General features: G+C 43.0%; 44 protein-coding genes (2 of these 44 cut by a window edge). 38 read left to right on the forward strand and 6 right to left on the reverse strand.

The features are described from left to right. Window positions 1-513: the 3' end of a rhodanese-like domain-containing protein gene (locus BUC01_RS14955; RefSeq protein WP_243462412.1), read on the forward strand. Its footprint begins 882 nt before the window's first position; only the last 513 of its 1395 coding nucleotides appear in the window; the start codon falls outside the window, past its left edge; its stop codon occupies window positions 511-513. Between the two features lie 92 nt (window positions 514-605). On the opposite strand, the gene BUC01_RS14960 is transcribed toward BUC01_RS14955, so the two are convergent. Then, complete coding sequence (locus tag BUC01_RS14960; protein WP_073314107.1) at window positions 606-2594, reverse strand: LruC domain-containing protein; 1989 nt, start codon at window positions 2592-2594, stop codon at window positions 606-608. Window positions 2595-2773: 179 nt separating this feature from the next. Between BUC01_RS14960 and BUC01_RS14965 the strand changes: the two genes are divergently transcribed. The 8 genes from BUC01_RS14965 to BUC01_RS15000 all read left to right on the forward strand — a co-directional run bounded on the left by BUC01_RS14965 (window position 2774) and on the right by BUC01_RS15000 (window position 14326). Next, a complete protein-coding gene (locus tag BUC01_RS14965) occupies window positions 2774-3454 on the forward strand; it encodes a DUF2490 domain-containing protein (RefSeq protein WP_139261872.1) in 681 nt (226 codons plus the stop codon). 278 nt (window positions 3455-3732) lie between these two features. Continuing rightward, window positions 3733-4350, forward strand: coding sequence for an RNA polymerase sigma-70 factor (locus BUC01_RS14970; RefSeq protein ID WP_025831276.1), 618 nt, complete (start codon window positions 3733-3735; stop codon window positions 4348-4350). Window positions 4351-4461: 111 nt separating this feature from the next. Then, window positions 4462-5451, forward strand: a complete 990-nt coding sequence (locus BUC01_RS14975; RefSeq protein ID WP_073314109.1) for a FecR family protein — start codon at window positions 4462-4464, stop codon at window positions 5449-5451. 92 nt (window positions 5452-5543) lie between these two features. Then, window positions 5544-8861 carry a TonB-dependent receptor gene (locus BUC01_RS14980; RefSeq protein ID WP_394363911.1) on the forward strand — a complete coding sequence of 1106 codons (3318 nt, stop codon included), beginning with the start codon at window positions 5544-5546 and terminating at the stop codon, window positions 8859-8861. A 19-nt stretch (window positions 8862-8880) separates the two neighbouring features. Further along, on the forward strand, window positions 8881-10692 hold the full coding sequence (locus BUC01_RS14985; protein ID WP_025831278.1) for a RagB/SusD family nutrient uptake outer membrane protein: 1812 nt from the start codon (window positions 8881-8883) through the stop codon (window positions 10690-10692). Between the two features lie 43 nt (window positions 10693-10735). Further along, a complete protein-coding gene (locus tag BUC01_RS14990) occupies window positions 10736-12505 on the forward strand; it encodes a glycerophosphodiester phosphodiesterase family protein (protein ID WP_394363914.1) in 1770 nt (589 codons plus the stop codon). Window positions 12506-12701: 196 nt separating this feature from the next. Then, window positions 12702-13337, forward strand: a complete 636-nt coding sequence (locus BUC01_RS14995; protein ID WP_025831279.1) for an RNA polymerase sigma factor — start codon at window positions 12702-12704, stop codon at window positions 13335-13337. Further along, window positions 13334-14326, forward strand: coding sequence for a FecR family protein (locus BUC01_RS15000; RefSeq protein WP_025831280.1), 993 nt, complete (start codon window positions 13334-13336; stop codon window positions 14324-14326). The genes BUC01_RS14995 and BUC01_RS15000 overlap by 4 nt, the downstream gene beginning before the upstream one ends. A 62-nt stretch (window positions 14327-14388) precedes the next feature. On the opposite strand, the gene BUC01_RS15005 is transcribed toward BUC01_RS15000, so the two are convergent. Continuing rightward, window positions 14389-14691: a helix-turn-helix domain-containing protein gene (locus tag BUC01_RS15005; RefSeq protein ID WP_025831281.1), complete on the reverse strand. Its 303-nt coding sequence runs from the start codon at window positions 14689-14691 to the stop codon at window positions 14389-14391. Beyond that, on the reverse strand, window positions 14663-15004 hold the full coding sequence (locus BUC01_RS15010) for a type II toxin-antitoxin system RelE/ParE family toxin (RefSeq protein ID WP_025831282.1): 342 nt from the start codon (window positions 15002-15004) through the stop codon (window positions 14663-14665). The genes BUC01_RS15005 and BUC01_RS15010 overlap by 29 nt, the downstream gene beginning before the upstream one ends. Window positions 15005-15558: 554 nt before the next feature. Here BUC01_RS15010 and BUC01_RS15015 point away from each other — a divergent pair. The 22 genes from BUC01_RS15015 (at window position 15559) to BUC01_RS15125 (ending at window position 44962) form a co-directional block, all read left to right on the forward strand. Next, entirely contained in the window at window positions 15559-19062 is a 3504-nt protein-coding gene (locus BUC01_RS15015) for a TonB-dependent receptor (protein ID WP_073314111.1), read from the forward strand. An 11-nt stretch (window positions 19063-19073) separates the two neighbouring features. Beyond that, window positions 19074-20846 carry a RagB/SusD family nutrient uptake outer membrane protein gene (locus BUC01_RS15020; protein ID WP_034524190.1) on the forward strand — a complete coding sequence of 591 codons (1773 nt, stop codon included), beginning with the start codon at window positions 19074-19076 and terminating at the stop codon, window positions 20844-20846. Between the two features lie 20 nt (window positions 20847-20866). Continuing rightward, the gene (locus BUC01_RS15025; RefSeq protein WP_081795766.1) at window positions 20867-21985 is read left to right on the forward strand and encodes a glycerophosphodiester phosphodiesterase family protein; all 1119 of its coding nucleotides are present in this window, start codon (window positions 20867-20869) and stop codon (window positions 21983-21985) included. Window positions 21986-21989: 4 nt separating this feature from the next. Further along, entirely contained in the window at window positions 21990-23450 is a 1461-nt protein-coding gene (locus tag BUC01_RS15030) for an outer membrane protein assembly factor BamB family protein (protein ID WP_025831289.1), read from the forward strand. A gap of 256 nt (window positions 23451-23706) precedes the next feature. Then, entirely contained in the window at window positions 23707-25293 is a 1587-nt protein-coding gene (locus tag BUC01_RS15035; RefSeq protein ID WP_073314113.1) for a glycerophosphodiester phosphodiesterase family protein, read from the forward strand. Between the two features lie 11 nt (window positions 25294-25304). Next, entirely contained in the window at window positions 25305-26903 is a 1599-nt protein-coding gene (locus tag BUC01_RS15040) for a glycerophosphodiester phosphodiesterase family protein (protein ID WP_073314115.1), read from the forward strand. After that, window positions 26900-27607: a hypothetical protein gene (locus BUC01_RS15045; RefSeq protein ID WP_025831290.1), complete on the forward strand. Its 708-nt coding sequence runs from the start codon at window positions 26900-26902 to the stop codon at window positions 27605-27607. The genes BUC01_RS15040 and BUC01_RS15045 overlap by 4 nt, the downstream gene beginning before the upstream one ends. Before the next feature lie 12 nt (window positions 27608-27619). After that, complete coding sequence (locus tag BUC01_RS15050; protein ID WP_025831291.1) at window positions 27620-28969, forward strand: LamG-like jellyroll fold domain-containing protein; 1350 nt, start codon at window positions 27620-27622, stop codon at window positions 28967-28969. Window positions 28970-28980: 11 nt separating this feature from the next. Continuing rightward, window positions 28981-30372 carry a hypothetical protein gene (locus tag BUC01_RS15055; RefSeq protein ID WP_073314117.1) on the forward strand — a complete coding sequence of 464 codons (1392 nt, stop codon included), beginning with the start codon at window positions 28981-28983 and terminating at the stop codon, window positions 30370-30372. Between the two features lie 5 nt (window positions 30373-30377). Then, window positions 30378-31277 carry a glycerophosphodiester phosphodiesterase family protein gene (locus tag BUC01_RS15060; RefSeq protein WP_025831293.1) on the forward strand — a complete coding sequence of 300 codons (900 nt, stop codon included), beginning with the start codon at window positions 30378-30380 and terminating at the stop codon, window positions 31275-31277. A gap of 14 nt (window positions 31278-31291) precedes the next feature. After that, window positions 31292-32644, forward strand: a complete 1353-nt coding sequence (locus BUC01_RS15065) for an MFS transporter (RefSeq protein ID WP_025831294.1) — start codon at window positions 31292-31294, stop codon at window positions 32642-32644. 34 nt (window positions 32645-32678) lie between these two features. Continuing rightward, window positions 32679-32810, forward strand: a complete 132-nt coding sequence (locus tag BUC01_RS26105; protein ID WP_262484424.1) for a hypothetical protein — start codon at window positions 32679-32681, stop codon at window positions 32808-32810. A gap of 230 nt (window positions 32811-33040) precedes the next feature. Next, window positions 33041-33244, forward strand: coding sequence for a DUF5053 domain-containing protein (locus BUC01_RS15080; protein ID WP_243462417.1), 204 nt, complete (start codon window positions 33041-33043; stop codon window positions 33242-33244). 141 nt (window positions 33245-33385) lie between these two features. Further along, complete coding sequence (locus BUC01_RS15085; protein WP_025831295.1) at window positions 33386-34954, forward strand: hypothetical protein; 1569 nt, start codon at window positions 33386-33388, stop codon at window positions 34952-34954. A 25-nt stretch (window positions 34955-34979) separates the two neighbouring features. Beyond that, window positions 34980-35471 (forward strand): PaaI family thioesterase, encoded by a 492-nt coding sequence (locus BUC01_RS15090; protein WP_025831296.1) that lies wholly within the window; start codon window positions 34980-34982, stop codon window positions 35469-35471. A gap of 391 nt (window positions 35472-35862) precedes the next feature. Then, window positions 35863-36717, forward strand: coding sequence for an ATP phosphoribosyltransferase (gene hisG, locus BUC01_RS15095; RefSeq protein ID WP_025831297.1), 855 nt, complete (start codon window positions 35863-35865; stop codon window positions 36715-36717). 179 nt (window positions 36718-36896) lie between these two features. Further along, window positions 36897-38189, forward strand: coding sequence for a histidinol dehydrogenase (gene hisD, locus BUC01_RS15100; RefSeq protein ID WP_073314120.1), 1293 nt, complete (start codon window positions 36897-36899; stop codon window positions 38187-38189). A 40-nt stretch (window positions 38190-38229) separates the two neighbouring features. After that, window positions 38230-39267, forward strand: coding sequence for a histidinol-phosphate transaminase (gene hisC, locus BUC01_RS15105; protein WP_025835988.1), 1038 nt, complete (start codon window positions 38230-38232; stop codon window positions 39265-39267). 2 nt (window positions 39268-39269) lie between these two features. Beyond that, entirely contained in the window at window positions 39270-40418 is a 1149-nt protein-coding gene (gene hisB / locus BUC01_RS15110; RefSeq protein ID WP_073314146.1) for a bifunctional histidinol-phosphatase/imidazoleglycerol-phosphate dehydratase HisB, read from the forward strand. A 125-nt stretch (window positions 40419-40543) separates the two neighbouring features. Next, window positions 40544-42037 carry a TolC family protein gene (locus BUC01_RS15115; RefSeq protein ID WP_025835985.1) on the forward strand — a complete coding sequence of 498 codons (1494 nt, stop codon included), beginning with the start codon at window positions 40544-40546 and terminating at the stop codon, window positions 42035-42037. A 253-nt stretch (window positions 42038-42290) separates the two neighbouring features. Beyond that, the gene (locus tag BUC01_RS15120) at window positions 42291-43652 is read left to right on the forward strand and encodes a sigma-54-dependent transcriptional regulator (protein ID WP_073314122.1); all 1362 of its coding nucleotides are present in this window, start codon (window positions 42291-42293) and stop codon (window positions 43650-43652) included. Beyond that, window positions 43649-44962, forward strand: coding sequence for a sensor histidine kinase (locus BUC01_RS15125; RefSeq protein WP_073314124.1), 1314 nt, complete (start codon window positions 43649-43651; stop codon window positions 44960-44962). The genes BUC01_RS15120 and BUC01_RS15125 overlap by 4 nt, the downstream gene beginning before the upstream one ends. On the opposite strand, the gene aspD is transcribed toward BUC01_RS15125, so the two are convergent. Together aspD and aspT are read right to left on the reverse strand one after the other, a co-directional pair. After that, complete coding sequence (gene aspD, locus BUC01_RS15130; protein WP_073314126.1) at window positions 44949-46571, reverse strand: aspartate 4-decarboxylase; 1623 nt, start codon at window positions 46569-46571, stop codon at window positions 44949-44951. The genes BUC01_RS15125 and aspD overlap by 14 nt on opposite strands. 319 nt (window positions 46572-46890) lie before the next feature. After that, window positions 46891-48585, reverse strand: a complete 1695-nt coding sequence (gene aspT, locus BUC01_RS15135; protein WP_073314128.1) for an aspartate-alanine antiporter — start codon at window positions 48583-48585, stop codon at window positions 46891-46893. A gap of 324 nt (window positions 48586-48909) precedes the next feature. On the opposite strand from aspT, the gene BUC01_RS15140 reads away from it, so the two are divergent. The 7 genes from BUC01_RS15140 (at window position 48910) to BUC01_RS15170 (ending at window position 56881) form a co-directional block, all read left to right on the forward strand. After that, window positions 48910-51456 (forward strand): DUF5686 and carboxypeptidase-like regulatory domain-containing protein, encoded by a 2547-nt coding sequence (locus tag BUC01_RS15140; protein WP_025835031.1) that lies wholly within the window; start codon window positions 48910-48912, stop codon window positions 51454-51456. A gap of 107 nt (window positions 51457-51563) precedes the next feature. Next, window positions 51564-52853, forward strand: a complete 1290-nt coding sequence (locus tag BUC01_RS15145; RefSeq protein ID WP_025835033.1) for an inositol-3-phosphate synthase — start codon at window positions 51564-51566, stop codon at window positions 52851-52853. 108 nt (window positions 52854-52961) lie between these two features. Then, entirely contained in the window at window positions 52962-53435 is a 474-nt protein-coding gene (locus BUC01_RS15150; RefSeq protein ID WP_025835034.1) for a phosphatidylglycerophosphatase A family protein, read from the forward strand. Further along, window positions 53420-53929 carry a GtrA family protein gene (locus BUC01_RS15155; RefSeq protein ID WP_025835036.1) on the forward strand — a complete coding sequence of 170 codons (510 nt, stop codon included), beginning with the start codon at window positions 53420-53422 and terminating at the stop codon, window positions 53927-53929. Before BUC01_RS15150 ends, BUC01_RS15155 begins: the two co-directional genes overlap by 16 nt. Window positions 53930-53936: 7 nt before the next feature. Further along, entirely contained in the window at window positions 53937-54590 is a 654-nt protein-coding gene (locus tag BUC01_RS15160) for a CDP-alcohol phosphatidyltransferase family protein (protein WP_025835037.1), read from the forward strand. Then, entirely contained in the window at window positions 54587-55519 is a 933-nt protein-coding gene (locus tag BUC01_RS15165; RefSeq protein WP_025835038.1) for a phosphoinositol dihydroceramide synthase, read from the forward strand. Before BUC01_RS15160 ends, BUC01_RS15165 begins: the two co-directional genes overlap by 4 nt. A 180-nt stretch (window positions 55520-55699) precedes the next feature. Then, window positions 55700-56881: an iron-containing alcohol dehydrogenase gene (locus BUC01_RS15170; protein ID WP_025835039.1), complete on the forward strand. Its 1182-nt coding sequence runs from the start codon at window positions 55700-55702 to the stop codon at window positions 56879-56881. A gap of 94 nt (window positions 56882-56975) precedes the next feature. On the opposite strand, the gene BUC01_RS15175 is transcribed toward BUC01_RS15170, so the two are convergent. Further along, on the reverse strand, window positions 56976-57671 hold the end of the coding sequence (locus BUC01_RS15175) for an Rne/Rng family ribonuclease (RefSeq protein WP_073314130.1). It continues 879 nt past the right edge of the window; the window shows 696 of its 1575 coding nt (coding positions 880-1575); the start codon falls outside the window, past its right edge; the stop codon is at window positions 56976-56978.

Consider the following 57671-nt stretch of genomic DNA (forward strand, 5'->3'; position numbering starts at 1 on the left):
CGTGCTTATTTATCCGGCAACTTTTATGATGCCGATAAAGACGGTGTACTGAATGGCCGCGAACTGACACGTGACGATTGCACCAAACGGAAGCAGGAGAATGGAACAGAGATAGTCGTAACCCCTACATTTCTTGATAATCCTTCCGACAAACATCCCGGCATAACCGGATTAATGACTGCCCGCGAAGCTTATGAATGGATTGTTGCCAATGGTGGGGCTTCTCTTCCCGCCCGCGACCAGGTGGATGCTTATCTTGTAGAGGAACTCACTTCGTTGGGACTGAAAGGTGAAATCATCTGTTCTGAGCTGGAGCTTCCGACAAAAGGCCCCGGTGAGCTAAAAGCAGGTACAAAGCTTCCGGATTCGGATAACGACGGGATGCCGGATGAATTTGAAGACAAATACGGACTTGATAAAAACGACCCGTCGGATGCAATGAAGATAGCTTCCAACGGATATACTAATATTGAAAACTATATTTTTTCTATAAGCAGACTTTTAACTCCGTGAAAGGGGAGGCTAAGTCTTCGATAAATAAGTCTTCAGTAAAATGAAAAAGAGGATGCGTTCACATCCTCTTTTCTTTTTAAGTTCAAAGTTTCTTATTTCTTATACCAATCCTTATTTTCGGTACCATTGCTTTCAACCCATTTGGAATATCCACTGTAAAGCTGGTCAATAGCGACGCTTTCGTTTGTTCTATCCAGAAGTTTGCTCAAATCTTCTTCATTGGCTCCACTGAGGAAGATAGCGAACGGATAGGCACCGTTACGTACATAGTAGATACCTTGGCTGGGTTTTGAAGCATCATCTCCTTTGCCAAAATACGATGGTTCCACTTTAGATGTCGGCTTATGTTTGGGGAGGTGTACTTCCCAACGTTTACCACTCTCTTCATTCTTGAAGATGAAAGCTTCGGCATCAGACTGGCGGGTGGCAGGTGATTTCTCTTCGTAGTTGACAGTCACCCTATACTCTTCTCCCACATTGTCCTTTACATTGTCAGTCAGGATATATACGTTATCTGTAGCCTCATATTGTAAGTCCTTCTCTGTGAACTCAGTTTCTCCGGCTTTGCGTACAGCAAAAGTTGCAGAAGAAACGGTGCCGTCGGTTGTCAGTCTGAATGCCAGTCCGTTGGTATTGGCTGCTACGTTTGCAAAGGTTTTGAAGACGAAAGTTTCACTATAAATATTATTTATATCAAAAGTCTTTCCATAAGAATAGCGTACCATTACGTCATTCATATCATAATCTCCCTTGCTGGGCCACAAATCTTCAAAAACGAAAGTTCCTTTCAATGCTGGCTTTATGGTAGTCTTGTCATCGTCGGGATCTACAGTTGGTATGTCTGTAATAGCATCTACCGGATTTGATTTCAGCGTCATCACAACGTCACTGAAGTTTTCATCCGTAGTGAAGTCTTCGAACGAAATCATTACCCAATCACCATATTTATATACTGCGGTGCGAGGAGATTTGAAAGCTGTTCCCTTATTGTTTACGCTGAGTCCTTCCGATGTGGCTGCACGATATTTGTTGTTACCGGTGAATCCTGACACACGATTACTCCATGCATTATTGGCAAGAACAAAACCGATTCTGTATTTCTCAGGAAATACATTAGTCCCGTCTTCCATACTTCCGTTAGCGATATGCGGGTAATATTTCAATTGAACGGATGTCAGTCTGTCTATACCGGCAGTGGGCTTTGCCTTCTCAGGGCCATTTCCCCACTTTCCATCTTGCGTATTGGGGAATAGCATAATGATATGAGCATCTTTCAGACTTGTCGGTTTTTCTCCTTCTTTATAGTAATAATACCCCATAGAGCAATTCCAACAAGTATTCTGTCCGAGGAAAGTTACTACCACTTCGGCGTTCTCATTGATGTACATATCCGAATAGCTACGATATTCTTCCGGGCAAGACTTCTTGGTGTTGATAACCCGTGTATGTGCAGTGTAGAGTCCATCTTTCTCTTTAGCGGCAAAATCTCCGTTATATTTATAGCCGATTTCTCCGTTACGTTTTTTATTGTAGCTACCCAACCAGTCCTTCCAGCGTGTATCTTGATATGCGGGAGGAGTATTCCGCTGAGTTAACATATAGCTATCGTATTCTTTATCTGTAGGGCGTACCGCACGGGTATTTGCATCTGCCGCCCCATCTGTGGCCTTGATAACTCCGTTGACTATCTCTGCTTCTATCAAAGTCTGTGCAAAGAATGCCGGGGTATAGACATATACTTTCTTTACGTACGCGGGCAGTTCCACTTTTCCATTGAAAACGCTGTTGTCGGTAGTGTAGGATACGAAGAGGGGGGACACATCATCTCGCTTAATACAGTTGTACTCACCAGGAGTAACGGGCATTTCATCATACAATTCAAAGTAAACATTAGCTTGCACTTCGCTATTTAGATAGCTAACTTCCAAGCTGACTTCGTTCTGAACTGTTGCATAGTCGAATTCATTGAATTCTTTGTCGTCTTCTTTGGGACCCTGATAAACATCCTTATCAGTGCAGCTACTTAGGGCAAGAGTAAAAGTTGTAGTAAGTAGCATCATCCCTAATAGTCTTTTTCTCATAAAATGTAGTATTGGCATGAATCTTCTGCAAATGTACAATAAATGAATGAATTTTACAACAAAATATGCGACTTTTTGTTGTTTATTATAGTCTAATTAACTTTGCTGCGGAAATGACATCCGTATTACAGATTTATTACAGAATTTATCTTTAGCTTTGTGAGCTCAAAAGAATATGAATGAAAACAGTAAAAAACGATATCTTGAAAGGACGCGCTTTGTCGCTGAGAGTAGCCTCTTTGTCTGCTGTCTTATTCGTCATTTGCCTGTTTCCTTTGCAGGCGCAGGATAGTGATTTTGTGACCTGGAATAAGATGAAAGCCAGATATGATGTATCACCTAAGGTTGAGCTTTACGGAGATGTGGAGATGCGTACCCGTGATGCATTGGAAGAAATAGACCGTTGGGGATTTGGCGTAGGCGCTTCAGTTCGTCTTCTTTCATTTCTGAAAGCTGAAGGCGGTTACGAATTTCACTATCGCAATCGTGGTGAAAACGGCTGGAAATCCCGGCACCGTTATCATGCAGGGGCTTCTGCCACTTTCAAAAAAAGACAATGGACGTTCACCCTGCGCGAACGTTTCCAGCATACTTTTGACGGACGCGGAGCAGATGAATTTCGCCTCCGCACCCGCTTGAAAGCGGCCTATAAGGTAACTACATGGTCGCCGTATGTCTCTTTGGAGCAATATCACGGTCTGGGCAAAGATGAATGGTTCCATGCCTCCCGTTTCCGTGCTCGGGGTGGGGTAGAAGCTAAATTGTCATCCTCCTGGTCGGCAGATGTTTTCTATTGCTACCAGCACGAGAGTGATCTGGACAGGCACGTACTGGGCTGGGAGTTGATTTACAGATTTTAAATACCTTAACTTCCGAAAAACGGCGAAAATGCCCAAAACATGTTCCTGTCTTGGGTAAAAGTTGCAAATAAAGGCTTTTAAGAAAAGAAATGAGTTTAAAAATCAAGAAATAAATCAGGCAATACTGCTTGGGTCTGATAATATTTCCGGTACAATTTGCATATCTTATAAAAAATGACGAACATTGTATTTCGTTAACCGACTTCGGATATTCCTGTGTTTGTAATATCCCTGTAAGAAGCCTACTGTATTTTTATGCTCTAAATGATGAAAATGTTATGACAGAATACATGGATGAGAAAGTATTATTATCAGAGATTAAGCAGAATAACAAGGAAGCTTTCGAATTTCTTTTCAAGAGATATTACCCCAGATTGCAAGGGTATGCCATTCGTTTTGTGGAAGATGAAGAAGTGGCCCGGGACATTATCCAGGAGTGCTTCCTGAAGTTTTGGGAGAAGCGGGAACTGCTTTCTGCGGTATCTGTCACTTCGTTGTTGTTTGCTATGGTACGCAACAGTTGTCTTAATTATCTCAAACACCTTTCAGTTATTGAGAAACATCAGATAGAATATCTGGCAAATCAGGAAGGAGAAGAGAGGCTGTATTATGCCGACTTTGCGCTGGATGCTGAATACGGGCTTCTATATGATGAGTTGCAGGAACAAATCAAGATTGTGATAAACGATCTCCCCGAACGTTGCCGTGAAGTCTTTATCATGAGCCGTTTTAAGAATCTGAAAAACCGGGAGATAGCGGATAAACTCAAAATCTCCACTACTGCGGTAGAAAAGCAAATAGCTAAGGCACTGAACAGTTTCTCCAAACACTTTAAAGATAAGTATCCGCTGGATATTTATATAATGGTGTTGGCATGGGTGATTTTTAATGAATGAGAATATACATGATCGGTTAAAAAGCGGAAAATGGAAGTTTTCTGCTTTTTTTCTTTATATGAGGGTTAGGTAAGATAAATTATAGTTGTTATATCTTTAGAGAGCGAAATTATGAAAGCAGAAAAACAAATTCAGATATTGGCTATCCGTTACTTCGAAGGACAGATTTCGAGGGCGGACGAAGAACGTTTATTCAAGTTCATTCAGGAGAGTGAGGAGAATTATTCGCAGTTCAAGGCGTGGGAACATGAATGGCTGCTTTCTTCGGAAACCGACGACAGGACAGAACATGAATGGGAAAGATTGCAAGTTAAGATGCGTACCCGCGAAACGATTGTCCCGATGTTGCCGTCTTCTAAATTCACTTTCTGGAGAAAGACAGCTGCTGTTGCCGCTATTGTGGTTCTGACAGCCGGGACTACCTTAGGCATTTGGAATACAATTTCCTATTTACAGCCCGAAACTTACCTGACACTTGAAGCACCTTATGGTGAAAAGAGTAAGATGACTTTGCCGGATGGTACGGTAATTTGGCTGAATGCAGGCTCTAAGCTTCAATATTCCAATAAATTCAATACCGGTGACCGCCGGGTGAAGTTGGATGGAGAGGGCTATTTTGAAGTCACCAAGCACAATGGCAAACAGTTTACTGTAGAAACAATGGCCTATGATGTGGTAGTGAAAGGTACGAAATTCGATGTTTCTGCTTATTCGGATGATGAGTTTGTCACTACTACTTTGCTTGAAGGAAGTGTGGAACTTCTGCGTGGCGAACAAACCGTGAAGATGAGGCCCGGAGAGTCTGTACGCTTGGATCTGCTTTCCGGGAGATTTATCCGTAACAGGGTGAATGCTTCGCAATCAAAAGCCTGGTCAGAGAATAAGTTAGAGTTCGACCATATCACATTGAAAGAATTGGTCGTGAAATTATCCCGGCAATATGATGTGAAAATCCGGCTTGAATCAGAACAATTGGGAAATAAAACTTTCCATTTCTCACTTCGGAATCAAGAGACGATAAGTGAGGTTATGGAAGCTTTGCAAAAGATTATTCCAATCACTGTGGAACGTAAAAAAGAATATATATATATACGAGAATAAAGCATGTTTTAGTTTCAACCTTTTAGAATTCAGTATTATGTCTAACAAATTAAAGAACAGTTTTTATTAACAACGATTCTAATTTTTACACTATGGACAACATGAAGAAACATTTGTGTCGGTTGCTTTTATTAGTAGCCTTATGCATAAGTTGTGGTATGGCAAATGCCCAAACAGTGAGCAAAGATTTCAAGGCTCAACCTTTGAAATCAGTCTTAAAGGATATAGAACAGCAAACAGGATTGTCTATTATCTATGAAGTTAATGAAGTGAATGGGGAAAAGAAAATCACCCAATCTTTCAAAAATACCTCTGTTGAGAAAGTGTTATCTGAAATTCTGGGTGAAGACTTAGAGTTCAATATACAGAATAAAATGATTATCATATCTAAAAAAGATGTGACAGGAACTTCTAAAAAAAATCTGAAGAAGATCACTGGTAAAATTATTGATGAGAAGGGAGAACCTGTAATTGGTGCTACAGTCTTGGAAGAAGGGACGTCGAATGGTGCAATTACTGATGTGGACGGTGAATTTTCTTTGAATGATGTTATTGAGAATTCTACTTTGACTATTTCATATGTTGGTTATAAAACTATCCAACTGAAAGCATCCGATAAAAAACTTTCTACTATAGTACTTCAAGAAGATAGCGAGTTGATAGATGAAGTTGTGGTTGTCGGCTATGGCACGGTAAAGAAACGTGATTTGACGGGATCTGTCGCCTCTTTAAACTCTGATGTTATTTCTTCTGTTCCGGCTACGTCGGCTGTAGAGGCTTTACAGGGGCGTGCATCCGGTGTTGTTGTGTCCACTTCTAATTGGGCACCGGGAGAAACTCCTTCTATTTTGATCAGAGGAAAGCGGTCTATTAATGCCAGCAATGATCCCTTGTTTGTAGTAGATGGAATTCCTGTCACTGGCGGTATGGGAGAGATCAGTCCTTCGGATATTGAATCTATGGAAGTTTTAAAAGATGCCTCAGCGACAGCTATTTATGGTTCAAGAGGAGCAAATGGTGTGATCATTATTACCACTAAGCAGGGTAAGGAGGGAAAAACGCAGATAGATTACAATGGTTATGTAGGTGTTCAGACTATACAAAATAAGCTGGATTTGATGAATGGAGCAGAATATGCTGAATATACGCGTGAAGCATATCGCAACAGTAGTGGTTCCAACAAATATCTTTCAGATACTCCTGATAAAGAGCAAGATATGCTGCTTCCTATGTTCAAGCAAGATCCTTATGTATTGGAGTCTGTAATGATGGCTTATGATGAAAAAGGCAATTATGATCCTTCAAAAATACGTTCATACAATTGGTTTGATGACGTGACACGTAATGGACTCATCACAGACCATCAACTGAACATTCGCGGTGGTGGAGCAAAAACTAATTTTATGGCTTCTGTCACTTATAATAAAACAGAAGGTATAATGAAGGATAAAGACTATGAACGCTATTTCATCCGTTTCAATATCAGTCATAGTATAAATAAGTATATTAAATTTGGCGGACAAACTCAGTATTCCCATTCTGTACAGAATCGGGGAAGTGGGATGGAAACCGATATGTATTTATATCGTATAACTCCGTTGGGGCGTTTTATTAATGAAGATGGTACTTATCCCGGTTTGGTTGGCGGTGACTCTCAAATGTATAACCCTTTGATGAATACAGTAGAAGGTGCGGTAGACCGCCCTTTGAAGACCAGCCGCTATTTAGGTAGTTATTTTGTGGACATCAAATTCCCTGTAAAAGGATTGAGTTTCCGTTCCAATTTGGGTATTGATTCACGTACTGTGCAAGACTATGAATACTTTGCTTCTGCCACAACAGAGCGACAGTTGGGAAATTCTGCTGCCAGTAATTCTGTGGAAAAGTATTCGATGATTACTTGGGAGAATTACTTCACCTACAATCGCGATTTCAATGAGAAACATTCTTTAGGTGTAACTCTTTTGCAGTCTATCCAGCAAGATTTAAAGGAAACTTTAGGGGCTTCTGTACAAAACACTCCGTCTGATATCTTAAAGTACTATGATTTGGCCTCCGGTTTATTGATCGATGGCGTAGACAGTGATTATGTAAAGTGGAATATGGCATCTTTTATGGGACGTATCAACTATAATTATCTGGGGCGTTATTTATTGACAGTTTCTGCACGTTATGATGGATCTTCACGATTGGCTGACGGTCACAAATGGGTGTTGTTTCCATCAGCGGCTTTGGCGTGGCGAATTAGTGATGAATCTTTCATGAAGTCACTTTCTTGGTTGGATAATCTGAAATTTCGTTTAGGATATGGTAAGACAGGTAATTCTTCAGTAGATCCCTATCAGACGAGAGGAAAGCTTGGCAAGAAACGCTATGTTTATAACAATGGTGCTACGGAAATAATGGGTTATGCTCCTTCTCTTATGGCTAATAGCTCTTTGACGTGGGAAACTACTGATCAGTGGAACATCGGACTCGATTTTGGTTTTCTGAAGAATCGTATCAATGGTTCTGTTGAGTTATATTTACAGAACACGCATGATTTGTTGCTTGAGCGCCAGTTACCGGTGGTATCCGGTTTCTCCAGTGTGATGTCTAATGTAGGGTCTACACGTAACAAGGGTATTGAAATAACATTGAATACACGTAATATCCAGACCAAAAACTTCACTTGGAGTACCGATTGGATGTTCTCTGCCAATAAAGAAGAAATTGTGGAATTATATAACGGAAAGTCAGATGACATTGGTAACCGTTGGTTTATCGGTAATCCGATTGACGTATATTATAATTATGAAAAGATCGGTATCTGGCAAAATACGCCGGAAGATTTGGCAGAGATGGCTAAGTTTAATGAAGAAGGAGGTAATTTTATAGTGGGTAGCATCAAACTCAGAGATGTGGATGGAGACTATAAAATAACCGATAAGGATAAGATCATTTTGGGTAATGAGCGCCCGAAGTTTGTGGCAAGTTTAGTGAATAATATTGAGTATAAAGGATTTGATTTCTCTATATTCTTGTATGCCAGTGTCGGACGTATGCTGAAGAATGATATCGAATTTATGGAGAAGCCCGGACGCGCCAATTCTGTCAGGGTGAACTATTGGACTCCCAATAATCCTACCAATGATTTTCCTCGCCCGAGTGCAGATACGGAGAAGTTAGATTATATCTCTACTATCGGATATGATAAAGCGGATTTCCTGAGAATTAGAAATATTACTTTGGGGTATACTTTGCCGAAAGACCTGACACAGAAAGTTATGTTGAATAAAGTCAGGTTTTATTTGAGTGCTAATAATCCTTTTATCTTCACTAATTTTACCGGTGTTGATCCGGAGGGGGCTAATGGACGTACTTCACCAAGTTATAGTACTTGGATGTTTGGTGTAAATCTTTCTATGTAATCTTTAAATGTAACTGAATATGAAAAAGATAAATATATTTTTGTTGATGGTTGGCTTGTTGCTTGGAACCGCTGGTTGTGCCGATTGGTTGAGTGAGGATGAGGCTCCTAAAATGACTTATGATTATTATGGAACCGAGCAGGGAGTGGATGCAGCAGTAGCTGCTGCATATAGTTTTTTACGTTGGGGATGTGGTGGTGAACGATATGATGTACTAACAGAATTAGGAACTGATTTATTTACTGCCGGAAGCGATGGAAACAACAAAACATCGTTCAATGGCTATGGCACACAATTGAATCCGGAAAATAGTATCTTGTCAGAATTGTGGGAGAATCATTATAAAGGTATCAGTGATGCCAATATTGCTATGGATCAGATACGGCAATCTGATATGAGTGAATCAAAAAAGATGACCTCGCTGGGCGAGATGCTTTTTATCCGTTCTTTCTTATACTTTGAATTAGTACAGCAATTTGGAAAAGTGCCTTTGGTAACTGAAGGCAGCTTCGAGATTCGTACCGACTTTAAACGGGCTGCAATAGCAGATATATACAAACAGATCATTACCGACCTGCGTACGGCTGTTGAATATTTGCCGGAAAAAGTGGATGAGTCACAGAAAGGGAAAGCGACCTCCTATGCAGCTTCACATTTACTGGCTAAAGTCTATTTGACGAGGGGCAGTGCTGTGACGGATGTTCGCGGACAACAGACAACAGATATGGATAGTGTTCTCTATTTTGCAGAGAACGTGATAAAGAATAGTCCTTATCGCTTACAAAAGAACTTTGCAGATTTGTGGGATATAAATAATATGGGAAATTCTGAAGTGATTTTTGCCGTGCAGTTTACTTCCAATCCTATTTTCAATGAAGATGGAAATACCTTCCATCTGTATTGGCTGCCAGTTTATGATGATGAAGCAGGTATGGAACGTGATATATTCTATGGACGTCCATATAAACGTTATTGTCCGACAGATAAGGTCTTATTCAATCTTTATGACCGTAAAAACGACTCTCGTTTTTATAAGAGTTTCCGTTGGGCATATATGTCAAACTATGCAAAAACAATTCCTATATGGGAACAACTTGAAGATAAAGGTGAGATCTATTTCACTCCTGATCCGTCGAAAGGGCAGATAGCAGGTAAAAAGAAATTTGAGGTAGGTGATACGGCTATATATTACACCATCGAGAAAACCGGATTCAAAAAGAACAGTATAGAAATGAAGAAACTGCGTGCCAATAAATCTTATACTTACTATCCGTATGAGGTGCATGATTCCAAGCATTATCCTACTCTTATCAAGCACATGGCTCCCAATCGCTCTTCTGTCGCAGAAAAAGCATCATCACGTGAATGGGTACGTATGCGTTTAGGTGAAACCTATTTGATAGCTGCTGAGGCGGCTGGCAGGAAAGGTGATTTTGATTTGGCTGCCCAATATATCAATGTCATTCGCGAACGTGCCGCGTGGGCAGATGGAGAAACTAAAACTGCGCAATACTGGGAAGTTGAAGGTGGAGATATTAATGACATGAACAGTACTTATGATGATATAAAAGTAACTGCTGCTGAGCTTTCAACCGGCGATTTTGTATCATTTATGTTAGATGAACGTGGTCGTGAGCTGTTGGGTGAGATCTGTCGCTGGGAAGACTTAGTGCGTACGGAGAAATTTTATGAATGGGTGAAGAAATATAATTCTGAAGCGGAAGCTGCTATAAAGCCTTATCATAAACTGCGTCCCATTCCTCAAACTCATATTGATCGTTTGGATCCTGTAGGGCCGATTGAAGAAGAACAAAATGAAGGATATTATTAATCTAATTGGAGTTATTATGACAAAAAGAATATGTGTATCATTCATGTTTTGTCTTTTATCAACCTGTTTCGCCCTTTGGGCGAACAGGCTTGATGATATAAGGACAAAGCTTTTTAATCCTCAGTCTACAGATGTGCTGGTGGCTGCCCATCGTGGCGATTGGCGGAATGCTTGCGAAAATTCATTGGAAGCCATAGAAAATGCCATTCAAATGGGGGTAGATATTGTGGAGATAGATCTTGAGAGAACCAAAGACGGACATCTAATTTTGTTGCATGATAAAACCCTCGACCGTACTACTACCGGAAAAGGAAAGCCAGAAGATTATACTTTGGCTGAAATTAAAGCACTGCGTTTGCGGAACGGGTGTCATATTAAGACCATTTACAAGGTTCCTACTCTTGAAGAGGCATTACTTGCAGCAAAAGGACGTGTAATGCTTAATTTGGATAAAGCTTTTGATTATTTCGACCAAGTGTATGAACTGTTAGAGAAGACGGGAACCACCAATCTGGTGATCATGAAAAGCAATGCTCCGGCAGAAGAAGTGAAACGTGATTATGGAAAATATCTGGATAAGGTGATTTTCATGCCGAAAGTTAATTTGGATGAAGAAGATGCCATTCAGAAGTTAAATGATTATCTTCGGGTATTGAAACCGGTGGCTATTGAATTTAAGTTTGCCTATGATACCAATCCATTGCCTTACGAAGTGAAGAGGATAATGGCCGGGAAGTCCCATATCTGGTATAACACCTTGTGGGATACACATGCGGGCGGACATGATGACGATTGTTCACTGGTAAACCGGGATAAAGGTTACGGTTATTTAATAGATAACTTGGGTGCAACGATATTGCAAACAGATCGCCCGGCATATCTGATTGATTATTTGAAACATAAATTGAAAGTAATGGATTGCGAACGCGATTGGACATATCTACAGTCAGAAAATGAATTTCAGGCTCCTTCCGTTCCTCACTTTATGGTTGAGGAATGTTTCTTGAAAGGCAAGCAAAGTCCGCAGACTAATGAGGATGGTATAATTGTTACCCCTTATTTTGCGGCGGTGATTGACGGGGCTACGGCTAAATCTACCTTCACTTACGAGGGTAAGAAAACCGGTCGGCTGGCTATGGAGCTTGCATTGGAGGCTATACGTGATTTTCCTAAAGATATTGATGCTGCCGAAGCTATTCGTCTGATAACAGAAAAAATACATGATTTCTATGTAGAGCATAATTTGCTTGATGAACTAAAGTCGGAGCCGGGTAAACGTTTCACGGCCAATGGCGTGATTTATAGCTATGCCCGGAATGAAGTATGGCAGGTAGGCGATTGCCAGTGTATCATTGGTAATCTGTACTCCTCAAATGAGAAAGAGATTGATGCTATTATGGCGAATGCCCGTGCGGTGGTCAATGAAGTAGCTTTGCTGGACGGGGCTGCGATGAAAGATTTTGAATCTCACGATCCGGGACGGGAATTTATCTATCCTTTTCTGCAGAAACAGGCTGTTTTGCAGAATTGTCCGATAGAAGGCCAGCGGTATGCCTTTCCTGTGTTTGACGGCTTTCCCGTGCAGATGAAACAGGTGAATATTTTCCCTGTAGGTGATGCGGAAGAGGTGGTATTGTCTTCTGACGGCTATCCTCATCTATATTCCACCTTGCATGAATCGGAATGTTATCTTGCAGATATTCTGGAGAAAGATCCTATGTGTATGCGGTTGTACAAGAGTACGAAAGGAGTACAAAAAGGTAATTGTTCTTTTGATGACCGTGCTTATTTGAGAATCAGATTGAAGAAATAAGAGCCTGTTGGCTATCTCTACGATGAATACCCTGTTCGTCGTAGAGTTTCGCCTCGTTTATTGTAAGTTTGTCATTTTTTGCTTTCTTTCAGAATTTATGTCGTAAATTTATTGGCTTTGCAGCGTTTTTTTTGCCAAATCGAAATAATCCCAAAATAAACATTTATATTTGGCACGTCTTTAAAGTAACCGACTAATGCCATTATCTACATCTCAGATATCCGAACTTAATGATGAAGCACTCTTCGCCTTAATTGAAAAAGGGGATGAGCGGGCTTTTACCCAAGCCTATGACAGATATCATAAATTGTTGTATGTATTGGCATATCGTTATTTAATGAATGTCAACATGGCGGAAGATGTTGTGCAGCACGTCTTTAGTCGTTTATGGGAATTCCGTACCGAATTGCGTGTAGGAATCAGTCTAAAGAATTATCTGTTTACAATGACCAAAAATCATGTATTAAACTTGATACGTAATGAAAATACTGCAATTGCCAAGAACTATGAAATGGCACAGTCCGCTCCTGCGTATGAAGACAACTTGATGGAAAATCTGGAAAAGAAGGAACTGATGTCCAATTTTTATAAGGCGGTAGACATGCTTCCGGTGCAAAAGCGGGAAATCTGCCTGATGAAAGTCAGAGAAGAACTGACGAATCAGGAGATCGCCGAACGGATGAAATTATCTGTCAATACAGTAAAGACGCATTATTCCGAAGCCTTGAAACTGTTACGCGTTCATTTGCGTAAGATGCTAATAATTGTTACAGCCCTCACCTTGTTGAGGCATTTAAGTGTCTATTTAATCACATGGATACAAAAAATATGAATAAGCCTACAGAACAACAGATACAGGAAGTATTGGCCGGAACAGCAACTTCTGAAGATGCTCAAATCGTGGCAAAATGGTTTGCTACGGATGAGGGAGCCGCCTATTTGTCTAAGAGCATGGATTTTGATGCAGAGCAGATAAGGCTCGGTTATGAAGAGCTTTATGTCAATCATGACATTCCTTCGAAAGAGATGTTTGCACGTATTGTCCGCAATATTCGCCGGAAGCGCATCCGCCGGATAGCTTTCCGCGTGGCTGCTGTTGTCATACCTTTTGTTGTGTTGATGGGGCTGTTTGTCCAGGTGAATACCCGGGTGGATTTATTTGGTGATTCTGGTTACGAAGAAATATATGTGCCCAAAGGAGAACGCATTCAGATGATGTTTCAGGATGGTACACGGGCATACATTAATTCGGATTCCCGTCTTAAGTACCCCAAGAAATTTGCATTGTCCAGCCGCGAAGTTTATCTGGAAGGAGAAGCGTATTTTGTTGTTTCAAAAAATTCCCGCCGCCCTTTCATTGTCAATCTTAATGGGCCGTCTGTTTATGTATTGGGAACTTCTTTTGATGTTCAGGCTTATCCGGAGAATAAGGATATCACCGTTTGCCTGGATGAAGGCCATGTCAATCTGACTCTTCCTTCCGATAAGAAATATCCATTGCAGCCTGGCGAGAAACTTGTATATAATAAGGAGAGTGAGCATTGCACAATCATTCGGAATACGGATGCCCACCTTTCTTCGTTATGGAAAAAGAATGTGATAGCTTTCAGAGACACCCCATTGTCGGAAGTTATCAAAGTGCTGAACCGTTGGTATGACGTTGACTTCAAGATAGAGGATAAGGCTGCTTGGGATGTGTGTTTTACGCTGACATCTGAGAACACGCTTCTTGAAAAAGTTTTGCGTGATTTGGAAAAAATCTCTCCGTTGCATTTTGAATATAAGGAGGCGGGGAAAGAAGTGACAGTAACTATGAAATAACTTGAAAGAGACTTACACATGTAAGCCTCTTTATGTAAAGTGCTAAGGTGAGTCTCCTCTTTTTAGATTGCCGGAGTTAACTCAACAGTCAATCCTAAAGCGTTTACTATTCTGTAAAATGTGGCTACACTTGGAACAGTAATTCCTTTCTCTATTCGTGAGATGTAAGATTTATTAGTTCCGATACGTTTGGCAAGTTCTTCTTGTGTTAACCGTGCATTTTTGCGAGCATCAAGTAATATTTGACTTGTATAGAAAGCGTATGCTTCTTCATCAAACTTTGCACGCTCTTCTGTGCCAGGTTTACCAAATTTCTTTTCAAGAACAGCACTGTAATCAATGATTTGATGATTGTTTGTCTCCATAATAGGCCTCCTTAATTTTTAATGCTTTTTCTATTTCTCCTGATGGGGTCTTCTGGGTTTTCTTTTGAAAACCATTAAATAACACGACAACTTGCCCATCGTCAAAAATGAAAAAGACTCGGTAAATATTGCTATTGTACTCCATACGGAGCTCATATAATCCATCACGTATAAATTTGATAAATTTTACGGGCATCCGGTCTTCTGTTTCCAGAAGCGAGATGATATAGTGCAATTTCAACAATTCTTTGGCAGAGAGAGTTTCTATGAATCTCTCAAAATATCCACCATATGTTGTAATCCTGCGTTTCATGTAGCAAAGATACGAAAAGTTGTACAATTGTGCAACTATTGCCTGAAAAATTCCCGCCGCATCAGTGCATAGGAGGGAGCTATGTAATCCATCCTAAAAATCTGAGCGTGAAAGAAGGGGTGGTTTATCTGCCGGCCTATATGACCTTCCGCTTGTAGTGCATAAGGCAAGTTTTTATTTCATTTTACTCTCAAAGGCAGTGATTTTTGCCGGTATCGGCAAGAATCACTGCCTTTACTCTTTATAGACGAAGTCGTTTTATAGATAGAACAGTTTACATTGCATCCTGATTTTTTGCATAAAACTACTGCTTGTTATAATAAAATTGGTAGATTTGTACCAATCCCATAGATAATTGTACCTTTATACGCAGATACATAAAATACAAGATGACGAGCTACATCTTGAATCGTCAGTGACGATTCTTGGTTTTTTGAAGATTTTTTTCTAACTTTTTTTGAAAAAAAGTATTTTTCCCTCACCCGCTCCGGAATCTTGTGTGTCTACTTAGTATAAAGTGAGTTTATACTAATTGTTAATCTAAAATTAAAGTTATGAAACACAAGATTTTACTTGTTCTTTTTTTAAGCTTTATGACTTGTTTTACGGTCTCTGCCCAAAAGGTAACCATGCAGTTCCGGCAAGTTAAGTTAGCGAAAGTCTTTGATGCTATTACGCAACAAACCGGACTGACTGTGGCATACAGTCGTCCTACCGTTAATCCGGACAGGATTGTTACCATTGAAGCAAAAGATGAAGAGCTATCGAATGTGCTTAATAAATTATTCACTGGTACGAATGTGGCTTTTGAAATTGGTGAGAAGAAAATCTATCTGAAAGAAAAAGCTGCTTTAGATGCTACACAGCCAAAAAAGAATCTTAAAACGATTTCCGGTATAATTGTTGATGAGAAAGGGGAATCTGTTATTGGAGCCAGTGTTGTGGTGAAAGGAACATCCATAGGCACAATAACTGATGTCGATGGACACTACTCTCTTTCCAATGTACCGTCTAATAGTATTGTGAGTATATCATATATTGGCTATAAGTCTTTAGAACTGAAAGCAAATGATAAAGCCTTGGCTCGTATTACTTTGAAAGAAGATAATGAAATGCTTGACGAAGTTGTGGTTGTAGGATATGGTACAATTAAAAAAGCGAACTTATCAGGTGCTGTAGGTCAGATTTCGTCCAAAGAGATAGAACATCGTATTAGTGGCAATACGGGACAGACATTACAAGGACTTATACCGAATTTAAATGTTTCTTTTAGCGATGGTGCTATTAATAAGAAAGCTTCGTTTGATGTTCGCGGTGTGGGTTCTATCAATGGCGGTTCGCCTTTAGTTTTGATTGACGGAGTAGAAGGGGATTTAAACTACGTTAATCCTAAGGACATTGCTTCTGTTTCTGTACTGAAAGATGCCTCTTCAGCTGCCATTTATGGTGCGCGTGCTGCTTTTGGTGTAGTATTAATTTCTACAAAAGATCCGGAGAAAGGAGCTGTACAAGTTAATTATTCTAATCATTTTGGCTGGAGTAATCCTACTATTAGTACAGATAATTTTATTACTGATGGTTTGGAATGGGCACGTTTGAGCGATAAATTAAGTTTGATGGAGAATACCAGTACTTATTTAGGATATACTGAAGAAGATTATGCTTATATGGAAGCCCGTAAGAAAGATCCTTCATTACCGGCTGTACTGATTAAAACTGTTGACGGTGTTGAACGTTATGTACATTATGGTAACACAGATTGGTGGGGCTATATATTCCGTAAGAATCAACCCTCAATGGAACATAATATCAACTTATCAGGAGGAACAGATAAAATGCGGTTCTATTTGTCTGGACGTTATTATAGTCGTGAAGGTATATATCGTATTAACCCAGATAAGTTTAAAAGTTATACATTACGTAGCAAAGTTGATTTCCAGATTTTGTCGAATTTACGTCTGAGCAACACTACGAATATTTTTATTAGTGATTATGATTACCCTGCTACTAATACACGTAGTGTAGATGGCAATAATAATAGTGAGAATTGGAGGAAATACACTTATCATGCTTCTCCTCTATTTTTACCCCACAATCCCGATGGTACCATTATGATTAACAGTGCATATGCACCAGGACGTGATATTGCTGATGGAACATTTGCCGATTTAATCTATGGTAAGAGCAGAGGAACAGACTCTGAATATGATGTGATGAATACTGTTTCCTTACAGTTTAATCCAATAAAGGGATTGGACTTGAATGCTGATTATAGTTTTAGAAAAGAGGGACCATTTTCGCGCCAACTTATAGTTGCAACACCCCACACTAACCAACCGGGTGGAGAAGGGCTGACTTTGTATAAGACTAATTCAGAAATGTATAAAGAGAGACATTGGCATTCTATGTATCAAGCTATTAATGCTTATGCTACTTATAGCCATACATTTAATGATCGACATAATCTGAAAGCAATGCTCGGCTTTAATCAGGAATGGAAACATTGGGAAAGAACTACGGCTAAACGAAGTGGGCCTATTTCAGAGGATTTGGGGTCTTTTAGTTTAGCTACGGGGGATAATATTGAATTATTGGGAGCTAAAGAAGAATGGGCTATAAGGGCGGCTTTCTATCGGTTGAATTATGATTATAAAGGTAAATATTTGGTTGAATTTAATGGGCGTTTTGACTTGTCATCCAAATTTCCGCATGATAATCGTTTAGGTATTTTTCCTTCCGGATCGTTAGCTTGGCGTGTCAGTGAGGAAAACTTCTTTAAAGGATTACGCTCTACAATTACTAATTTCAAGTTACGCGCCTCATATGGTACACTTGGTAATCAGAATGTAGGTCCGTATGATTATATTACTAAGATGAAAGCAAAACAGGGAGGTTACATTGTTAATGGCTCTTATTTGAATTATCTGAATACTCCGGATGCTATTTCTACTAATTTCACATGGGAGAAATCTGAGACCTTTAATTTAGGTTTTGATTTATCTTTTTTTGATGGACATCTTTCAACCTCGTTTGACTGGTATCAACGCAATACGCGGGATATGTTAACACAAGGTAAAGAATTACCTGCTGTATTCGGAACGTCAGAACCAGAAGAAAATGCAGCGGATCTACGTACCAGAGGTTTTGAGTTATCCGTAAATTGGCATGATAAGTTTATATTAGCTAATCGGCCTTTTGAATATAGAATTGGTGCTAGTTTAGCTGATAATCGTACTGTAATAACAAAATTTGATAATCCGAGCGGATTGATTGATGAATTCTATGTAGGTAAAGAACTTGGAGAAATTTGGGGATATACTATTGACGGATTTTTTCAATCTGATGATGAATATTTGTCGCATGCAGATCAATTGAAAGTGAACTATACTATTCGTAATAAGTATTTTATTAATCATCCTGTTGCTGGTGATTTGAAATTCAAGGATCTTAATGACGATGATGAAATTTCTCCGGGAAAGAAAACTTTGGAAGATCACGGAGACTTGCGTATTATTGGTAACAGTTCGCCAAGATATACATTGGGATTAAACTTAAATATGACTTATGCAGGCTTCGACCTTTCAGCCTTTTTTCAGGGAGTTATGAAACAAGACTGGTGGCCTGGCAAGGAGAACAGTTATTTCTGGGGACCGTATGTTCGCCCATATGAGAATTTCTTCCCAAAGAGCATAGAGTCTATGAGTTGGACGCCAGATAATCAAGATGCTTATTTCCCGCGTTTGGCTGCTGATGCTTCAAATCAAGGAAGTGCTTATGAAGGAGGACAGTTATCTGTCCATTCAGACAAGTATTTGCAAAATGCAGCATATGTTCGTTTAAAGAATATTACGATTGGATATACATTGCCGGCACAAGTTTGCCGCAAGATTAAATTCTTAAAGAGTGTTCGTTTCTATGTGTCTGGTGAGAATATTTTAACATTCTCTCCTTTGTATAAGCACAATCCGGATCATACGGTTGATCCAGAGCAGCTAGGAGATGGGAATTCTTATCCCTTTAGTAAAACGTTTGCTTTCGGTTTTGATATTAAATTCTAAAATGCAACATTATGAAAAAGTTATATGTAACAATGAAAGTATTTGGATTTCTGATAGTAGGAGGTATGGCAACTTCTTGCAATGATTCATTTATGGACAGATATCCTATAGCAGAAGTGTCGCCAGAAAATTCTTTTAAGACAGCTCGGGATTTAGAGCTTTATACTAATGGCTTCTATGAAAATTTGCCAGCGATTAAAACTATTATTGAAAAGGATTTGACTACTGATAATGTTTTATATACGAATATTCCAGTAGAGCAACGCAGTGATGATAGAACCATCCCGTCAGATGTCGGTAGTGGAGGTTGGAGTTGGGGAGACTTAAGAACGGTTAATCTGTTTTTTGATCATTATAAACAATGTACTGATTTGGTAGCTCGTGATAAATATGAGGGGATTGCCCGTTTCTTCAGAGCTTGGTTTTATTTTGATAAAGTAAAGCGTTTTGGTGACGTTCCCTGGTATGAAACGGTTATTCAAACAGGTGATAAAGACCTGCTTTATAAACCTCGTGATAACCGCGAATTTGTAATGGATAAGATTATAGAGGATTTAGAGCTGGCTATAGATAAGTTGGATAATAAACGTGCCTCTGATCAAGTGAACTGTTGGACAGCACTATCCTTACTCTCACGTGTTTGTCTTTATGAAGGGACTTACCGTAAATATCATACAGAGTTGAATTTACAAGGATCTGATGTATTACTGGAAAAAGCATATAAAGCAGCGGAAAGAGTAATGAATGAATCAGGTTATAAATTGTATTCTACAGGTAATGTAGATACAGACTATCGTGATTTGTTTGCTTCCAGTGATTTAAGAGAGGAAGAAGTTATTTTAGGCCGTCGCTATTCATTGATACTCAATAAAATGCATAATATAAATTATTACTTCACTTCTCGCACACAAAAAGATATCGGCTTGACAAAAGACTTTGTAGACTCCTATCTATTGCAATCAAATGGAAAACCGTTTACATCAAAATCTAATTATGCAACCATGGGATTTTACGAAGAAATGCAGAATCGTGACAAGCGTTTAGCTCAAACTATTCGTTCTGTGGGATATAAACGTATTGGTGACAATGCAATACAATTACCGGATTTCGCAGCTACAATGACAGGTTATCAGGTCAGCAAATTTGTATCGGATGTATCGCAAGACGGAGATGGAGCTTCTTATCAAGACATTGCTATAATCCGCTATGCTGAAGTGTTGTTGAATTATGCTGAGGCTAAGGCAGAGTTAGGTCTGTTAACTCAGGATGATATTGATAAGTCTATAAAACTGATTCGAAATCGTGTGGGAATGCCTAATTTGAATATGGGTGATGCTAATCAATCTCCTGATGCTATTATGGCTGCCATGTACCCTACTGTAACAGGTACCAATAAAGGTGTTTTACTTGAAATACGTCGCGAACGTCGTATTGAGTTAGCATTGGAAGGATTTCGTTGGGATGATTTAGTACGTTGGAGAGCAGGTAAATTGTTGGAACCTCATTTTACAGGTATGTATTTCCCTTCATTGGGTGAATTTGATTTGGATAATGATGGTAAAATAGATTTGCTATTGTATAAAGAAGGTAATGAACCGCAAAGTAACGCTTCACAAAAAGTCAAAATAGGTGGTGTAATTCAACTGACAGGAGGAGATAAAGGGTATTTGATTGGATTTAAGGATAATAAAAAGAAATTTGATGAGGAACGCGATTACCTTTATCCGATTCCGATGGGTGATATATTATTAAATGACAATCTAGTTCAAAATCCACATTGGTGAAAATAAACTAATAAAGAATCATGTATATAAAGAAAAGTTGTTGTTTGTTTGTCTTGCTTCTCCTTTTATTACAATCTTGTTCGAAAAGTGATAATTTGGAAAGTGAAAAAATACATATTGGTGTGTCAGCCAATGAAGTGAATTATGGCGAAATGGTCACTTTCACTATAGAAAATGTAAATGCAACCGACATTGCTTCCATACGTTGGGATTTTGGTGATGGTAAAAGTTCTACTGAACAAGCGCCAAAACATGCCTATACTTTGCCGGATGACTATACTGTAATGGCTTATGTATCCTTTGTTTCTGGTGAGAAGAAAACACATAAGACAATTATAAAAGTGACCGCAAAAGAAGTGGAAGCAGGCGTTCGTTCATCTATTCCTGCTTCACTGAAAGAAGGACGTTATCAGGTGTGTGCCCATCGGGGATATTGGAAAGAAGCACCGGAAAATTCTATCCAGGCTATTGAAAAAGCAATATTGAATAAGATAGACTATATAGAGATAGATGTGCGAATGACAAAAGATGGGAAATTAGTACTGATGCACAATTCTACTATTGATAAAGTAACAAATGGTACAGGAAAAGTATCCGCATTAACATATGATGAGATTGCCTCTTTTTATATGTATCATGGAACGGAGTTAACGAGTGAACGAGTGCCTTTACTGTCAGAAGCTTTGATGTGTGCTCGGGGAAAAATATATGTGGACATTGATATGAAGATTTCTGATTATCGTGCTGTATATGAGGTTGTAAAAAAATGTGGTATGTTGTCGCAATCAATGTTTACTGTGTACGAAGTCCCCAATGCTGCAAAGCTTGTGAATATTGATAAAGAAGTGAATGTATTCCCTGTCATTTATAGTATGGAAGAGCTTGAACAGTATATGTCGTTAGTGAAAAATCTTTCTGTTGTACAATTCAATCCACGTACGTGGAAAGATGAGATTCTAAATAAAGCTTATAATAATGGTATTGCCGGTTTTATGAATGTTTATATAAATTCTGATGAGACACCTGCTAAGGATAACTATCGCAAGGTAGACGAGTTTGTAAAATTGGGGGGTACTGTAGTGCAGACAGATTTTCCTGTCGAATTAAAAACATATCTCGATAAATTAAATAAAAACTGATAGTATGAAAAATAAATTGATAGGAATGGCAATACTGTTAATTTTGACAGTAGCTTGTCAGGACAATGATGATGTGAATATCAAACCAGTGGCTGCATTCAAAGTAGGAACTACTACTATAGAAGTCGGACAAAGTATTTATTTTACAGACTTGTCGTTCGATGAAGACGGATCAATTGTCAAGTGGCAATGGGATTTTGGCAATGGAGCTTCTTCGGAAGAGGAAAATCCTTCTGTAGTTTATAATGAGGCTGGTGAATACAAAGTAGTGTTGACTGTATGGGATAATAATAGCATACAGAATGAAAATGCATTTGATAAGACAATAATAGTTAAGGAAAAATCCCTTTCTAATGAAAAACCTGAGATTATATGGGAATTTCAGACACCATGTGGTTTCCAGGACGTATCTCCTGCAATAGATGATAATGGCAATGTCATCGTTGGTTGTGACGCCAATGCTGGTCGTGGCGGAAAAAGTATTTGGGTTATAAAGGATGGGGAGGAAGTTTGGTATAACCAATATAACGAAGTAGTACGCTCGTCGCCTGCAGTAGCAGATGATGGTACTATTTATATTGGCGGTTATAGAAAAAAGGATGATACACATAATTTGTGTGCGTTCTCTTCTAAGTCTTCAACTCCAATAAGCACATTTGATCTAAAAGCCCATGCTAAATATAGTAGTCCGGCTATTGATCAGGACGGTACGGTTTATTTTTCAACCAACAAAAAACTATATGCTATCCATGCAGCACCAGCAATGGCTGAGAAGTGGAGTGCTGATTGCGGAGGAGACACCCAGTCAACACCAGTGATTGGATCAGATGCAGTCTATGTATGTTCTAACAGTGGTAAGTTATATGCTTTTGATAAGAATACCGGAAAACAAAAATGGGCAACAGATTATGGAAAGAGTTGCTCATCGGTTCCTGCAATAGGAGATGATGGCACAATCTATATATGTGGTGAAACCAACGACGGTGGAGTTATTATGGCTGTGAATAAAGACGGAAGTGTAAAATGGCAAACAAATTCAGTATCTGCATTTTCTAATTCAGGGATTTCTCTAAGTACTGAAGGTCATCTGTATGTAGGTAACTCCGATGGTGAAATGCTTTGTTGTGCTCAGGAAGACGGTGCTATAATTTGGAAATTCATGGCACAAGCTAAAATTCGCTCGGTACCGGCAGTAGATAATAATGGGAATATCTATTTTGGTGATGGAAAAGGTGTTTTTTATGTACTTAATTCGAATGGAAAACCGACTTATAAAGAGATTAAATTGGGTACTAATATTTGGTCTTCCCCTGTAATAGATAAGAATGGTATCATCTATGTTTGTGCTGATATGACAAAATCCTCAGAACCAGGTAAGGTGTTTGCTCTTAGAACCAATGCTACAGGAGCACAAAAAACTTGGTCGATGAGAAGTGGAAATTACAAGCGAAATGCTCACCAGTAAAGAAAATACTATTTTTTACTGACAAAGTACTTAATCAAACCACCCGTTGCATCTGATGCTCCAAAGTGTGACATTGGATAAAACGGGAGGTTTGTTAATTTACATGATAAAGGAAACGTGGATGATACAAAACGACAAGAATGAGTATAGCTTTATCAGTATTAACTGAAATAATTTGTAGCGTTCATTCTCTTTGGTTTATATCAGTGCACGTGCTACCGTTGATTAACCAAGTAATAATCTTAAATTACAACTTATGAAATATTATGTATTGATGATTTGCTTATTTGTTTCAGTGAATCTCTATGCTGTATTAAGAGAATTTCCGGTTAAATTATCTTTGAGTACAATGTTTGCTCCTGATATTTCATATGCTACGGGTATCAAGGGGAGTGTGAATAATGGTGGTAAGATTGATGTTAAACTTGTAGATAAACAGACTGGTACACTACTTTTTCAGTGTACATTAAATCGAAGTACATCTGAGTTTGCAGGAGATGGACAAACATATAGTAAAGAAAGTTTGGGAAGTGGAGCTACCTATTATCCTGATTCATGGAGTAGCCTTGATTTGAAAACGGCTTTGTTTGCTATTGATCGTAAACATTATGATCAACAAGCAATAAGACCATATAACTTTTTCTCTTCAGAATTGGAATTGATATTAAAAATAGAAGAGATTAATGCACAAATGCAGGCTTTTAAGTTTCCTGGAATTGGCATTATTGATCAGCTTGGTGGTAACTCTTTGTTTCATCCTAAACATTTTTGCCATAATTTGGCAAACGCATCCTCTTTTGTTACAAAGGTGTGGATGGAGATAAAGACTCCGGATATAAATAAAGGTTCTGATTTAATAGTTGCAGCACATCGTGGAGTATGGGGAGATAATTTGGGAACTGGAGCTCCTGAAAATTCTATAGCTGCTATAAAAAGAACTAAGGATTATACAGATATTTTGGAATCTGATATAATGATAACAAAAGATAAACAGTTAATCGTATCTCACGATTATTGTTTGATGAGATTGACCGATTATCCCGGTTCACTAAGAGACTATCTATTTAATATGAACCAGTCACAACTTGAAAATCTTCATTTAAGGAGAAGAAATATGTCTGTTAGTGATTTTAAGCTTTTAACTTTTGGGGATTTAATTGATGCACTTATCGAAAATCAATTGGTATTAACTATAGATATAAAGGAAATTATTGCGAGAAGAAAGAATGGGGTCTGCATCGACAATTGTGAATATGACCCAGCCACACATGGAGAAGAAGCTAAGAAAAAAGTGAAGGACAGTTGGATGGAAATTATGAAGAAATGTATTGAAATAGCTGCTTCTAAAAATGCGCTACAATATATAGCTTTCAAAGTCCCCCATGAATATACCGAACTTTTGAATTATGAGTCGGACGACATTTTGTCAAAAGTATTATTTATGCCCGTAATTCAACCTCAAAGGAAAGACTTTCTTGATTTTGTTGATTCATGGGCAGTAAATGGAGGTTCTAGAGTACTTGCTTATGAGACTAATTTTAAGACAACTAAGGATAAATCTCTTTCTTCTTTCACGCGGCAGGGGGTGAAATATGAAAATTTACTTCATTATGTTTACTCAAGAACCGGGTTACGTCCAGGAAGCTATCCAGAAGAACCTATGGGACCAAAGGGGATTGTAAATCGTTGGGCTGACTGGATGATTAAAGATCTGAGTAAAGATTGGAGAGGTGATTATTACTTTTTCATGGGTGTACCTTATGGTAAAATAATGGTATTGACGACCGATAGGCCTGACCTGTGGAATAAAATAGATCTATTGTATAAAACAATAACTCCATAAACGAACTATATATGCTGAAAGAATTATTGAAACTATTTGTTTTTGCATTTTTCCTGATTCCAATTGGGAAAATCTCTGCTGCTGTCAGAACCTTCGAAGTTCCTGTTTCATTATTGGAATTATTTGCTCCACAGGCTGACTGGCAAGCCGGTATTATTGGAAATATATCGGGAGGTGGCAATGTTGTTGTCAAGATATACTATAAAGAATCAAAAACTTTGGTATATCAGGCAAGTCTAACTTCTACGTCAACCACTTACTCTGGAGTTGGGGTTGACTACAAGCGTTCAGATCTTGGAAGCGGAGCTACTTATTATCCGGATGTATGGAATAGTCTGGATATTAAGACTGCCCTTTTTGCTATCGAAAGAAAAAGGCAGAAAGCTGATGGGAAACTTCATCGTTATTTATCGGATGGCATGACGTTATCCATCGAAATGACAGAAAATAGAGGAAACATACAAACTGTAAAAATTCCCGGTGTAGGCATTGTAGACCATGATGGGGGAAATGCTTTGTTTTATCCAGATCATTATTGCTACGATCTGAAACATAATATTGACCCTGTAACGAGGATATGGAAACGAGTAAAAATGCCGCGACTTGATCTGGGAGCCGATGTCTTAGTTGCAGCACACAGAGGATTTTGGGGCGACAATTTAGGTGCAGGCTATCCCGAAAATTCTACGGGGGCATTTGAAACTGCACAAAAGTATACTGATGTGTTGGAGACGGATATCATGATGACTAAAGATAAACGGATGGTTATTTCGCACGATTATAGTTTATCAAGATTGTCAAACTATCCGGGTCCTTTGACTGATTATTTATTTGACTTGAACTCCGGTGTTTTGAGTGGATTATTACTGAGAAAACGTAATACAGATGTCAGCGTATATCCCTATTTGTTCTTTGAAAATTTGGTGGATATATTATTGCAAAAACATATGGTACTGACTGTAGACATCAAAGACATAAGAGCTCGTGTTGTAAATGGACAATGTGTGGCGAATTGTGACTATGATACAAAACTTCATGGTGATACAGCCAGATTGAAGATAAAAGAAAGTTGGATGACCTGTTTACAGACCTGTATTCAGATAGCTGAAGAAAAAAATGCACTACAATATCTTGCTTTCAAAACTCCATATACATATGATGAATTAGCAGCTTATGTTTCTGAGCCTACTTTACGTAAACTGCTGTTTATGCCTGTGATTCAGCCGAAGAGAAAAGACTTTTTAAACTTTACTGATGGCTGGATAGATAAAGGAGGGAAAAAAGTAATTGCCTATGAAACCAATTTTTTGAATGAAAGAGATCCATATTTAAAATCATTCACTCGGGATGGGGTTACTTATGAGAACCTTCTTCATTATGTTTTCCAAAAAACGGGATTGCGTTCTGGATGTTATCCTGAAGAACCTATTGGGCAGAAAGGTACTGTAACCCGTTTTGTTGATTGGAAAATGAAATACACCGTCAATGACCGGCGAGGAGACCATTACTGGCTAATGACTGTTCCTTATGGAAAAATAATGGTGATGACTTCCGACAGACCGGATATATGGGATAAAGTTAACCAAATTTATAATATGACAAGCCAATGAAAGAACAGCGACACAAGATGAGAATCTGGAGATTACTATTTGTTTTTCTCCTATTGTCTTCCGGGGTATATGCTCAGGATAAACATAGTTATGCTACCCCTTTAGGTAAAAGTATATTTTACCGGGAGGTTAGAGATGCGAATAGAACTGTTTTAAGGATGAGCGAAGTCAGTCCTATAACAGCGGGGACAGATGGATTAGTTCTTGTTTTTAATATGAGACAAGATCTTAGCAAGGTTACTCGCCTCTTGAAACTGGTATCTTTTAATAGTACTTCTGAAGAGGCAAATTCCCATTTGGAGATTTACTATCATCAAGGGACTATTACTATCAGGAGGAAAACGGCTCCGAATTCAGCCTATTATTATGATTATAACTTGTATGATCCTATGTTCACCGTCGACGGAGGAGTTGTTCAATGGGAGGTACATTTATATTTTACGGCTTATTTTCTATGGATAGAAACTAAAGATACCCGTAAAACGACAAATAATAGATGGCATGCTCCTATATTTTTCGGTCTAAATTTACCGCAGATGAACTATATGGGTAATTATTTGGGGCGTTCTTCGTCGTCTTATATCATATTGGGTGATCCGGCACCATCTACAACGTTTACTATGCCCGATGAGATTGCTATCTATGAATTTAAGTATGCAGAATTGAAAGATGAATTGCAAACGCATTTTTGCGAAGATAATTAAAGGAGGCTGTCTATGAAGAATTATATATTAGTAATGACATTGTTCCTCGCCGCTCATTTATACGGTCAGGAAATACCGTTACCAAAATCTTGTTTGCCACTGAACGGGACAAACTCCGAAGATATAATGTCGGATAAAGCAGTCGATATTTATGGAAAAGTTTATTCGTTGGCAGATCGTTTCGGTGCAAAAGGAAAAGCTATAGCCTTTGATCAGGCTAATAGCTACATCACTGTCCCCATGCCTGCAACTGATGGGCAAGTGCGTCGTGAGGCTACGTTGACATATTGGATGCATGTAACAAAAGATTCTATTACCCAAGCGTTTTGGGCAACAGGCGGTGATGGCGAACTATTGCTCGGAATGAAGAAAAAGGGAATGAGGGCTGTACTGGACATTTATCATAAGGATAGCCGGCAGAATACTTTGCCGGACCAGCAATGGATGTGGAGTGATTCTAATTTTACTGAAGGTGATGGCTGGTATTTCGTTGCAATAGCCTATTCTGATGAAGGTACACACTTTTATTTAGGTACCCCCGCAGGGAAGATGACGGAATGCTATTCCGCCTTTACTCCTGATTGGAGTTTGGTTGCAGAGATATGTGTAGGTACGGTAGGGAATATCCCGGCTGCCGGAATGGATGATTTTAAAGTCTATGATGTGGCTTTGTCTAAAGAACAAGTTTCGGCATTATATCATTCTGAATCGCAACTCTGTGTGGGAAATGAATCATTGCTCAATGTAGAAACCGGTATTCCTCTTTATTCTTCCGCATGGTATTTTCATTGTGTGGGATTGAAAGAGACTTTCCGGTATGTTATGCAGAATCAGGCTGATTTATCTTTTTTAGGTGCGGATGCCGGATATGCTCTGGCTATGACGCCCAAAGTGGAATCCAATTATCAACAGTGGGCTTTTTATCCTGTAAGTGATACGGCAAAAGGACGTATATTTACTATCAGCAATGCTGCAACCGGGATGAATTTGACTGATACGCGTGAAAATGTATTGCAACAGGTATCAGATAATACTGATGCTCAAAAATGGTGTATGGGACAAGTTGGCGCAAATAATCAAACAAGAGGTAATATAAAGGAGAGTAATAAAATGATTCCTCTATATGAGGAAATCTACTTTGATAAAAGTGCGCAAGTCATCCGGGTTCATATAAATTTCCCCGAAGCGGAAAATGTGAAAATCCGACTTACTGATCTTAAAGGAGCATTGCTTCGTGAAATGTCTTTGGGCAATGTGATACTTTTGGATAAAAATATCCAGATACAAACAACCGGTATATACTTGGTTACAGTTGAATCGGATTCTTATAAAATAAACAGAAAAATAATTGCTAACTTCTAATTAAGATAATTATGAAAATATCAAAATCATATCTGATACTAATTGTATTGCTTTTAGGATCATTGACAGGAAATAGTGTGTATGCTCAGTATGCTCCGGGTGCTCAACTTCCCGGACTTTCGGGTTCAGGGGATTATGATTGGCAGCGTGGTGATAAAGGGTTCCTACGATATGTAGGTAACAGTTTATCTACCCCGATAGATAGACGCAGTTATTCTATTATAACGGGATGGCCTAACGAAGAGCGTTTCAGAGTGTCGGCAAATGGAACAACTTCTATTATTGGAGCTTCTGACGGCATGCCGGCATTGAATTTTTATAATTCTTGGCTTTATTATCTTGGCAGTATAGGTTTTCCGAATGAAGAGTTAACGATTAGCGGACTTAATGGAATTAGGATTAATCCCAGCAAACAAAATAAAATTTTTATAACAGCTGCTCAGACAACCGTATTTAATCCTTTACATTTGTCTCTGAAAGGTTTCTATGCGAATGAAGGGGTGACATTTAAGATGGGAAGAAATCAGGAGCCATTAATGAATTCAAGTATTGTTGATAAACGTTTACGTATCGGATCCAAAAGTGGAATTGGTTTTTGGGGAGATGGAAATGTAGAGATGAACGATGTGCCTAATTTAGGAGTGAGAGCTAATGGAACTGTATCTGTCTCTAATGCCATAACTATGTGTATTGGGCGGAATGGTGATCCTACTATTCAGGGAGAAGTAAATGGAAAATGGTTAAGGATAGGAGGAAAGAAGGGAGTTGCTTTTTGGGGAAATGGTAATGTGAGTAATGAAGATACCCCACATGTGTTGATCAAAGAAAACAGCTTGACGATAGGTCAAGTAACGAATTCTGGTTACGCCTTGAACGTAAGTGGAAGTATATATACAGAAAAGAATGGCATTAAAACGTATTTTGGAAGAGATTCGGACAATCAAAGTGCTTGGATTGGAACAGATTCGAAACACGGACTATATTTGGGCACTAATGGTAACAGTTGCTTGTATTTTGATGCAGATAGCAGAAATACTTATATTGGTATAATCGACACTTCTGTTAGTAAGATTCGTCAGGAACTTAAAACGAAATACGGTTTGTTTGTGGCCAAGGGAGTACTTTCGGAAGATTATGGTATTGGTCCGCAATCCTCCTGGTCTGACTTCGTGTTTAATAAAGATTACGCTTTGAGGACAATTCCGGAAGTGGAAGAGTTTATTTCCGAGAATAATCATCTGCCGGATGTACCTTCTGCCAAGCAAGTGGCTGAAGAAGGATATTCTCAACACGATATGAATAAGATATTGCTGCAGAAGATAGAGGAACTTACGCTCTATACCATTCAGCAGCAAAAAGAAATTCAAGAATTAAAAACAGAATTAAATAATTTGAAAAAATAATCAGTATGAAAAGATTTTTGCTTATAACGCTTTTATTATCAGTAGCATGGTCACTGTTTGCGCAGGACAAGGCACTCGCCATCCGTAACAATCTCCTGCAAGAAGGTAATAACTCGGTTCTTGTCGTGTCGCATCGTGCCGATTGGCGCAATGCCCCCGAGAACTCTCTTCAGGCAATCAGGAATTGTATCGAGATGGGAGTGGATATGGTGGAAATAGACTTGAAGAAAACCAAAGACGGACATTTGATTTTGATGCACGATAAAACCATTGATCGCACCACCACAGGCAAAGGGCGACCGGAGGACTATACATTGGAGGAGTTACGCAAATTCCGCCTGAGAAGCGGGGCGGGGCATCGGACGGCACACACTATTCCCACATTTGAAGAGGTGATGCAACTGTGCAAAGGCAAGATTATGGTAAATGTGGATAAAGGCTACGACTATTTTGATGAAGCCTATGCCATTCTCGAAAAGAGCGGTACGGCACAGCAGTGCATAATGAAGGCATCCTTACCTTACGAGAGAGTGAAAGCGGAACATGGTGATATACTCCGGAAAATGATTTTCATGCCGGTGATAGCCTTAGATAAAGAAGGTGCCGAAGATATTATTGATGGTTATATGGCTCACATGAAGCCGGTGGCTTATGAACTTGTATTCAGTAAAGATACTTCTGAGATACAGCGGCTGATACAGAAAGTCCGTGCCAGTGGCGCTAAGATTTTCATCAATTCACTTTGGCCGGAATTATGCGGAGGGCATGATGATGACCGTGCGGTGGAACAACAGCAACCGGATGAAAGTTGGGGATGGATAATCGATCAGGGAACAAAACTGATTCAAACCGACCGGCCTGTTCTTCTTATTGAGTATTTGAAGAAGAAAGGGCTTCATAACTAAGTTTAGTAAACAGTATGCTGAAACAGTTAATAAATTTCTACAGGGTTTCAACTCCGAAACCCTGTAGCGGGGAGTCTTTGTCCGATACCAAAAGACGAATGAAGTTTCTGAAGTGGTCTACATTCCTTGCCGCTACCTTCGGTTATGGTATGTATTATGTCTGTCGTCTCAGTCTGAATGTCGTTAAAAAACCGATAGTTGAGGAAGGTATATTCTCGGAAACCGAGTTGGGAATTATCGGTGCCGTACTCTTCTTTACATACGCTGTAGGGAAGTTTGCAAACGGATTCATTGCCGACCGTAGTAATATAAATCGCCTGATGACTACGGGATTGTTAGTGAGTGCGCTGGCAAACCTTTGCCTGGGATTTACAAATTCGTTCTTCTTGTTTGCCATTCTTTGGGGCATTAGCGGCTGGTTTCAGTCAATGGGTGCGGCATCGTGCGTCGTGGGGCTTTCACGGTGGTTTTGTGACAAGGAGCGAGGTTCTTTCTATGGATTTTGGTCAGCCAGTCACAATATAGGAGAAGCCCTGACTTTTATTATTGTTGCTTCTATCGTAAGTGTTCTGGGCTGGCGGTATGGTTTTTTCGGTGCAGGAATGGTAGGAATTATCGGTGCACTGATTATATGGCGCTTTTTTCATGATACCCCGCAAAGTAAAGGACTTCCGGCTGTTAATCAACCAAAAGAAAAAGAAGAAATGAGTGCGGCCGAAGCGGCGGATTATAATAAAGCGCAGAAACAGGTGTTGTTGATGCCTGCCATTTGGATATTGGCTTTGTCCAGCGCTTTCATGTATATCAGTCGTTATGCGGTGAACAGCTGGGGAGTGTTTTATCTGGAAGCGCAAAAGGGATATTCCACTCTGGATGCCAACTTCATCATTTCCATCAATTCGGTATGTGGCATAGTGGGCACGGTATTTTCCGGGCTGATTTCCGATAAACTGTTCGGAGGACGGCGAAATGCGCCCGCTTTGATTTTTGGGTTGATGAATGTGGTTGCCTTATGTCTGTTCCTGCTCGTTCCCGGTACACACATTGGGGTGGATATATTGGCGATGATCTTATTTGGTTCCAGTATTGGGGTACTTCTCTGTTTTTTGGGTGGATTGATGGCTGTGGATATTGCTCCGCGCAATGCTTCAGGCGCAGCTCTGGGGGTAGTGGGAGTTGCCAGTTATATCGGTGCCGGCTTGCAGGATGTAATGAGCGGTCTGCTTATTGAAGGAAATAAGACTGTGGTAAATGGAAAGGATTTTTATGACTTCACATATATCAATTGGTTTTGGATAGGGGCGGCAGTGTTGTCAGTGTTGTTGGCATTATTGGTCTGGAATGTTCGGAATAAAGAGCCTGAATAGGCATTATTATATAAACTAAAACAATTAAAAAATTATGGAATTAGAAGAATTGCGCGATGCACTGAAAATAGCCAGTGAACGTGAGTACACGCTCATTGAAGAGTTGCTGGTTAGTGTAGAGAAAAAAAAGTCTGCTCCGGCAGCTTCGGCAAGTAGAAAAGCATGATACACCTGCAAGGTTAGAGTATTACGGCCATCCGAAGGAGATTGCCAAAGTCATTGTAAAGTTGATAGAGCAAGGGTAGCTGCGTTACAGTGGAGAGGAAAATTATACACAGATTATCCGTTCGCTGGCTTCGGTGATAGATGTGGTAAATGTGGAGACGGGAAAGATTGTGAGCAGAGAGACGTTGCTGACGTATGTAAAGTGGATACGGGCGGGGGAATTGCTTGAGGATGAATGTATCTCCTTTTATTTCTGTTTCAGAATTCGCTAAACAGTATTTTGGAAAATCGGCTTCATGGTTGCATCAACGGATTGATGGGAATGCTGTACACGGGAAAGTTGCTACATTTACCCCGGCTGAATTGAATACATTGGCTAATGCATTGAAAGATGTAGCTGGTAAATTAACGCATGCTGCTGCAGCTTTTGTGTAGAGTGTCCTTGTTTTGAAGTAAAAGCGGAGTTTACGGATATAGGATAAATGAAGGCGGGGAGTAAAAAACTTCCCGCCTTTTTTTGTGCTTACAGAAGTATTGTTACATTTGTGGCAATATTACAGAAAAACACTATTGAATATGAGATACGAATCAATTTTCAGAGAGTATAAAATCCTTGTTTCTTTTTTGTTGCTGGCGGTTGTTCCGGCAGGGCTTCGTGGCGGAGATCATCCGAGGATTAAGAGTATACGCACAGTGGTCTACGAACCGATACTGAAGGACACTTCATGGGGGACGGGCAGGGTTGTGGATTACATCCAGTTTGTGAAGTATGACAGTAAAGGCCGGAAGGTGGTGGAGAACAGGTTGAAACCGGACGGCAGTCCGCTTGGCAAACTGGTGTATCGCTATAATGCGGACGGGCAGGTGGCGAGGGAAATCTATGCTACGGCCGACAAGGGAGTAAGCAACTGTTGGGACTATACATATGATGCGAACGGGCATCTGAATTGCATTGTCACCATGGATGGGCAGGAAGATACGATTCAAATTTACTCCGCCCAATACAGTGAAGACGGCAAGGTGTTGAAGAAGTTAAACAATGACTATAAGAAAAAGGTGCTGCTTGGAAGGCAAGTGGTGTACGATAAGGATGGACACCCGGTGAAGGTAATTACAACGACTGGTTCGAATGGGGAAATGAGGTCGTTGAAAGACTCCGGGGTCGAGAGATGGGATACGACAGCTCTGAAAAGGGAAGGTATACGCTATCTGAGCAAATTGAGAGTCGTGAAAGATGACGAAAAGAAGAATCCCATAAGAAAAACGGATGAAGCCGGCAACTGGACGGAGAGATTTGAAGGTTGCGGAGAAGACGGTGAACCGAAATTCATTGTCTGCCGGGATATAGAATATGTCGACGGTGGAAATGATTGGGAGAAATTGCCCGTGCATGGTAAAGTGAAAAAGGTGCGGCAGACTTCGTATGTGGCTGTACCGAAAGGTCCGCAGGCTGTGGACAAGGGAGAGAAGAAAGGTTGTTTTTTTACCTGTGAGTTTGATGAGAACGGAAAGAAAACGAGGGAGGAAATTTTTTCGGATACGGGAAAATCGCTGAAGAGCGTTCGGTATGAGTATGATGAAGAGGGACATTTGTCGAAAGAAAGCTATTATACTCCGGCAGGTGTGCTGACAGGGAGCAAGGATTATGCTTATGATAAGGAAGACCGCCTGAAGCATTGCTCGGTGTTGGATGATAAAGGAGAAATGGTGCGGAGAGACATTCTGCGTTATGATCTGGAAGATAATCCGGTGCGGGAAACCGGTTACAAGACGGACGGAACAAAATGCAGTGAATTCCGTTATATGTATGATTCCTATGGGCAACAGATAGAGCGTCAAGTGCTCATTCAGCCCGAAGGGGAGGAACCGGTTTATCCTGTACGGAGAGCATATAATTTCCAGGGACGCGTTGTGGGAGAACAGTTTCTGCTGCCTCCCGGAACCGGAAGTAATACCTATACCTATAGATATAATGCGAAAGGTGAATTGATTTCCGGTACGGAACAGCTTGACGGGCAGCCGGAGGAAACGAAGTACGTCTATAAGTTCCATAAAGACAACCGTGGCAACTGGAAAATCAGGATTAAATACGTGAATGACGTGCCTGTGGTGTACGAAGAGCGCGAGTATGTATATTATGAATAAGACTATATAAAAAAAGCGAGACTGTATGAAGAAGATTATCAATCCGTGGAAAGACTTGGAAGGATACAACTGTTTCGGTTGTGCGCCTAATAATGAGGCTGGTGTGAAAATGGAGTTTTACGAGGATGGTGACGAGGTGGTGAGCATCTGGAAACCGCGTCCGGAATATCAAGGCTGGCTGAATACGCTGCATGGTGGCATTCAGTCGGTGCTGCTGGATGAAATTTGCGGATGGGTGGTAGTGCGTAAGTTGCAGACAAGCGGGGTGACTTCGAAGATGGAGACACGTTTCCGCAAACCGGTGTCGACTGCAGACTCGCATATCGTGTTGCGGGCTTCCATACGCGAGCAGAAGCGGAATATCGTGATTATTGATGCGAAACTTTATAATGAAGCGGGAGAGGTGTGCTCGGAGGCGGTATGCACTTACTTCACTTTCCCGAAGGAGAAGGCGGAGCAGGAAATGCACTTTCATCACTGCGATGTGGAGCCGGAAGAGATTTTGCCGCTGATTTGATGATCTGAATTTTCACCACAGATTACACAGATTCACACAGATATTTTTATTCTGATTATTCTGTGTGAATCTGTGTAATCTGTGGTGAAACTAAGAAAATGATAGTAAAACGAAACTTTTTGTGATAATTCTTTGGAAGTTCCAAACGAATAGTTTACTTTTGTCGCATCAAAACAAAAGAATCGTATGAAAAATATTGTTGCACATCATCACCATCATCATTACCTGACGAATAATCGGTAGGCGTATGGTTGTATGTGCATAATTGAAGATACAATGAATGACGAGGCTTGCCGGATAATGGCAGGCCTCGTTTTTTTGTTTTGGGAAGTTTGGTTAAGTATAGTTTAGTTTTTGTGAATGGTTAAATCGTAAAATAATAAATAAGGTTATGCTATTAAGAATTGCAGTACAAGCTAAAGGTCGTCTGTATGATGAGACGATGTCGTTTTTGGGAGAGTCGGATATAAAACTGAGTGTAATGAAACGTTCGTTGCTGGTGCAGTCGTCCAATTTTCCTATCGAGGTGTTGTTTCTTCGTGATGATGATATTCCGCAGTCGGTGGCTACGGGAGTGGCGGACATAGGTATTGTAGGCGAGAACGAGTATGTGGAAAAGAATGAGAATGCGGAGGTTATCAAACGTCTCGGATTCAGCAAGTGTCGTTTGTCGCTGGCTATTCCCAAAGATATAGAGTACCCCGGGGTGCAGTGGTTTGAGGGACGGAAGATTGCGACGTCTTATCCGGGGATTCTTACTACTTTCTTGAAGACACAGAAGGTGAATTCGGAGATACACGTCATTACGGGGTCGGTGGAAGTAGCGCCGGGTATCGGGTTGGCGGATGCGATTTTTGATATCGTAAGTTCCGGTTCTACACTGGTGAGCAACCGGTTGAAAGAGGTGGAAGTGGTGATGAAGTCGGAGGCATTGCTGATTGGCAACCGCAATATGTGTGCGGAAAAGAAAGAGATTCTGAAAGAGTTGCTTTTCCGTATGGATGCGGTGAAGACGGCGGAAGATAAGAAGTATGTGTTGATGAACGCGCCGAAGGAACGGCTGGAAGAGATTATCCAGGTGCTTCCGGGGATGAAGAGCCCGACGGTGATGCCGCTGGCACAGGAAGGCTGGTGCTCGGTACATACGGTGCTGGATGAAAAATGTTTCTGGGAGATTATCGGAAAGTTGAAGTCGCTGGGGGCGGAAGGTATTTTGGTGTTGCCGATTGAGAAAATGATAATTTAGCGGGCTGATGCCCGCTAAAAATTGACAATTGACAATTGACAATTAACAATTAGGCTGCGCTATATTGTGCTTAAACAATCGTTTCGAATGGTAATTGTCAATTGTCAATTGTTAATTGTCAATTTTTAGCGGCAAAGCCGCTAAATTATCATTTATCTAATATAAACAATATAACAATTATGAAATTAATAAATAATCCGGATAAATCACAATGGGCGGAGATACTGAAACGTCCGGTGATGAATACTGAGAATCTGTTTGATACGGTGCGGGGTATTATCGACCGCGTGCGTGCAGAGGGCGACCGTGCAGTGCTGGAGATGGAAGCGAAATTCGATAAAGTGGAACTGGCATCACTGGTGGTGACGGAGGCGGAACTGAAAGAAGCGGAGACGCTGGTGGATGAAAAGCTGAAAGCGGCTATTCGCCTGGCTAAACAGAATATAGAGACTTTTCATGCTGCCCAACGCTTTGAAAGCAAGAAGGTGGAAACCATGCCGGGCGTGACGTGCTGGCAAAAGGCGGTGGCTATTGAAAAGGTGGGATTGTACATTCCCGGAGGAACGGCTCCTCTGTTTTCTACCGTGCTGATGCTGGCTGTGCCTGCCAAGATTGCGGGTTGCAAGGAGATTGTGCTTTGCACACCGCCGGACAGGGAAGGACGGGTGCATCCCGCCATTCTTTTCGCTGCGCAAGTGGCAGGCGTGAACCGGATATTCAAGGCAGGCGGCGTACAGGCTATTGCTTCAATGGCCTACGGAACAGAGAGCGTGCCGAAGGTTTACAAGATATTCGGTCCCGGAAACCAGTATGTGACGGCTGCGAAACAGTTGGTCAGCTTGCGTGACGTAGCGATTGATATGCCTGCCGGACCGTCGGAGGTGGAAGTGCTGGCGGACGAGACTGCCGACCCGGTATTTGTGGCTGCGGACTTGCTGAGCCAGGCGGAACACGGTGTGGATAGCCAAGCTGTGTTGATAACGACTTCCGAAGCATTGCAGCAGGCTGTGAAAGCGGAAGTGGAACGCCAGTTGGAACTCCTGCCACGTAAGGAAATTGCGGAGAAATCTCTTGCCAACAGTAAGCTCATTGTGGTGAAAGATATGGAAGAGGCGTTGGAACTGACGAATGAATATGCTCCCGAACATCTGATAGTGGAGACTGCGGACTATATGCAGGTTGCGGAGCGTGTGGTGAACGCAGGTTCTGTATTCCTGGGTTCGCTCTCACCGGAAAGTGCCGGAGACTATGCATCGGGAACGAATCATACTCTGCCCACCAACGGCTATGCGAAAGCATATAGCGGTGTGAGCCTCGACAGCTTTATCCGTAAGATTACATTCCAGGAAATCCGTCCGGAAGGGATGAAGAATATCGGTCCGGCTATTGAAGAGATGGCGGCGAACGAACATCTGGATGCGCACAAAAATGCGGTAACAGTGAGACTTAATAAGTTGAGAGTGGAGAGTTGAGAGTTACTTTGGTTATAAATCATAAATTATAAATCATCAGATGAAAACATTGCAAGAACTGACCCGTCCGAATATCTGGAAGCTGAAACCTTACTCTTCGGCACGTGATGAATATAAAGGTGTGGCCGCATCGGTATTTCTTGATGCCAACGAGAATCCCTATAACCTGCCGCACAACCGTTACCCCGACCCGATGCAGTGGGAACTGAAAACGGAACTTTCGAAAATCAAGAAGGTGGCTCCCGAACATATCTTCCTGGGAAACGGTAGTGATGAGGCCATTGACCTGGTGTTCCGCGCATTTTGTGAGCCGGGACGTGACAATGTGGTGGCTATCGATCCGACTTACGGTATGTATCAGGTGTGTGCCGATGTGAACGATGTGGAATATCGCAAGGTGTTGCTCGACGAGCATTTCCAGTTCTCGGCAGACAAGTTGCTGGCGGCTACGGATGAACGGACGAAACTGATTTTCCTGTGTTCGCCCAACAATCCTACGGGAAATGACTTACTGCGCAGCGAAATAGAGAAGATATTGCGTGAGTTTGAAGGACTGGTCATTCTGGACGAGGCATACAGTGACTTCTCCGATTCTCCTTCGTTCTTGCAGGATTTGGATAAATATCCGAATCTGGTGGTGTTCCAGACATTCTCCAAAGCGTGGGGATGTGCGGCCATCCGTCTGGGAATGGCGTTTGCCTCTACGGATATCATCAGTATTCTGAGTAAGATAAAATATCCCTATAATGTGAATCAGCTCACTCAGAAACAGGCAATAGAGATGTTGCACAAGTATTATGAGATAGAGCGTTGGGTGGCGAGGCTGAAAGAGGAACGTGATGACCTGGCTAAACGCTTTGCCGAACTGCCTCTGACGGTGGAGGTGTTCCCCTCGGATGCCAACTTCTTCCTGGTACGGGTGACGGATGCGGTGAAGATTTACAATTATTTGGTAGGTGAAGGAATCATTGTCCGCAACCGTAATTCGATTTCACTTTGCGGCAACTGCCTGCGTGTGACGGTGGGAACGCGGATGGAGAACGATAAATTGATGGAAGCGCTGGAAAAATACAAATGAGTATGAAGAAAGTATTATTTATAGACCGTGACGGGACATTGGTGATAGAGCCGCCCGTCGATTATCAGTTGGATTCGCTGGAAAAGCTGGAGTTCTATCCCAAAGTGATGCGTAACCTCGGCTTTATCCGCAGCAAACTGGATTTTGAGTTTGCGATGGTGACCAACCAGGATGGTCTGGGAACAGCGTCTTTCCCGGAAGAAACCTTTTGGCCGGCGCATAACCTGATGATGAAGACCCTGGAAGGGGAAGGCATCACTTTTGATGAAATCTTCATCGACCCCAGTATGCCGGAAGACAATGCGCCCACAAGGAAACCGCGCACGGGAATGCTGACCAAATATCTGAATAATCCGGACTATGACCTGGCGGGCAGTTTCGTAATCGGTGACCGACCTACGGATGTGGAACTGGCGAAGAACCTGGGATGCCGGGCTATTTTCCTGCAAGATGACACAACACTGTTGAAACCTGTGTCGGAAGGTGGTGCGGCATCTTGTGAAGGACTGGAGTCTGTGTGTGCCCTGGTTACGAAAGATTGGGATAAAGTAGCTGAATTCCTCTTTGCCGGAGAACGGACAGCGGAAGTGCGGCGCACAACGAAGGAGACGGATATCTTCGTCTCTCTGAACCTGGACGGGAATGGCGTCTGCGATATTCATACCGGACTGGGCTTCTTCGACCACATGCTGGAGCAAATAGGCAAACATGGCGGACTGGATCTGACCATCCGCGTGAAAGGTGACCTGGAAGTGGACGAACATCATACGATAGAAGATACAGCTATTGCCTTGGGAGACTGCATCTATCAGGCTTTGGGCAACAAGCGTGGCATCGAGCGTTATGGCTATGCCCTGACTATGGATGATTGCCTCTGCCAGGTGTGCCTGGACTTCGGCGGCCGTCCGTGGCTGGTGTGGGATGCCGAGTTCCATCGCGAGAAGATAGGAGAGATGCCGACGGAGATGTTCCTGCACTTCTTCAAGTCCCTGAGCGATGCCGCCAGGATGAACCTGAATGTGAAAGCGGAAGGGCAGAATGAACATCACAAGATAGAAGGCATTTTCAAAGCACTGGCACGTGCAATAAAGATGGCCGTGAAGCGGGATATCTATCATTTTGAATTACCGAGTAGCAAAGGGGTGCTTTAAGCGCCCCTTTGTTCATAAATGGACATCCCTACTGTCCGAAAACGAACACTTACCCCCGCCTGAAGGGCTTCTGCCGCTTTGGCACACTCTTTGCTTTTCTGTTTATACTAATTTTTTAGATAAACATGAAAAGGAATATTTTACTTGCAGCCTGGATGTTATTTCCGTTCGCCGCTTTTGCACAGAACGATACATTGACAAACGAACGTGAACGTCTCATCACTTTAAATGAAGCGATAGCTTTGGCACGTACCCAGTCAGTGGATGCCGCTGTAGCACTGAACGAGCTGAGGACAGCCTACTGGGAATATCGTACTTTCCGTGCGGACTTGTTGCCGGAAGTGAACCTGAACGGTACATTGCCCAATTATAATAAATCTTACAGCCGTTATCAGAACTCGGATGGTTCTTACTCTTTCGTGCGTAACAATACGCTGGGACTTTCGGGAACTCTCTCCGTCGACCAGAACCTGTGGTTCACGGGCGGTAAACTGTCACTCGCGTCTTCACTTGAATACATCAAGCAATTGGGCACCGGAGGAGATAAACGCTTCATGTCCGTTCCCGTCAGTCTGGAGTTGACGCAGCCTATCTTCGGAGTGAACAGCCTGAAATGGAACCGCCGCATCGAGCCGGTGAGATATGCCGAAGCAAAAGCCGCCTTCATCACTGCTACGGAACGGGTGACGATGACGACTATCACCTATTTCTTCAACTTGTTGCTGGCAAAGGAGAATCTGAATACTGCTCGTCAGAATAAAATGAATGCCGACCGCCTGTATGAAGTGGCAATAGCTAAACGCAAAATGGGACAAATCTCAGAGAATGACCTGTTGCAGTTGAAACTGAATGCGTTGCAGGGCAAGGCGGACGTGACGGAAGCGGAAAGTGACCTGAATGCGAAAATGTTCCAGTTACGTTCGTTCCTCGGACTGTCGGAAGATGAAAACCTGAATCCGATGTTGCCGGAATCTGCACCGGATATAAAGATGGAATATAATCTTGTGTTGAACAAAGCGTTGGAACGCAACTCGTTTGCGCAGAATATTCGCCGACGCCAGTTGGAAGCTGATTTTGAAGTAGCCACGGCTCGCGGAAACTTGCGTAGTATCGACCTTTTTGCCAGTGTGGGATATACGGGGCAGGACAGGACCCTTACATCTTCTTACGAGAATCTGCTCGATAACCAGATTGTGCAGGTGGGCGTCAAGATACCTATACTGGACTGGGGAAAGCGTCGTGGAAAGGTGCGTGTGGCAAAGAGTAACCGTGAAGTGGTACTTTCCAAAATCCGCCAGGAACAGATGAACTTCAACCAGGACATTTTCCTGTTGGTAGCTAACTTCAACAATCAGGCGCAACAGCTTGACATTGCCCAGGAGGCTGACGGCATTGCCGAGAAACGCTATAAAACCAGTGTGGAAACCTTTTTGATAGGTCAAATCAGTACGCTGGACCTGAATGATGCACAAAACTCGAAAGATGCAGCAAGACAAAAACATATTTCTGAGCTTTACTATTATTGGTACTATTTCTACCAGATCCGCAGTCTGACGCTTTGGGATTTTGAACGTAATTGCGAGCTGGAGGCGGACTTTGAAGACATTGTGAGGGGGTAAATGATAATTTAGCGGCTTTGCCGCTAAAAATTGACAATTAACAATTGACAATTGACAATTACCATTCGGAACGATTGTTTAAGCACAATATAGCGCAGCCTAATTGTTAATTGTCAATTGTCAATTGTCAATTTTTAGCGGGCATCCGCCCGCTAAATTATCATTTATTCTTTTTTTAGAAATAATCCTTGTAAATCTGCATCCTATATTGTGAAATAGTTATTTTTGCAAACCATAAAACAACGAAAACCTTATGATACTGATAATCGACGATGATAGTGCTGTACGCTCTTCCCTCAGTTTTATGCTGAAACGTGCAGGTTATGTAGCGCAAACCGTTCCCGGACCGCGTGAAGCAATGGATGTAGTTCGTGCCGAAGCTCCTTCGCTCATTCTGATGGATATGAACTTCACCCTCTCCACGACCGGAGAGGAAGGTTTGACCTTACTGAAACAAGTAAAGGTATTCCGTCCCGACGTGCCCGTTATCCTGATGACGGCATGGGGCAGCATTCAGCTTGCTGTGCAGGGGATGCAGGCAGGCGCGTTCGACTTTATCACGAAGCCGTGGAACAACGCCGCCCTGTTGCAACGCATCGAGACAGCCCTTGACCTGGCTGCCGTCCCGAAAGATGCGCCGGAGGAACAGAGCGAAACGCTGAACCGCAGCCATATCATCGGAAAGTCACAGGGCTTGATGGAAGTGCTGAATACAGTGGCACGCATCGCCCGCACCAATGCCTCGGTGTTGATTACCGGTGAGAGCGGAACAGGTAAGGAGCTGATTGCCGAAGCCATCCACATCAACAGCCAGCGGGTGAAACAGCCGTTTGTAAAGGTCAATCTGGGCGGTATTTCGCAAAGCCTTTTCGAGAGTGAGATGTTCGGTCATAAGAAAGGTGCTTTTACGGATGCCACCACCGACCGCATCGGCCGCTTTGAACTGGCCAACAAGGGTACCATCTTTCTGGATGAAATTGGTGACCTCGATCCTTCCTGCCAGGTGAAGCTGCTCCGTGTACTGCAGGACCAGACGTTTGAAGTGCTGGGCGACAGCCGTCCCCGCAAAACGGATATCCGCGTGGTGTCCGCCACGAATGCCGACCTCCGCAAGATGGTGTCGGAACGCACTTTCCGCGAAGATTTGTTCTATCGTATCAATCTGATAACCGTTAAACTGCCCTCTTTGCGTGAACGTCGTGAGGATATTCCTTTGCTGGCTCGCCACTTTGCCGACCGCCAGGCTGAGGTGAACGGATTGCCCCGCACGGAATTCTCGGCAGATGCCCTGAATTTCCTTTCCCGCCTGCCTTATCCGGGAAATATCCGCGAATTGAAAAACCTCGTGGAACGCACCATCCTTGTCAGCGGAAAGCCGACACTGGATGCTTCGGACTTCGATGCACAATACCTGCGCCACGATGAGCCGGCGAAGGCCTCGGATTCTTCATCACTGGCAGGCATGACGTTGGACGAGATTGAGCGCCAGACTATTCTGCAAGCATTGGACCGCCATAAGGGAAATCTCAGCCAAGTGGCTATGACGCTCGGTATCAGCCGTGCCGCGCTTTACAGGAGATTGGAAAAGTTTAATATAACAGTGAACGAAAAGTGAGAATAAAGTTCTATTTCTCCATACTTGTCCTTTTCCTTTTGGGTTTAGGCGGGGTGCTTATCTACCTGGCAAAGGGGATACAGCTGTTACACCTCTATATTGTAGAGGGTATTGTCGCATTTATCCTGGTGTTCCTGATTATCTTCTATCGCAAAATAGTGAAACCGATGAATATCATCGGCAGCGGTATGGAACTGTTGCGTGAGCAGGATTTCAGCAGCCGACTCAGCAAAGTGGGACAATACGAGGCGGATCGCATTGTGAATGTGTTCAACCGCATGATGGAGCAATTGAAGAACGAACGTCTGCGCTTGCGCGAACAGAATCATTTCCTGGATCTGCTTATCCAGGCATCGCCGATGGGAGTTGTCATCACTACATTGGATGGCGAGGTGTCCCAACTCAATCCGATGGGGTTGAAAATGATGGGGGTACATCTGGAAGAGGTGATGGGTAAGAAGATGGACAATATAGATTCTCCTTTGGCTGAAGAGCTTGCCACTATTCCTAAAGACCATACCTCTGTGGTGCGGCTGAATGATGCGAATATTTATAAGTGCACCCATTCCTCCTTTATTGACAGGGGATTTCATCATCCTTTCTATCTGATAGAGAAGATGACGGAAGAGGTGATGCGTGCCGAGAAAAAGGCGTATGAGAAGGTGATTCGTATGATTGCGCACGAGGTGAATAATACGACGGCGGGCATTACGTCCACGCTCGACACGGTAGAACAGGCGCTTTCTACAGAAGACGGTATGGAGGATATTTGCGACGTGATGCGGGTTTGTACGGAGCGTTGCTTCTCTATGAGCCGTTTCATCACCCGTTTTGCCGATGTGGTGAAGATTCCCGAACCGACCTTGACTCCTGTGAAGGTGAATGAGCTGGTGTCTATGTGTAAACGCTTTATGGAAGGGATGTGCAATGACCGGAACATTCTTCTTTGGCTGGAATGTGACCCGAAGGTGGAGCCGGTGCGTCTGGATGCCGCACTCTTTGAACAGGTGCTGGTGAACATCATCAAGAATGCCGCTGAAAGTATAGAGCATGCACCCGAAGGAACGATTCAACAGGGCAGGGTTGTAGTACGCACCATTGCGCCTACCACAATAGAGGTGGTGGACAATGGTCCGGGTATATCAAAAGAGACTGAAGCCAAACTCTTCAGTCCCTTCTTTTCCACCAAGCCGAACGGGCAGGGAATCGGCCTGGTGTTTATCCGCGAAGTGTTGACGCGTCATGGGTGTACATTCTCGTTGCGCACGTATAGTGATGGACTGACGCGATTCCGGATTATTTTTCCATAGTCTTTTTCCACGCTTTTGCGTATTCGTCAAGAATCCGCTTGATGCCCTGGCCGATGACCGCATAATCCTTTTCGTTCAGATTGGCAAGCGAAGCCCGTATGCTCCATTCCGGACCGTCGAAGCCACCGCCATTGAGCAAGACAAGAGAGGTCTCTTTCGCCAGACGGAACACAACATTCAGCGGACTGTAAGTGCGTTTCAGATACTCCACAAACTCATCTCCGTAGAATTTCCTTGCCCATACCAGCATGTCGATTTCCGTGTAATACCCTACTCGTAGCGGGTCTTTCAGCAATGTAAATCCCGTGTTATCCCACAAGGCGTGCAGACGTTTCTCGATTATCTCCATCATCTTCTGTTTATACTTGTTCTCCTTATCCAGCAAGGCGAAGGAAGCGAACAGGCTCATCTGCATCTGTTGTGGCAATGAGAGGCCAGCGGTATGGTTCAGTGCCACCTGACGGCTGTCGGCCACCATGCGGTCGATGAACTTCAATTTTGCTGGTTCCAGTGTGAGACTTGAATAACGGCGGTTCAGTTCCTCACGTTTCTCTTTCGGCAGACGGGCAATCTGTTTGTCGAAGATGTTATCTTCGTGCAGGGCGATAACAGCGTCACGCCAACCCGTAGCTCCGAAGTACTTGGAGAAAGAATACACGCAAAGCGTATTGTGTGGCAGTTCTGCCATGAACGAACGGAAGTGCGGACTGAATGTACCATACACATCATCTGTGATGACCATCAGATTCGGATTGTCATTCTTCACGATATTGACAATGCGCGCCATCGTCTCTGGGCTGAGGGCATAACTGGGCGGATTGCTGGGATTGGTGACAAAGAGTGCTTTGACAGACGGGTCTTTCAGGCGGTCGATGTCCTCGTCGGTGTATTGCCAGAGGTGGAAACCGTCGTCCGTCATGCGGTTGGCGTGTATCTCGGTCATGTTGAACTGGTAGCGGCTCAGTTGCGGTATCTCAATATAGGGGGTGAAGACGGGAACCATGAGGAAGATGCTGTCGCCTTTGTTCAGAAGGAAGTTTTCCTGCAAGGAGTCGAAGACATAGCACATGGCAGCGGTGCCGCCTTCGGTGGTGAAGAGGTCGTAAGTGCCGCGTGGCGGACGGTTGTCACACATTTCTTGCGCCAGATAGTCCTGTACCAGTATCTCGGTGAAGTGCAGGATGCGGTCGGGTACGGGGTATTGGTCGCCGATGATGGCTTCCGCCCATTCATGCACCAACGAGTCGGGGTCGGCGGCATGCTGCATCAACAGGTAGTTATAGGTTTGTTCCAGGAGTTGGGCACCGTGGGCGGCGTTGTTCTTTTTGAGGAACGCTTCGAAGCGGGAGGCGATGCCGGACTTTTCGGGGATGCCGGCGATGCCTTCGGGAAGGTTCATGATGCGGCGGCACTCTTCCAGTCCGAACTGCCCCAGCAGGAAGAAGGCTTCGCGCGGGGTGGTGGCTATCCAGTTGGGGTTACCGCGCCCGGCATTCAACATGGTGCGGGCGGTTTTCTTCAGGCTTTCATCGGCCATGTCGATGAGACGGTTCTTCAGCTCGAAGGGGCTGATGGTCTCCATTTTCTTTTCAAAATTCTTGCTATCCATATCGTTAAGTTTAAGTTTGTATTTTATAAATTCTTCGGCTGCGGTAAACTAATCTTGCGGATGCAAGAAACTAAGCGCTGCGCTGCAAGAAACTAATATCTGCGCTGCATAAAATTATTCATACTGTAGCTATATTTGTTTCTTACAACAACTGATATACTTTCTCATAATAGATATTATACTTTCTTACAACAGTTGATGTATGAATAATTATATGCATCTTTGAGATTAGTTTCTTGCAGCGCAGAGATTAGTTTCTTGCATTGCGGAGATTAGTTTCTTACAGCCTGTAGATTCTTTGCTTCCCACGTGGCTGGAGCTAAATCAGGAGCACGATGACGACACCCCATATTATTAATAAGGTGTTACCTACGGCATACGTCACCGTATAGCCCAGTGCGGGCGTTTCGCTCTCTACCGCATCTTGTATGGCACCCAGCGCAGCTGTCGTGGTGCGTGCTCCGGCGCAACACCCCAGGGCAATGGCAGGGTGGAACTTGAATACGTATCTTGCAAGTAACAAGCCTATGATTAACGGCAGGGTAGTGGCTACGGCACCTACAATGAACAGGCTCAGCCCCACATCCCGGAAACCTTGTACGAAACTCGGTCCGGCAGCGATGCCCACTACGGCGATGAACATATTCAATCCTACATTATTCAGTACCCACAGTGATGCTTCGGGAATACGGCCGAACGTGGGATGTTTGCTACGCAGCCAACCGAAGAATAATCCGGCTATCAATGCGCCGCCACTCGTGCTCAGACTGATGGGGACACCCCCGATGTGAATGGACAATGCACCGAACAAACCGCCTATCAGAATGCCCAGTCCTACGAATATCATGTCCGTCTGGTGTGTAGGCCGGTCAACATACCCTATACGCACGGCGGCACTTTCCACTTCCTGTTTGGTGCCTACCACTTCGATGACATCACCGGCATCCAGCTTGGTCTGTGCCAATACGGGGATTTCAATTCCTGCCCGTTTGATGCTGCGGATGCTGACGCCGTGCATGAATTTCTGCCTGCGGATATTGGCTACCGTCTTTCCGGCAAATGTCTTTTTGGTGATTGTGACGGGCAGGGTTTCTGCCGGGAAGTCGAGCAACTGTGCGTCCTGCACTTCTTCGCCTATCCAGTCTTCTTCGCCGATGACGTACTCACGGCGGCCGCTAAGTACGACTTCATCTCCTGTTTCGAGCACAGTATTGGGACTTACCTCCCGGACAACACCTTTCTTGCGCAGACGTTCCACGAACAGGCGTTTGTCATGTTGCTGGAAGTAAACTTCCAGGTCTATCACCCGGTGGCCCGGCTTGAACCATTCATTCTCAATCTTGTAGGCACGGAAAGTTACGGGACGGGCAGCGTGCATGAAACCGGGTTCGTCGGCTTCGGAATTGCCCATCTTAGCTTCCAGATCCTTGCAGGCAGCTTTCACTTTTTCCAGTCCGCCCAAGAGTTTGGGGCCGAGGGTGGAGAGTACCCAGGCGGAACCTGCCGTGCCGAAAACGTAAGTCACGGCGTAAGATACGGGGATGATGTTGATATAACTCTGTCGTTGCGCTTCGGTGAGTCCCATGTTCGCCATAGTGTCCTCGGCCACTCCGATGACGGCAGAGATGGTTTGCGAACCAGCTAAGAGTCCGGCAGCTTCACCCGGATTGTAGCCCATCACCAGGGCGAGAAGCCAGGTCACTACCAGTATGGACACACACATCAGTACGGCAAAGCCGACTTGAGGAAGTCCGTCCTTTTTCAGTCCGCGGAAGAACTGAGGCCCTACTTTGTAGCCGACGGCGAACAGGAAGAGTAGAAAAAATACGGATTTGATGGGACCGGGTACGTCAATGTTCAGTTGGCCTACCAATACGCCTACAAGCAATACGCTTGTGACCGTTCCCAGGCTGAATTTGCCGATGCGTAGCTTGCCTAGCCAGAACCCCAGGAACAGGGTGAGGAAGATGGCAAGTTCGGGGCGTTCCCTGAGCTGGTTTATTATCCATTCCATAATTAAGTTATTTAGGTTGTTAATTGGTTTTTCCGAGGCTTTTCTGCGTCGTTTCACCTATACAACAGCTTATAAATAGAAGTGTTTCGCGCGAAAATGGTTTTTTAGAACATTTATTGAGTAAAACTGGACTTTCTAAAAAAGTTTTCTTTCGTACCTTTGCGGGCGCAAAAGAAGGGCAAATGATAATTTAATGAAGAATGATGAATGAAGAATGAAGAATTTGGCTGCGCTATGCAAGCATGCCGCAAGGTAATTCTTCATTCTTCATTCTTAGTTCTTCATTTCGGTAAATTATCATTTATCTATCGTACAAAAACAGGTATGAAGTTTACTTTTTTAAGGATTTTTCTCCTCATCAGCCTTTGCTGGATGAGCCTGCCCCTGTGGGCGCAATATATGATACAAGGTGTTGTCACAGACTCGTTAACCCGTGAGCCTCTGCCTTACACATCTGTATACCTGAAAGGTGCTACCGAGGGAGGTATGACCGATGACAAAGGAAATTTTTCTTTCAAAACGTATCGTGCCCAGGCAGTGCTGGTTATTTCTGCCGTTGGATACAATGAGTACACCCGCCTCATTCACCCGGCACGCAGTGTTCGCTTTAACATCGCCCTTTCTCCGGCAACGTATGCACTGAACGAGGTGGTGGTGAAGCCGAAGCGGGAGCGATATAAGAAGAAAGATAACCCGGCTGTGGAGTTTGTGCGGCAGATGATTGCCCACCGCGACGACTATTCACCCAAAGAGCTGGACTTCTGGCAGCGGGACCGCTATGAGAAGATGACCTTTGCCATCAACAATTTCGACAGCGTGAAGCAACAGAAATGGCTTTATCGCAAATTTAAGTTCCTGACGGACTACGTGGATACTTCCGCCGTTACGGGAAAGCCTGTGCTTGCCGTTTCCAACCGCGAGTTGCTGGCTACGGACTATTACCGCAAATCTCCCAAAAGCGAGAAGCAACGTGTGCATGCCCGCCGCCAGGCCGGTGTGGACGAAATGCTCTCGCAGCAAGGCATGGAGCAAGCCATCAGCGTCACGATGACGGACGTGGATATTTACGAGAATAATATTACGCTGTTCACCAATAAGTTTGTCAGCCCATTGTCCTCTATGGGGCCTTCTTTCTATAAATATTACCTCATGGACACGCTCGCCATAGCGGGCCAGCCTTGTGTGGATCTGACATTCGTCCCCTTCAACTCCGAGTCATTCGGCTTTACGGGACATCTTTACGTCACGTTGGACAGCACTTATTTCGTGCGTCGTGCTACCATGAACTTTCCGCAGAAAATCAATCTGAACTTTGTGGACTACATGTCCCTGGAACAGAATTTCACCCGTGGTGAAGACGGCACACGCCAGCTTGCGGACGAGCATATCACTACCGAGTTCAAGCTGGTGGACAACAGTGACGGCATCTATGCCAAACGGGATGTTTACTACCGGAACTATGTCTACGAACCTTCCGCGGATGCCTTGTCCGCTTTCAGGAAGCCGGAGAAAGTGATTGAGCCTTCCGAAGCCGCGCATCGCTCAGAGGCTTACTGGGATGATAACCGGCAGGTGGAAGTCAGCAAAAAAGAGACTTCGGTGGATAAGATGATGGCGCAGCTCCGTACCTATCCCGTTTATTACTGGACGGAGAAGACGCTGAAAGTCCTTTTCACCGGATATATACCTGCGCCGAAAGAGAAAGAACCTCTGTTCTATATAGGTATGATGAACACTACCATCAGCGGCAATACGCTGGAAGGTGTGCGTCTGCGTGCGGGAGGTATGACGACCGCCTGGCTGAATCCACACCTATTTTATAAAGGATATATGGCATACGGTTTTGACGACCATCGTCTGAAAGGTATGGCGGAGGTGGAATATTCTTTTCATAAGAAGAAGGAGTATGCCAATGAATTTCCTATCCATTCTTTGAAGGCGCGATATACATCGGATGTCAATCAGTATGGGCAACATTACCTATATACCAGCCAGGACAACGTTTTCCTCTCCTTGAAACGCCAGAAGGATGACCGTATCGGTTATCAGCGTAAAGCCGAACTGACGTATACGAACGAGTTCCATTCCGGTTTTTCCTTCCAACTCACGAGCCGTTTCCGGCAGGATGAGTCGTCCTATCTCATCCCTTTTCTGAAACAGGACGAGATGGCAACCCCGGTGGAGAGGATATCGAATGCCGAGTTTGAAGTAAAGTTGCGCTATGCACCGAATGAGAAGTTCTTTCAGACGCAATGGAACCGCTTCCCGGTGTCATTGGATGCTCCGGTCTTCTCGCTATCGCATACGATGGCTGCGAAGGGAGTGTTGGGAGGCGATTATACCTATCATTATACGGAAGCCGGTTTCCAGAAGCGTTTCTGGTTCTCGGCTTTCGGATATACGGATGTTATCCTGAAGGCAGGAAAAGTTTGGAACAAAGTTCCTTTCCCGTTACTGATTATTCCGAACGCCAACCTTTCTTATACCATCCAGCCGGAGTCTTACACGCTGATGAATGCTATGGAGTTTATGAATGACGAATATGCTTCGTGGGATGTAACTTATTACCTTAATGGCTTTTTGTTCAACCGTGTGCCGCTGCTGAAAAAGTTGAAATGGCGTGAAGTCCTTTCCTTTCGCGGTTTGTACGGCAATTTGAGCGACAAGAATAACCCGTCGGTCAGCAATGACCTGTTCCGTTTCCCAGCCACGACCTCTTATATGGGCGATACTCCGTATATGGAAGTGGGCGTCGGTGTAGAAAATATTTTGAAGGTCATCCGCCTTGATTATGTCTGGCGATTAACTTACAGAAATCTGCCCGGAATTGATAAATCCGGTCTTAGAATCAGTCTGCATATGACGTTTTAACTTAAATCTTACTAATAGAACATTAAATCGGATAAAATGACGAGTCTCAATTGAACAAAATAGCCTAAATTTGAGCAATTTTTTAAACTTTAAAAGATACAATGGCAATGAAAGAAAACATTAAGCCGGCAACTGGTCGTTTGGGTGTACTGGTAGTCGGAGTGGGTGGTGCGGTCTCAACGACCATGATAACAGGTACGTTAGCTGCTCGCAAAGGGCTGTCGAAGCCGATAGGCTCTATTGCACAGATGGCCACAATACGCATGGAGAACAACGACGAAAAACTAATCAAGGACGTGGTGCCTTTGGTTGATTTGAACGACATTGTTTTTGGCGGATGGGATATTTTCCCCGACAACGCATACGATGCTGCGATGTATGCAGAAGTCTTGAAAGAAAAAGACTTGAACCTCGTGAAAGAGGAATTGCAGGCTATCAAACCGATGCCCGCAGCTTTTGACCATAACTTTGCAAAGCGTCTGAACGGTACGCATATCAAAGATGCAGCTACCCGTTGGGAAATGGTAGAGCAACTGCGTGAGGATATTCGTAACTTCAAGGCTGCCAACAACTGCGAACGCATCGCCGTGTTGTGGGCTGCAAGTACCGAAATCTATGTTCCCTTATGCAAAGAGCATGAGTCTCTCGCTTCGCTGGAAGCAGCCATGAAGGCGAACAACACGGAAGTGATTTCTCCGAGTATGTGCTACGCTTACGCTGCTATTGCAGAAGGTGCTCCGTTCATCATGGGTGCTCCTAACTTGTGTGTAGACACTCCGGCTATGTGGGAATTCTCTAAGAAGATGAATGTGCCCATCGCCGGTAAGGACTTCAAGAGCGGCCAGACACTGATGAAAACCGTTCTCGCTCCGATGTTCAAGACTCGTATGCTGGGTGTAAGCGGTTGGTTCTCTACCAACATCCTGGGTAACCGCGACGGTGAAGTGCTCGATCAGCCAGAAAACTTCAAGACGAAAGAAGTCAGCAAACTGTCTGTTATCGATAACATTCTTGAACCGGAAAAATATCCCGATCTTTACGGCGACGTTTACCACAAGGTTCGTATCAACTACTATCCTCCCCGCAAAGACAATAAGGAAGCATGGGACAACATCGATATCTTCGGATGGATGGGTTATCCGATGGAAATCAAAGTAAACTTCCTCTGCCGTGACTCTATCCTTGCAGCTCCTATCGCGCTCGACCTCGTTATCTTCAGTGACCTGGCATTGCGTGCAGGCATGTCTGGCATCCAGACTTGGCTGTCATTCTTCTGCAAGAGCCCGATGCACGACTTTGAGCATGAACCGGTACACGACCTGTTCACTCAATGGAGAATGGTGAAAGAAACAATCCGTACGATGGTAGGTGAAAAATCACCGAGCTATCTGGATTAATCAATAATAATAAGGTGATAAGGTGGTAGAGTGATAAAGTGGTAATGTAGTATTACTTTACCACCTTACCACTTTGTCACCTTATCACTCTTTTATATCTTTTTTTCTATGAAGAAACCTTCATTCTTCCCTGTCCTTATAGGCACGGGCTTTGGCTCGGGCTTTTCCCCTTTTGCTCCGGGCACGGCGGGTGCTTTGCTGGCTACGCTTGTCTGGTTCGGGTTCGCTATGTTTATATCAGAAACTTGTTTGTTGTGGACGACTGTCGCATTGGTGTCGCTATTCACCGTAGCCGGTATATGGGCTACCGACCGACTGGAACCCTACTGGGGTGAAGATCCTTCGCGCGTGGTGGTGGACGAGATGGTAGGAGTGTGGATTACGCTTCTGGCAGCTCCGGCCGGTCACGTCTGGTATGGACTGGCAGCGTTTGTGCTGTTCCGTTTTTTTGATATTCTGAAACCGCTGGGTATTCGGCGGATGGAAAAACTGCCGGGCGGAGTGGGAGTGATGATGGACGACGTACTGGCGGGAGTGTATGGTTTTATTGTCTTAATTGTGGCAAGATGGCTGATAGAGTAAAGGAAAAGAGCCGGTTGGCTGGTTGGCGTAGGGAAGTATGGCTTTTTATGAAGGCCCAGCTCTCTGCACAGGTAGCCACGGTGATAGATTTTCTGATTACTATTCTTTTGGCGAAATTATTCGGTATATATTATTTGTATGCCACATTCATCGGTTCGGTGGTTGGCGGTATAGTCAATTGTGTGATAAATTATGAATGGGTGTTCAAGGCGGAAGATTGCAAAAAGATACATGTAGGATTGAAGTATTTCGTCGTTTGGGGTGGGAGCATCCTGATTAATACGTGGGGCACTTTTGCCTTGACGGAGTGGTTGGCACGGATGAAGTGGGTGAACGGATTGTTGGGATATTATGTCTACGATGTGTTCATCTTATCTAAGATTACCGTGGCGCTGCTGGTTGCATTTTTTTGGAATTATTACTTGCAACGATTCTTCGTTTACCGGAACCACAATTTAAAAAGATTTCTGAAACAACGTTTGGAACATAAATAGAATGAACATGAATTATAGAGATTGGCTGCAACAGGTGATATATAAGATTATCAACCCCGTTGTGCGCGGTATGATTAAAATAGGCATTACGCCTAACTTTATTACTACTACCGGATTAGTGCTAAACATAGTGGCTGCCGGTGTATTTGTTTATGCAGGAAAATACACTGATTCCAAAGAAGACCTTTCTTTGGTGGGCTGGATGGGAGGACTCATACTTTTTGCCGGGCTGTTTGATATGATGGACGGACGTGTGGCACGTTTAGGTAATATGTCTTCCACGTTTGGCGCATTGTATGATTCGGTGCTTGACCGTTACAGTGAACTGTTTACATTATTTGGCATTTTTTACTATCTTATATTGCAGGGGTATTTGGTAGGTTCTATTATCACGTTTCTTGCTTTGATCGGTTCGTTGATGGTAAGTTATGTACGTGCGCGCGCCGAAGGTCTTGGACTGGAGTGTAAGGTAGGTTTCATGCAGCGTCCCGAACGGGTGGTGTTGACCGCGCTGGGAGCCTTGTTCTGCGGTATCTTCTCTGATTGTACGCTTTTCGACCCGATGCTGATATTGATTGTTCCGATGGCAGTGATTGCCGTATTTGCTAATCTGACAGCTTTTGTCCGTCTGGCACATTGCTATAAACTATTGAATAAATGATAAGAAAGTATCTTCCTCCGATGAGAGAAACGGTGCTGGTAGTGGCCATTACGGTGGCTTTCTTGTTGCTGACGGCTACGTGTATCGGGCTTCGTTCGGAGCATTTTCTGATGTCGGGTTTGTTTCTGGTTCTGTTTTTTGCAGGAAAGACAACCCGTAAACTGGCAGTAGCGTTACTGCCTTTTGTTGTTTTTGCGGTTTCCTATGACTGGATGCGGGTATATCCTAATTATCAGGTGAATCCTATTGATGTGCAGGGCTTGTATGAGGCCGAAAAGTCTCTTTTCGGCATATCGGTGAATGGAGCGGTGCTTATTCCCTGTGAATATTTTGCTATACATCATTGGGCTGTTGCTGATTTCTTTGCAGGGGTGTTCTATCTTTGCTGGGTGCCTGTGCCTATTGCTTTCGGCTTGTGGCTTTATCTGAAGGGCGAACGCCGGATGTATCTGCGTTTTGCAATGGTTTTTCTGCTTGTGAATCTGATTGGTTTTGCTGGATATTATATTCATCCTGCGGCACCACCCTGGTATGCCATGAATTATGGTTTTGAGGCTATGCTGGATACTCCCGGAAATGTAGCGGGACTGGGACGTTTTGATGAGTTGATGGGATGCACTATTTTCGATTCAATTTATGGACGTAATGCCAATGTGTTTGCTGCTGTGCCTTCGTTGCATGCGGCGTATATGGTTGTGGCATTGGCTTATGCGATAATGAATCGTTGCAAGGGCTGGCTGATAGCATTGTTTGCCTTTATTATGGTGGGCATCTGGTGTACGGCCGTTTATTCGGGGCATCATTATCTGATTGATGTTTTGTTAGGAATCTCCTGTGCACTGCTAGGCATTCTGGTTTTCGAGAAAGGATTGATGAAATGGGGAGCGTTTAAACGCTTCTTCGAAAGGTATAGTAAATACATTAAATGATAATTTAGCGGGCGGATGCCCGCTAAAAATTGACAATTGACAATTGATAATTAACAAATAGGCTGCGCTATATTGTGCTTAAACAATCGTTCCGAATGGTAATTGTCAATTGTCAATTGTTAATTGTCAATTTTTAGCAGCAAAGCCGCTAAATTATCATTTATATATAACAAATGAATTATGAATAATTTCGTCTTTTACAGCCCTACCGAATTCGTTTTCGGTAAAGCAACAGAAATGCAAGTCGGTGCACTGGCGCTGAAACACGGTGCACGAAAGGTGATGATTGTGTACGGTGGCGGCTCTATTGTGCGGAGCGGCTTACTGGATAGGGTGAAACAATCTTTGCAGGAAGCGGGGATTGAATATTGCCTGATGGGTGGTGTGCAGCCTAATCCGGTAGATACGAAGGTGTATGAAGGCATTGATTTCTGTCGTCGTGAACAAGCTGATATGTTATTGCCCGTAGGTGGCGGTTCCGTCATTGACACGGCAAAAGCCATAGCCGCAGGTGTGCTCTATGATGGTGATTTCTGGGATTTCTATATCGGAAAAGCCAAAGTGACGAAAGCCTTGAAAGTCGCTGTAGTCCTGACTATCCCTGCCGCCGGAAGCGAAGGTTCCGGTAACACTGTCATTACCAAACTGGACGGTTTGCAGAAACTCAGCCTGCGTGTGCCCGAAGTTCTGCGCCCGGTCTTCTCTATCATGAATCCGGAACTGACTTATACTTTACCTCCTTTCCAGACTGCCTGTGGTGTAGCCGATATGATGGCGCACATCATGGAACGTTATTTCACTAATACGCAAGAAGTAGAGATAGGTGACCGTCTTTGTGAGGGAACTCTGATGGCTATCATCGACGAGGCTCCTAAAGTGATGAAGAATCCCGAAGACTATGGTGCTCGTGCCAATCTTATGTGGTCGGGCATGATTGCACATAACGGAACGTGTGGTGTGGGCTGTGAAGAAGACTGGGCTTCCCACTTCCTGGAACATGAAATCAGTGCGATTTATGGCGTTACCCATGGTGCAGGGTTATCCGTAATCTTTCCTGCCTGGATGACGTGGATGGTGGAACATAATGTAGATAAAATAGCCCAATATGCAGTCCGTGTTTGGGGCGTTTCTGAGTCGGGAGATAAGAAAGCGGTTGCATTGGAGGGCATCCATAGACTGAAATCTTTCTTTGTCTCTCTGGGACTTCCTGTTACGTTTAAAGCGTTGGGCATTGAGAACCCTGATATTGACCGTCTGGCAGACAGCCTGCACCGTAATAAGGGAGAGTTCGTAGGTAATTATGTGAAGTTGACGAAACAGGACAGCAAAGAGATATATCGGCTGGCATGTACAAACGAATGATTATTTGTTTCTATGATACGGTGGCTTTTTTCAAAAAAGCGGCGGAAGAATAAAAAAAGACGGCGAAGTTTTTCAAATACTCCGCCGTCTTTTCTTATTTAATTTCGAATTCTTCCTTCATGTCAATCTCTTCCCCGTGTGGGTCATAGAATACATATTCCAGGAACGCAAGTTTCTGGCTTGGAATAATCTTGATACCAAATCCGTATTTCATCTGCCACTTCCGTTTCAGGGAAACAAGTCCCTGATTAATATAGGCAGCGATATACGGGTGGATGTGTAACGAGAATTTCTTAATCTTCAATTTGTTGACTAAGTAGTCAATTTTACTCTCTAAAGTGTCCGTAAAGAGGATGGACGACTTGATTGTGCCTTTTCCGAAACAGGTGGGACAAATTTCTGTGGTGTTGACATCCATTGCCGGGCGCACACGCTGGCGGGTAATTTGCATCAAGCCGAATTTGCTGAGCGGTAGGATGTTGTGTCTTGCCCTGTCTTTTTGCATATTGGCACACATACGTTCGTAAAGCTTCTGTCTGTTTTCGGCTTCGTTCATGTCGATGAAGTCCACCACGATGATACCACCCATATCTCTCAGTCGCAGCTGGCGAGCCAGTTCGTCGGCAGCTCCCAGGTTCACTTCGAGCGCGTTGGCCTCCTGCCCGTTGGCATTCTTGGTGCGGTTACCGCTGTTCACGTCTACTACGTGAAGCGCCTCAGTATGCTCAATAATCAGGTAGGCACCACTCTTGTATGAAACCGTCTTTCCGAACGAAGACTTGATTTGCTT

The sequence above is a fragment of the Bacteroides stercorirosoris genome (assembly GCF_900142015.1).
In the GTDB taxonomy this organism is placed as follows: domain Bacteria; phylum Bacteroidota; class Bacteroidia; order Bacteroidales; family Bacteroidaceae; genus Bacteroides; species Bacteroides stercorirosoris.

Bases quoted from the DNA above. Each gene is read 5' to 3' on its own strand.
- BUC01_RS15085 (WP_025831295.1), top strand. From the start codon at position 33,386: ATGAGATACGAATCAATTTTCAGAGAGTATAAAATCCTTGTTTCTTTT.
- BUC01_RS15170 (WP_025835039.1), top strand. From the start codon at position 55,700: ATGAATAATTTCGTCTTTTACAGCCCTACCGAATTCGTTTTCGGTAAA.
- BUC01_RS14980 (WP_394363911.1), top strand. From the start codon at position 5,544: ATGGACAACATGAAGAAACATTTGTGTCGGTTGCTTTTATTAGTAGCC.
- BUC01_RS15145 (WP_025835033.1), top strand. From the start codon at position 51,564: ATGAAAGAAAACATTAAGCCGGCAACTGGTCGTTTGGGTGTACTGGTA.
- BUC01_RS15020 (WP_034524190.1), top strand. From the start codon at position 19,074: ATGAAAAAGTTATATGTAACAATGAAAGTATTTGGATTTCTGATAGTA.
- BUC01_RS14990 (WP_394363914.1), top strand. From the start codon at position 10,736: ATGTTTTGTCTTTTATCAACCTGTTTCGCCCTTTGGGCGAACAGGCTT.
- BUC01_RS15155 (WP_025835036.1), top strand. From the start codon at position 53,420: ATGGCTGATAGAGTAAAGGAAAAGAGCCGGTTGGCTGGTTGGCGTAGG.
- BUC01_RS15030 (WP_025831289.1), top strand. From the start codon at position 21,990: ATGAAAAATAAATTGATAGGAATGGCAATACTGTTAATTTTGACAGTA.
- BUC01_RS14995 (WP_025831279.1), top strand. From the start codon at position 12,702: ATGCCATTATCTACATCTCAGATATCCGAACTTAATGATGAAGCACTC.
- BUC01_RS15025 (WP_081795766.1), top strand. From the start codon at position 20,867: ATGTATATAAAGAAAAGTTGTTGTTTGTTTGTCTTGCTTCTCCTTTTA.
- BUC01_RS15005 (WP_025831281.1), bottom strand. From the start codon at position 14,691: ATGGAGACAAACAATCATCAAATCATTGATTACAGTGCTGTTCTTGAA.
- hisD (WP_073314120.1), top strand. From the start codon at position 36,897: ATGAAATTAATAAATAATCCGGATAAATCACAATGGGCGGAGATACTG.
- BUC01_RS15065 (WP_025831294.1), top strand. From the start codon at position 31,292: ATGCTGAAACAGTTAATAAATTTCTACAGGGTTTCAACTCCGAAACCC.
- hisB (WP_073314146.1), top strand. From the start codon at position 39,270: ATGAAGAAAGTATTATTTATAGACCGTGACGGGACATTGGTGATAGAG.
- BUC01_RS15140 (WP_025835031.1), top strand. From the start codon at position 48,910: ATGAAGTTTACTTTTTTAAGGATTTTTCTCCTCATCAGCCTTTGCTGG.
- BUC01_RS15060 (WP_025831293.1), top strand. From the start codon at position 30,378: ATGAAAAGATTTTTGCTTATAACGCTTTTATTATCAGTAGCATGGTCA.
- BUC01_RS15080 (WP_243462417.1), top strand. From the start codon at position 33,041: ATGAATGTATCTCCTTTTATTTCTGTTTCAGAATTCGCTAAACAGTAT.
- hisC (WP_025835988.1), top strand. From the start codon at position 38,230: ATGAAAACATTGCAAGAACTGACCCGTCCGAATATCTGGAAGCTGAAA.
- aspD (WP_073314126.1), bottom strand. From the start codon at position 46,571: ATGGATAGCAAGAATTTTGAAAAGAAAATGGAGACCATCAGCCCCTTC.
- BUC01_RS15045 (WP_025831290.1), top strand. From the start codon at position 26,900: ATGAAAGAACAGCGACACAAGATGAGAATCTGGAGATTACTATTTGTT.
- BUC01_RS15150 (WP_025835034.1), top strand. From the start codon at position 52,962: ATGAAGAAACCTTCATTCTTCCCTGTCCTTATAGGCACGGGCTTTGGC.
- hisG (WP_025831297.1), top strand. From the start codon at position 35,863: ATGCTATTAAGAATTGCAGTACAAGCTAAAGGTCGTCTGTATGATGAG.
- BUC01_RS26105 (WP_262484424.1), top strand. From the start codon at position 32,679: ATGGAATTAGAAGAATTGCGCGATGCACTGAAAATAGCCAGTGAACGT.
- BUC01_RS15115 (WP_025835985.1), top strand. From the start codon at position 40,544: ATGAAAAGGAATATTTTACTTGCAGCCTGGATGTTATTTCCGTTCGCC.
- BUC01_RS14985 (WP_025831278.1), top strand. From the start codon at position 8,881: ATGAAAAAGATAAATATATTTTTGTTGATGGTTGGCTTGTTGCTTGGA.
- BUC01_RS15040 (WP_073314115.1), top strand. From the start codon at position 25,305: ATGCTGAAAGAATTATTGAAACTATTTGTTTTTGCATTTTTCCTGATT.
- aspT (WP_073314128.1), bottom strand. From the start codon at position 48,585: ATGGAATGGATAATAAACCAGCTCAGGGAACGCCCCGAACTTGCCATC.
- BUC01_RS15050 (WP_025831291.1), top strand. From the start codon at position 27,620: ATGAAGAATTATATATTAGTAATGACATTGTTCCTCGCCGCTCATTTA.
- BUC01_RS14970 (WP_025831276.1), top strand. From the start codon at position 3,733: ATGACAGAATACATGGATGAGAAAGTATTATTATCAGAGATTAAGCAG.
- BUC01_RS14975 (WP_073314109.1), top strand. From the start codon at position 4,462: ATGAAAGCAGAAAAACAAATTCAGATATTGGCTATCCGTTACTTCGAA.
- BUC01_RS15000 (WP_025831280.1), top strand. From the start codon at position 13,334: ATGAATAAGCCTACAGAACAACAGATACAGGAAGTATTGGCCGGAACA.
- BUC01_RS15010 (WP_025831282.1), bottom strand. From the start codon at position 15,004: ATGAAACGCAGGATTACAACATATGGTGGATATTTTGAGAGATTCATA.
- BUC01_RS14965 (WP_139261872.1), top strand. From the start codon at position 2,774: ATGAAAACAGTAAAAAACGATATCTTGAAAGGACGCGCTTTGTCGCTG.
- BUC01_RS15120 (WP_073314122.1), top strand. From the start codon at position 42,291: ATGATACTGATAATCGACGATGATAGTGCTGTACGCTCTTCCCTCAGT.
- BUC01_RS15090 (WP_025831296.1), top strand. From the start codon at position 34,980: ATGAAGAAGATTATCAATCCGTGGAAAGACTTGGAAGGATACAACTGT.
- BUC01_RS14960 (WP_073314107.1), bottom strand. From the start codon at position 2,594: ATGAGAAAAAGACTATTAGGGATGATGCTACTTACTACAACTTTTACT.
- BUC01_RS15055 (WP_073314117.1), top strand. From the start codon at position 28,981: ATGAAAATATCAAAATCATATCTGATACTAATTGTATTGCTTTTAGGA.
- BUC01_RS15035 (WP_073314113.1), top strand. From the start codon at position 23,707: ATGAAATATTATGTATTGATGATTTGCTTATTTGTTTCAGTGAATCTC.
- BUC01_RS15160 (WP_025835037.1), top strand. From the start codon at position 53,937: ATGAATTATAGAGATTGGCTGCAACAGGTGATATATAAGATTATCAAC.
- BUC01_RS15015 (WP_073314111.1), top strand. From the start codon at position 15,559: ATGAAACACAAGATTTTACTTGTTCTTTTTTTAAGCTTTATGACTTGT.
- BUC01_RS15165 (WP_025835038.1), top strand. From the start codon at position 54,587: ATGATAAGAAAGTATCTTCCTCCGATGAGAGAAACGGTGCTGGTAGTG.